Consider the following 55,494-nt stretch of genomic DNA (forward strand, 5'->3'; position numbering starts at 1 on the left):
GGGCAGTTTGACGGACAAAACGCAGGTCAGGCCTTCGCGCATATCGTCGCCGGCGGTTTCCACTTTGGCTTTTTTGGCGACTTCGTTGGCTTCGATATAGTTGTTGATGGTGCGGGTCATCACTTGGCGCAATGCGGTCAAGTGGGTGCCGCCGTCGCGTTGCGGAATGTTGTTGGTAAAACATTGCACGCTTTCTTGGTAGCTGTCGTTCCATTGCATCGCGCATTCGACGCTCATGCCGTCTTTTTCGCCGAACGCGTAGAAGATTTTTTCGTGCAACGGTGTTTTTTTGCGGTTCATGTATTGTACGAAGCCGGCCACGCCGCCGGAGAGGGCGAAGCTTTCGTGTTTGCCGTCGCGTTCGTCGATCAGCTCGATATCTACGCCGTTATTGAGGAAGGAAAGTTCGCGGATACGTTTGGCAAGGGTGTCGAAGCTGTATTCGACATTGCCGAAGGTTTCGCTGCTGGCGAGGAAGCGTACGGTTGTACCTTTTTTGTCGGAATCGCCGACGACCTTCAACGGCTCTTCGGTTTCGCCGCGTACGAAGCGGACGAAGTGTTCTTTGCCGTCACGGTAGATGGTCAGCGTTACCCAGTCGGACAGCGCGTTGACGACGGATACGCCCACGCCGTGCAGACCGCCGGAGATTTTGTAGCTGTTGTTGTCGAATTTGCCGCCTGCGTGCAAGACGGTCATGATGACTTCGGCGGCGGAGCGGCCTTCTTTCGGGTGGATGCCGGTCGGCATGCCGCGGCCGTTGTCGGCCACGCTGACGGAATTGTCGGCATGGATGGTTACGGTGATTTTGTCGCAATGTCCGGCGAGCGCTTCATCAATAGCGTTGTCGAGCACCTCGAACACCATGTGGTGCAGGCCGCTGCCGTCCTGCGTGTCGCCGATATACATACCGGGGCGTTTGCGTACCGCTTCCAAGCCTTCCAGCACTTGTATGCTGTCGGCGCCGTATTCTTCGTGTTTTTGGTCAGTCATGGTCTTTTCTTGCTGAATTTCAAGGAATTTTTCCGTGCGCGCGATGAAATGTCAAACGGGCGCGGCGGATGTGTTCCGAAAGGTCAAAATAATAGGCAATTATACCTGATTTTGCTGGAATATTCAGCGTTTTAAGTACAAAAAGGCCGTCTGAAAGATTAAATTTCAGACGGCCTTTGTATCGGAAAACGGGTTTAGCGTTTGACGCCGCTCAATCGCGCCCAGCCTTCTTCGATTTCGGCAGGCTCAATGTCAAACCATTGGCTGTAAATGCCGCTGAGTTCTTCGACTTGTTCGTCCAAAAGGCCGGACAAGACAATGCGGCCGCCTTGTTTGGTACGCGCGGCAAGCATTTCGCCGAGCATACGCAGCGGGTTGGCCAGAATGTTGGCGACAACGACATCAAATTGGCCTTGCGGCAGGCCGTCCGGCAGGTAGAACTGCGCGTCAACGTTGTTTTGCGCGGCATTGTCTTTGCTGGCGCGGATGGCTTGTTCGTCAATATCTACGCCGATGGCGGAGCCTGCGCCGAGTTTGAGGGCGGCAATGGCCAAAATGCCTGAGCCGCAGCCGTAGTCCAATACGCTTTCGCCGCCTTTGAGCTGTGTGTCGAGCCATTTGAGGCAGAGGCGGGTGGTCGGATGGCTGCCTGTGCCGAAGGCAAGACCCGGGTCAAGTTGCAGGTTGACGGCGTTGCCGTCGGGCGCTTCGTGCCAAGACGGGGTAATCCATAGGCGGTCGGAAATTTGAATCGGGTCGAATTGCGCTTGGGTCAGGCGTACCCAGTCTTGATCTTCAAGAATTTCGCCGGTGTATTTCAAATCGTTCAAACCGCATTCCTGCGCGGCGGATTCGATAATGGAAGCGGCGTCGTCGCTTTCGCCGAAAAGGGCGATGACTTTGCTTTGTTGCCAGATTTGCTCGGTCGGCATGCCCGGCTCGCCGAAAATGGCCTGCTCGTTTTCTGTGCCGGCGTAGGCATCTTCAATGGCGGCGGACAATGCGCCGTGTTCCATCAACGCGTCGGCAAGGCGTTCGGCGACGGCATCGTTGACGTTGATGGTGATTTGTTGATAGGACATGGTGGGGCTTTCTTTTTAATAAGGCCGTCTGAAAATCGACGTTGTGCTTTCAGACGGCCTTGTAAGGTATGAAACCTGATGATGCGGGTTTATCGGTTTTTCAAACCCAGTACGTCTTGCATATCGTACAGGCCTTTTTTGCCGTTTGCCCAAACTGCGGCGCGTACAGCACCGGCGGCAAAGGTCATGCGGCTGCTGGCCTTGTGGGTGATTTCCACGCGCTCGCCGTCGGTGGCGAAGAGGGCGGTGTGGTCGCCGACAATATCGCCTGCGCGGACGGTGGCAAAACCGATGGTGGACGGATCACGCGGGCCGGTGTGGCCTTCGCGGCCGTAAACGGCGCATTCTTTGAGGTTGCGGCCGAGTGCGTCGGCAATGACTTCACCCATGCGCAACGCGGTGCCGCTTGGGGCATCGACTTTGTGGCGGTGGTGGCCTTCGATGATTTCGATGTCGTAGCCTTCGTTTAACACGCGGGCGACGGTGTCGAGGATGTGGAAGGTCAGGTTGACGCCGACGCTGAAGTTGGCGGCGAAGACAACGCCTATTTTTTCGCCTGCGGCTTGGATGGCGGCTTTGCCTGCGTCGTCGAAGCCGGTGGTGCCGATGATGATGTTGACGCCTTTTTCCACGCATTTTTGCAGGTGTTTCAGGGTTGGCTCGGGACGGGTAAAGTCGATGAGGACATCGCTTTGAGCCAGTACGGCATCTGCGTCGTCTGAAATGGTAACGCCGGTTTTGAGGCCGGAGGCGAAGCCTGCATCCAAACCCAATACTTCCGAACCGGAATGCTCGAGTGCGCCGGAAAGGACGGCATCGGGATGGTTGTTGACCGCTTCAACCAAAACGCGACCCATGCGGCCGTTGACGCCGGCAATGGCGATTTTCAATGCGCTCATGGGGCTTCCTTATTGCGGCTTGGTTTCGGTGGTCGGAACGATGTTTTGTCCGGCTTGAACCGCTTCGATGGATTTCTGAATGGCATCACCTTCGGCGCGTGTGAGGACATCGTTTTCAAAGTACAGGGTCAGGTTGCTTTGTTCTTTGATGATGCCGTTGCGGCTGGTGTTGAAAGTGTAATCCCAGCGGTCGGCATGGAAGGCGTCGCGCAGGAGTGGCGTACCGAGCAGCAGTTGGACTTGGTCGCGGGTCATACCTTGGCGCAGGGAAACCACGGCGCGCGGATTGAGCTCGTTACCTTGAATGATTTTAAGTTTGTAGGATGGAAAGTTGGATACGCGCTCGGCACTGCATGAGGCCAGACCTAAAATAGCGGCGATGGCAAGGCATAAGGCTTTATTCACGGGCTTACCTTTCTGTGTCATTTCGGGAAAGATGTTTATCATCGCTTGAATATTTTTAAAAAGCAAACGATAATCATCTTCTTAATTTTTCTTTTCGCCGATTTTCAATTGCAAGACCGGCGGCAGATTGCCGCCCTTTAACGGCCCAATAGTGGGCAAACGGGCGGAAAGTGCGTATTATAACGGTTATTACCTTACAGGGATATTGAATATTATGGAAAAATTCAGCAACATTGCGCAATTGAAAGACAGCGGTTTGAAAGTTACGGGTCCACGTTTGAAAATTTTGGACTTATTCGAGACTCATGCCGAGGAGCATTTGAGTGCGGAAGATGTGTACCGTATCCTGTTGGAAGAGGGCGTGGAAATCGGCGTGGCTACGATTTACCGTGTGTTGACCCAGTTTGAACAGGCCGGCATTTTGCAACGCCACCACTTTGAAACCGGCAAAGCGGTTTACGAATTGGACAAAGGCGATCACCACGACCACATCGTTTGCGTGAAATGCGGCGAAGTAACCGAATTCCACAATCCGGAAATCGAAGCGCTGCAAGACAAAATTGCCGAAGAAAACGGCTACCGCATCGTCGATCACGCGCTGTATATGTACGGCGTATGCGGCGAATGCCAAACCAAAACCAAACGTTAAGCAGTTTGTATGTTGATTTTTCAGACGGCCTTGGGCATTTTCAGCCTGAGGCCGTCTGAAACTTTATGGGCTTTGCGATGAAGATTCCTTTTCTTGCACCACGGGATTATCGTTTCCCCGACCCGTCTTACGCTTTGGCCGAATGCGACGGCTTGGTCGGCGTCAGCGGCGATTTGGATACGGGGCGGCTGTTGTCGGCGTATGGGCAGGGGATTTTTCCGTGGTTTAGCCGCGACGGTTGGTTTTTCTGGTATGCGGTTGCGCCGCGAGCTGTGATTGTGCCGGAAAGCCTGCATATAGGCCGTTCGCTCGCCAAAACTTTGCGTCACAAGCCGTATCGGGTAACGGTCAACCGCTGTTTTGAAAAAGTGATTGCCCATTGCGCCAATGTGCCGCGTCCAGAACAGGACGGAACGTGGATAGAACCTGCGTTTCAGACGGCCTATTTGAAGCTACACCATCAGGGGCATGCGCATTCGTTTGAATGCTGGCTGCCGGATGAGCAAGGCGAAATGCAGTTGGCAGGCGGGTTTTACGGCGTGCAAATCGGCTGCGTGTTTTATGGCGAATCGATGTTTGCTTTGCGTCCCGATGCGTCAAAGATTGCGTTTGCCTGCGCCGTACCGTTTTTGGAGGATTTGGGCGTTGCGCTGATAGACTGTCAGCAGGATACGGAACATATGCGCCGTTTCGGTTCGCAGTTGATGGATTTCGCCGACTTTCAGACGGCCTTGAAAGATTTGAACGCGAAACCGTTAAAGCGGAATATCGAATGCGGCGTGGTGGCTGAAAATCTTCTGCAAAAGATTGGCGGCGAAGATTGATTTATCGGCACGGTGTGTCGGCAGAATCGACAGTCTGCATATTGTGATTGGGAAACCGGTTGGAAAATAAATACGATTCAACTCTCTTGAACAGGCCGTCTGAAAATCTTGGCTTAACCAAAATCCGGCCGTGTAACGCTCGGCGCTAATCATGTTAATAGCTGACGAAATCGCTTTTACATGGCAAAATAACGAGTTAAATATTTGTAATAGGGCGGCCTGAATAGGTTTCAGACGGCCCTGATCTCTTGAAGGAATCAACATGTCTTTGCAAAACATCATTGAAACGGCTTTTGAAAACCGTGCCGAAATCAATCCGCATACCGTTACCCCCGAAGTGCGTGAAGCGGTTTTGGAAACCATCCGCCAACTCGACTCCGGCAAACTGCGCGTTGCCGAGCGTTTGGGTGTGGGCGAATGGAAAGTCAACGAATGGGCGAAAAAAGCCGTATTGCTGTCTTTCCGCATTCAGGACAATGAAATCCTCAACGACGGTGTGAACAAATACTTCGACAAAGTGCCGACTAAATTTGCCGATTGGTCTGAAGACGAATTCCGCAGCGCAGGCTTCCGCGCAGTTCCGGGTGCGGTTGCCCGCCGTGGCAGCTTTGTGGCGAAAAATGTCGTGTTGATGCCTTCTTATGTCAATATCGGCGCATACGTTGACGAAGGTGCGATGGTCGATACTTGGGCGACTGTCGGTTCTTGCGCGCAAATCGGTAAAAACGTGCACTTGAGCGGCGGTGTCGGTATCGGCGGAGTCCTCGAGCCTCTGCAAGCCAGCCCTACCATTATTGAAGACAACTGCTTTATTGGTGCGCGTTCTGAAATCGTTGAGGGCGTGATTGTCGAAGAAGGCAGCGTGATTTCTATGGGCGTATTCATCGGTCAATCCACAAAAATCTTTGACCGTACTACCGGCGAAATCTATCAAGGCCGCGTACCGGCTGGTTCGGTTGTCGTATCCGGCAGCATGCCTTCCAAAGACGGCAGCCACAGCCTCTACTGCGCAGTTATCGTCAAACGCGTGGACGTGCAAACCCGTGCGAAAACCAGCGTGAATGAATTGTTGCGCGGTATCTAATCGGATAACGATAACGCTGATTGAAGGTGGTATGCTCACTCTATGGTTAGTTTTGAACAAAAAAACAGGCAGAATGTTCTGCCTGTTTTTTTATGGCTTAAAGGCCGTCTGAAACGATTTCAGACGGCCTTTTGTTTTTGATGATGGGTTGTTTTAAGGTCAATTGAGGCAAGGGAAGGGTATTCCCTTTCTGGGACTACGCTTCCGGCCAGTCGGCGCAATAGTATTGCCAATAGATTTCTTCAAAAGGAATCTTGCCGTAATCGCACAACCACGGTTTGGCGCGTGTGGTGTAGTGGATAACGGGCGGGACGGTGTCAGGTTTGGGGAATATTTCGCCGAGATTTCGTTTTTGGAAATATTGGACTGCGCCTGTTTGAAAATTCCAAGATTCTTCCAATTGCAGCCAATTTTTTTGAAATACGGTGTTTAGAAAGCATTGGTCGCCGTAGGGAACGGATTTGTCAATGGTGGCAGCAGTTTGCAGCAGTTGCGCCGCGATATTCTGTTCCCGCCATTGCGCCAGGTCGACCAACAACATACCGGAATTGAAATAGGGCGTAGTGTGCAGGCCGGTCGGGTGATTCCATTCGGTACGGGCAAGAAAGGAGTCTTGTACCGCCGCAACGGGATAACCGTGCATATCGAGGTTGAACAAATCGTGCAGGGATTGGGTAACCACCATATCGCTGTCGAGATACAGGGCGCGGTCGACAGGAAGGTGCTGCATCATCAGACGGAAAAATGCGGCATCCGAAATATGGGGTAGGCGGCGATATTGGCTGAAGTCCATCTCGATTTTGACATCATTCAGACGGCCGCCGCTGGCCGCGAGCTTTTGGTTGGTATAGTCGATCCATTCCCGTCTGAAGGTATTGTGCATGAGGTAGAAATTGACATTTGTGTTGTGTGTGCAGACGGACTTCATCAGTGTATGAACCTGCTCGGCATAACCGGTATCGGCGGCAAGGACGATGGTGATGTTGCTCATTGTTAAATTCCCTTTATTTGCAATGTCTTAAGTTTTATCAGTCATTTTCTTGGTCTTGTGCGGTCGGTAAAGCGGCGTGGTCTTCGTTTTCCGACATGGCTTTTTCTAATAAATCGCGTTGCAGTTGCTTACCGGCTTTGATGCCCAATTTGCGCAGTTTTTCGGTGCTGCTGATGAGGTTGCCCCTGCCGGAAACCAAGCGGCCATAGGCCGTCTGAAACTGAGATTGAGCCTGACCAAGCGCTTTGTTGATGCCGTCCATGCTTTCGACAAAGCCAACAAATTTGTCATAAAGTTTGCTGCCTGCCTCGGCAATGGCCAGTGCGTTTTGGTTTTGTTGCTCATTGCGCCAGATGTTGGCAACGGTGCGCAGGGTGGCGAGCAGGGTGCTGGGGCCGGTCAGCATGATGCGTTTGTCGAAACACTCTTGGAAGAGGTTTGGATCGTGTTGCAGGGCGAGGAGGTAGGCCGGTTCGACAGGGACGAACATAAAGACGAAGTCCAACGTTTTGACACCCTCAAGGTCGGTGTAATCCTTCGCTGCCAAGCTTTTGATGTGGGCGCGGATGCTGGCGACGTGGTTGGCAAGCTCGCGCTCTGCTTCTGCGCCGGTGCTTTGCGTATAGCGGACGTAGGCGGTCAGCGATACTTTGGAGTCGATGACGATTTGTTTGTTGTCGGGCAGATTGATGAGGACGTCGGGCTGGAGGCGGCGTTGGGTGCCGTCTGCTTCGTGGCGGACGCTGGAAGCTTGAACGATGTATTCGCGGCCTTTTTGCAGGCCGGAATTTTCCAATACGCTTTCCAAAATCATCTCGCCCCAGTTGCCTTGGGTTTTGTTTTGCGTGCCGGTCAGCGCGGTGGTCAGCGCTTTGGCATCGTGGTGGAGCTGGGTGTTGAGTGTTTGCAGGCGTTTGAGCTCGTTTTCGATGGTCAGGCGTTCTTTGGCTTCTTTTTCATAAGTCTGCTGAACCAGCTCGCTGAAGCCGTGTATGCGTTCGTTGAGCGGATTGAGTAGTTGCTGGAGATGGTCGTGGTTTTGTTCGGTAAAGCGGCGGCTTTTCTCTTCCAGAATAGTGTTGGCGAGGTTTTGGAACTGGTCGCTCAGGTTTTTACGAGCATCTGCCAGCAGGGTTAGTTTTTCTTCGGCAGCCTGACGGTCTTTTTCCGATTGGGTGTTGAGGCGCTCGTTTTGGACTTGAAGCGCGTGGTTTTGCTCCAAAAGGGCGGCGTATTCTTGTTTCAGACGGCCTTTTTCAGCTTCCTGTTGCTGTAAAAGGCTGTTTTTGTCGTCGATATTGGCTTTTTCTTGCGCCAGTTGTGTGGAGAGGCGTTCGTTTTGGACTTGCAGCGCATGGTTTTGCTCCAACAGCGTGTCGTAGTCTTGTTTCAGACGGCCTTTTTCCGTTTCCTGCTGTTGTAAAAGCGTATTTTTATCCGCACTCAATGCCTGTTCTTGAATCAGTTGCGTGTTGAGGCGTTCGTTGTTGATTTGCAGGTTTTGCGCGCTTTGCTGCCATTTTGCACATTCGTGTTTTAAAGCTTCGGCTTCGGCCTCGCAATCTTGCAGATAGGCAATCTGTTTTTCGGCTGCGGCAAAGCGGTTGCCTGTCTCCTGCAATTCGTCTTGCAATTCCTGCACGGTATGGCGGCTTTGCGCCAAGTCCGCCGCAGTTTGAGCCTGCACCTGTTCGGCAAACTCATGCAGGCGGCGGCTTTCGGCCAATTCTTGTAAAACAATAAAGTGTCGGCTTTGGGTTTGGTAGCGTGTTATCAGCCAAGCAAACAGCGCGCCGATAAAAAATGCGGCCGCACCGGTCAGGATTAGGGTGTTGTTCATGCTGGAAATAGTCAATATGCAGAATGTTTCACTATATCATATATTTGCAGCGCATTTTATGGTCGGATATGCGCTAGAAACGTGTGTTTTCTTTAAAAGAAGCTATCAAAGGTATTGGTTTTGACTAAATGAATATTTGGTTTGCAAAAAATATAATTTTGTAACATTTTGAATTTAAAAATATATTTAATTTAGAGTGCAATTTTGCAACAAAAAAGGAGGGATTTTATGGGCGCAGAAAGATACGTTTGTAGTGTATATGTAATTAAGACATCGGTGTCATTGAAAAAGACATCGGTGTCATTTTCAAAACAAAATATAAATTAACTAAAATCTTCATTATGTACATTTTTATCATTTTATCTTTACGAAAAAGTCGTATTAATTAACGATTAACACGGTATGATTCGTCCTGTCGGCGGCGCAGATGCCGGCGAAAAAATGTGTATGTTGTTAAATAACATTTTGTATCTATGAAAAAGGACTACTTAAAATGGCACATTTAATAACGCTTGCCGTCGCTTCTTTAATCGGTATGTCGGGGATACCGGCCTCCGCACTCGGCGTCGCCTACAATATTGAAACGGTAGTACACAAATAATTCAATTATAAACGAATTGATTACAATACTTCAGAAAACGCAACTTAGGCCGTTTTTCGGCCGACAGACAAGAAAGTGAGACAAACAATGAAAACTTTAATTAAACTGGCAGCAGCCTCTTTAATCGGTATGTCCGGCCTGACCGTCGGCGCAACCAATATCGCCCACAATATGGCTGATGCCGACAAATAAAAAATACACAACACACCCTTAAATACACAGAAAAGAGTTAAAATGAAAACATTAATCAAATTGGCTGCGGCTTCTTTGATCGGCATGTCCGGTTTGACAGTTGGCGCAACCAAAATCGCAAAAAATATGGCAGAAGCTGCCAATAAATAAACGCAAGTGAAATTAAGCTTGTTTTGGTGATAAAAAAGGCCGTCTGAACATTCAGACGGCCTTTGTATTTGATGGCAAACCGTTTTATTTGCCGATACAGAAGCGCGAGAAAATCACGCCCAGCAAATCGTCGGCGGTAAATTCGCCTGTGATTTCGCTGCACGCGTTTTGGGCGAGGCGCAGGTGTTCGGCGAAAAGCTCGATTTGGTTGTTGTCGCAGAGGGCGGCGTTTTCCAGCTCGGCTTCGGCTTCGTGCAGGGCGTTGAGGTGGCGGCTGCGGGCGAGGAACAGGCTTTCGCTTTCGCCCTGCCAGCCGACTTCCTGCAACAGCGCGTGTTTGAGTAAGTCAAGACCCGCGCCGGTTTTGGCGGACAGGCTGATGACACTTTCCGCGCCGGTTTGCGCGAGGCCGTCTGAACGGACGGCGACAGGTTCGCCGGTCAGGTCGGCTTTGTTGTGGATTTCGATTTTTTTCAAACCTTCGGGCAGGCTGTTCAAAATGGCTTGGGTTTTGGCGTTCAAGCCTTCGCGCGGGTCAATCAGAATCAGGGCGACATCGGCTTCGGAGACGGCTTTGCGGCTGCGCTCGATGCCGATTTGTTCGACCACGTCGTCGGTTTCGCGCAGACCGGCGGTGTCGATGATGTGGACGGGCACGCCGTCGAGGGTGATTTGTTCGCGCACGGTGTCGCGGGTGGTGCCGGCGATGTCGGTTACGATGGCGATGTCGTCGCCAGCCAAGGCGTTGAGCAGGCTGGATTTGCCGACGTTGGGCGCGCCGACGAGGACGACGTTCATGCCTTCGCGCAAAATCGCGCCTTGTTCCGCACTGGCAAGCACGGTTTCCAGACGGCCTTGCAGGGCTTGGAGCTTGCCGCGCGCGTCGGCGGCTTCGAGAAAGTCGATGTCTTCTTCGGGGAAGTCCAGCGTGGCTTCGACCAGCATCCGCAAAGTAATAAGGTCGTCTACCAGCTCGTGTATGTGTCGGGAAAATGCGCCTTTGAGCGAACGCAACGCCATACGTGCGGCAGACTTGCTGGAGGCGTCGATGAGGTCGGCGACGCTTTCGGCTTGTGCAAGGTCGAGTTTGTTGTTGAGGAAGGCGCGTTTGGTAAATTCGCCCGGCTCCGCCATGCGCGCACCCAGTTCGAGGCAGCGCGAGAGCAACATGTCCATCACGACGGGGCCACCGTGTCCCTGCAACTCAATCACGTCTTCGCCGGTAAAGCTGGCTGGCGCGGCGAAGTAGAGCAGGATGCCGTTGTCTATCGGCTGTCCGTCGCCGCCGAGAAAGTCGGTGTAAAGCGCGGTGCGCGGCTTGGGCGTTTTGCCGCCGCTGAGGGTTTGCGCCAAAGGCAGCAGGTTTTTGCCGGAAAGGCGGATCACGCCGACTCCACCGCGTCCGGGTGCGGTGGCGATGGCGGCGATGGTGGGTTGGGTTACGGACATGAGAACTCGCGTATAGGTAAATTTAATGTGCGTATTATAGCAAAAGGCCGTCTGAAACTTTGGGTTTTGGGGTTTCAGACGACCTTTTTAGCAGATTGGCAATGTGGGCGGACTACTTAAACGGTTCAGGTATTTTTAATTTCCAAATCATCCGGTAGTAAGTCGTGTACGGAACAGTTTAAAGCAGAAGACAGTTGATATAGTTTATCAACCGTTATGTTGACCTCCCCCCTTTCTATTCTACCCATATAGCTTCTGTCTATATCGGCAAGTAAGGCTAAGCTTTCTTGGTTGATATTGGACTGTTTGCGGATTTCTCGGATTTTTATACCTATCAAAACACTGATTTTACTCATGAGATTTGTCTTCACAAATCTCAAAATATCCAATTTTGACGCCTATTTATCCACGGATTATAATCCGTATTTTTGGAAAATACCTAATGTGGAGAATGTTAAATGACAAGTTATATTGAAAGCTCTTTAGGGCGAGGTGAACGTATTGTTTATAAAGCGCAAGTATCGTGGTTTTCCCAATTCTGGAGGATTTTTTTCGGTATCCTGCTGTTGATGTGGGTAATCGGTATCGTATTTATAGTGTTCGCGGTATTGAATGTAATGACAACCGAGCTTGCTTTAACTAACAAAAGGGTTATCGCTAAGTTTGGCTTTATCCGCCGGCAAACAATTGAGATAAATATCAACCGTATCGAAAGTATTTCGGTAAATCAAGGTTTTTGGGGCAGGATTTTCAATTATGGCTCCGTAGTGGTCAGAGGGACGGGCGGCAGTCATGCTCCGATTCCTTATATCGCACGACCAATGGAGTTCCGTCAACAATTCAATGATTTTATAGATAACGAAATTGGTGGTGGCTCGAAAAATCAAATTGAATTAAAACCGCCTGCCGTTTGAGGTGGGTGGAAACGGTGGTTTTTGTTTTATATAGCCCAATTACTTTATTTTCGATACGCAATACCTATTGCCGTCATTTCCGCGCAGGTGGGACTGACGAGGTTGGAAGCCTTGAAATATCGGAAGTTAGTTATGTTTGCTATAGCAAAATTGTAATTAAATATTTATTTCTATCAATCCGAATATGAAAAGGCCGTCTGAAACTTTGGGTTTCAGACGGCCTTTAAATTAAGATGATTAAACGGCGGCGACAGTAAAGCGTTCAAACAAATGCGCTTTGTTTTCCGCATCGTCGGCGATGGCGACTGCCAAATCGGCCACGCTGATGCCTGCCGGAATTTCACCGTCCATCAGCAAATCGTCTTTGCCCAAGCGGTATTTGCCGGTTTTGTCTTCGCTGAAACCGCCGTCCGCGCCCAGTCGTGCCGGAGGGGAAACGAAAGACCAGTTCACATCGCGGCGCGGCAGGAGTTCTGCCAAGAGATGGCGTGCGGCATTGGCGCCGTCGAAAATTTCTTTCGGGAAGTCGGGCGTATCGATAACTTGCAAACCGGGTGCCACATACAGGCTGCCCGCGCCGCCGACGAGCAATAAATAAGGCACTTGCGCTGCTTTTGCTGCTTCGACAATGCTGTTTGCGCCGTGTGTGAAATCCGCGCCGATGTTGGGATTGGTCCAGCCCGGGTTGAACGCGCTGACTACGGCATCAAAACCGGCCAGTTTGTCGGCAAAATCGGCTGCATTGACATCTGCGGAGACTGCGGCAACATTTTGCGCTTGGAACACTTTGTCTGTGTTGCGGGCGAAAGCGGTTACTTTATGACCGCGGCCTGCTAATTCTTGAACGACTGCGTTGCCGACATAACCTGTTGCACCGATAACTGCGATTTTCATATTTAACTCCTTGTGGGGATGTGATTGATTAGATGAGTGCATTGTAAGGCCGTCTGAAATGCTTGATAATCCCTGATTTACTGTTATTATTGTGAAGTTAAACTAAACAATTATTTCTAAATGCAAGACATCAAACCCCTGCTTGTTTTCGCTACTGTCCTCGAACATGGCAGCATGAATGCCGCCGCTGCCGCGCTGGGCATGACCCCGTCTGCTGTCAGCCAGCACATCAATCGCCTCGAAACCCTGCACGGCATCAAGCTGTTAAACCGCAGCACGCGCAGCCTTGCGCCTACCGATGCCGGCCGCGCCTTGGGCGAATACTGCCGCCGTCTCGCCGCCACCCTTGCCGATACGCGTACCGTTATCGACAATCTGAAAACCGAACCTGTCGGCGAATTGCGCATTTCCCTGACTTCTACGGTCATCGAATCCCGCGCTTTTCAGACGGCCTTTTCACGATTGCAAACCGAGTTTCCCAAAATCCGCCCCGTCCTTAATTTCAGCTATACTTTGGACGACCTGCAACACAATCAGACCGACATCGCCATACGCGGCGGCGACCGCGCTTTGGACGATCCCAATTTGGTCGCGCGCCATCTCGTGACTTGGCCGTACATCATTTGCGCCGCGCCGGATTATCTTGACCGGCATCCGCCCATTACCCATCCCTCTCAGCTTCATGCACACCGCTGGCTGCATCTTTTACCTGTCCGCACGACCTTGCAAAATGGTGAAGAAAGCTATTTCCTCGACATCGCCGACAGCATTGCCTGTACGCATCTTGCCGCCGTGTGTAACCTGACCGAAAGCGGATTTGGTTTGTCTTTGCAGGTGGGCGGCGAAGTGAGGGAGAAAATTGCACAAGGCCGTCTGAAAGCGGTTTTGCCTGAATGGACATTGCCGCCGGTCAGCCTTTATTTGGTAACGCCTTATCGTGTGCAGTCTGCCAAAACCGAGGTTGCCGTGCGCATTTTTACCGAGAGTTTTGCCAAGGAAGGGGATTTATGAACGCGGAAAATTGGAGCGTTTACCTGATTTTGTGCGAAAACGGCGCGTTTTATTGCGGCATCAGCAACCATCCGCAAGAGCGGTTTACGGCGCACTTGTCAGGAAAAGGCGCGAAATACACGCGTTTGAACAAGCCTGTCGAGATGCGCATCGTTTCAGACGGCCTGAACAAGAGTGAAGCGCTAAAACAGGAAATCGGCATTAAGAAATTGACGGCAGAGCAGAAGCGGGGATTGTGGACTGAAGCTGAAACCTTGGCAAAAGGCTAATGGCATTGGATTAAATTGTAGTCGGAATATGAAAAACTCTATAAACAAGTAAGCCTGCCGGTGTCTTTTGCATGGCCAAGCGGCAAATGTTTATTAACATGATTCAAAAAGGCCGTCTGAAACCTGATTGGGATTCAAACGGCCTGTTTGGATGGGGATGGCTTTTAGGTTGACGCTACTTATGGAGAAGTCGGTAAAAAGTTGAATTCTAAAAGAAACTTTGAAAATAAAATGAGTAACTGCTTGAACAATAAAATGAAAGTTATCGCATTTCATGACAAATGGGGTGAATTTCTATCCGAGTGGAGAGGTGGTGTCAATATGTTTTTCAGTTTTTGAGACAAAATCTGATTTATACCAATATTTATTATAGTGTAGGTCAAAAGTATTAGTTTCTATGCTAGAATTTTTAAGCTGTTTATATAAAACAGTGATTTAAATAAAATTAAGGAAAGACAGAACATGAACAAATTACTGATTGCCGTAATGATGATGGCTGGTTTGACAGCTTGTTCCCAAGAGGCTAAACAGGAGACACAAGAGACTGCTCAAGCCGTTGCATCTGAAGTGAAAAACGAAGCCGCTTCTGCTGCCGATGCGACTGCATCTGCCGCTCAAGAAGCTGCCGATAAGGTTGAAGCCGCCGCCAGCAAAGCAGAGGAAGCCGCCAAACCTGAAGAAGCCGCCAAGCCTGAAGAGAAAGCCGAAGCGCCTGCCGCTGAAGCCAAGCCTGCCGAATCCGCCAAAGTGGACGGCAAAGCTGTTTTTGAAGCGAACTGTAAAGCATGCCACAGCGGCTTGATTCCCGGCGCTCCGGCCGTAGGCAAAAAAGAAGACTGGGCGCCTCGCATTAAACAAGGTAAAGACACTCTGCACAAACACGCAATCGAAGGCTTCCAAGCCATGCCTGCCAAAGGCGGCAACGGCAGCTTGAGCGACGATGAAGTGAAAGCCGCAGTTGACTACATGGCCAACGAATCCGGCGCTAAATTCTAAACCGCACCGATTGAAACGCACCTTGTCACAAGGTGCGTTTTTTATGGGCAGACGGATGAAAGTTGAAATAGGGCCGATAAACAGGCAAAGGCCGTCTGAAACATTTTATTTTGAAGCACAATCGGCTAAAATCAGGCGAATTATTTTATGCAGGAGCAAACCATGAGCAATCAACACGACAACGTAGATGCCGGCGAAATCGCCAAGTTCAGCCAAATCGCCGACAAATGGTGGGATAAAAACGGCGAATTCAAGCCCCTGCATGACATCAACCCCTTGCGCCTAAACTATATCGACGGCTATACCGGATTGGCAGGCAAATGTGTGTTAGATGTAGGCTGCGGTGGCGGTATTTTGTCGGAAAGCATGGCCAAACGCGGTGCAGAACACGTGACCGGCATCGATATGGCGGAAAAATCCCTGCAAACCGCCGCTGCCCATGCGGCCAGCCAACACGTTGCCAATATCGATTACCGCTGCATCCGCGTTGAAGACCTCGCCGCCGAGCAGCCGCATAGCTTTGACGTGGTAACGTGTATGGAAATGATGGAACACGTTCCTGATCCGTCTGCCATCGTTCAAGCCTGTGCGAAACTGGTCAAACCTGACGGCATGGTGTTTTTCTCCACCATCAACCGCAATCCCAAATCTTATCTGCATCTGATTGTCGGCGCGGAATATCTGTTGAAATTCGTCCCCAAAGGCACGCACGACTGGAAAAAATTCATTACGCCGGCAGAACTTGCGCGTATGTGCCGCCAAGCCGGATTGGATACCGTCGGCAGCAAGGGCATGACCTACAATTTGTTGAGCGGTCGTTATTCCCTGTGCGACTCGACCGAGGTTAACTATATGGTGGCCTGCCGTCCGGCGTAAAGTTCAACTGATAAAACACACGGGCTTGCCCGATATTTGAAACGGTATGTCGAAAGCAGCTTGATACAAATATCGGTAAGGTAAATCAGGCCGTCTGAAAAGAAAAAAGGCATGTTCGATACATGCCTTTTTTGTCTGTGCAGTGCAGCTGTCGCCCTTATTCCGTCCAAGACGAATACGGATGTTTGCTCAAATACGCATTGGTGAATTTACCGTCTGACGTGATTTCCTTGCCCAGCCAAGACGGTTTGGGAAACTCGGTATCTTCAGACGGCAATTCGATTTCCGCCACAATCAATGGCGCATTGTCGCCGAAATATTCGTCGATTTCATACACAAAACCTTCAAATTCGACCCGATAGCGGTATTTTTCCATTTTAAACGGGCACATATCCGCCATCATCACTTGCGCGTGAGCCAGCGGAATTTCGTATTCAAACTCGCTGCGCGTCATGTCGGAAATATAGCCTTTCAGGGTCAGCCATGCTTGCGAACCGATAATCCGCACGCGGATGGTGCGCTCTTTTTCCACGCTCAAATAGCCCTGTTGCAACACCAGCGGCTCGCTTGCCGCTTTGCGCCAACTGTCATCTGCCAGTAAAAAGCGGCGTTCGATTTCGACCGTCATGAATTCTTTCCTTATTTACCAAACAGGCCGTCTGAAGATCAAAACGGCTTGAAAACCACCATATAAAGCGCGGCCACCATCATCAATACGGGGAGTTCGTTGAATACCCGATACCAGCGGTGCGAATACACATTGCTGCCGTTTTGAAAACGGCGCAGCAGCAGGCCGCAATAAAGCTGGTAAGCCAAGAGCAGCAGGCCGCACAATAATTTAACCGCCAGCCAGCCGTTGCCCCACCAATTATTTACAAACCCGATGGCCGCGCCAAATATCAGCGTTCCCCAGCCCAAAGGCGACATAAAGCGGTACAGCCTGCGCGACATATCCGTCAGCCGTACATATTCCACGCTACCAGGCTCTAATTGCGCCAGATTCACATAAATCCGTGGCAGATAAAACAGTCCGGCAAACCAAGAAATCACAAAAAATATGTGTAACAGCTTAAACCACAAATACATTTCAGACGGCCCCAAAACCTAAAACCATTATTTTATCCGCAATACGGCCCGAGCCAAAACAAAATAGTCAAAACAATCCGATTTAGTGCGCCGCAACAATGTGTTGCAGGCGCGATTTTACCCAAAAACCAAATTGTAAATTTCGCAACAATATGCAAGTTAATATATGCACAATGCAAAAAACTTGTTAAAATCCTATGCTATTTAATTATAAAAACATTATGGACGGAAAACATGAAACAATTTGAAATCAGCAACAGCGTCAGGAAAGAGCTTAGCAACTACCTGAATACGCACAATCTAAACCTCAAAGCCGCCATGGACAACGAAACAACCAATGGCGAAGTCGCGGCCATCGTTCACGCAGGATTGCCGGCGATGATTCGGAAAATCTATTCTTTGGAAAAAATGAAAACCTTTTTCTGGACGAAAAAAGATTTGATGATGGAATTTATCAATATGCGTTTGGCTGCCGGCGATAAAAAAGGCAAAAACTAATTTTAGCGATGGGCAGGGGGAGATAGGGGTTTGAAATGCGGACTTCTGTTTTTCTCGAAGTCTTGTTAGGGATAGGTGTACTCATTGTTCCTAATAAATTTTGACAACCGAAAGGTCGTCTGAAATTCAAATGATAGGGCATGGGAACATGCCCTGTTTTTATGGGCGGTTGGTCTGCATTGGGAAAATATTGAGCTTGGCAATCATTGCGGCGTTCCGCGCCGGGTAGTTTTATCGGTTGAATGGTTTTATTTGTTTTGCTGAACATATTGAATGGATTATAAAAAGGCCGTCTGAAATATTTCAGACGGCCTTTAGCGTTGAATCAGCAATTAAAACGGCGGATTTTCAAATCAAGCTGCGTTGTCGAAACCGCTGTGGCGGAGCAGGGCATCCAGGCTTGGTTCGCGGCCGCGGAAGGCTTTGAAGGATTCGGCTGCGTTGCGCGAACCGCCGACGGCCAGTATTTCTTTCCAGAAGCGGCGGCCTGTTTCGGCAACATCGTCGCTTTCTTCAAAAGCGGCGTAAGCGTCCGCGCTCAAAACTTCCGCCCATGCGTAGCTGTAATAGCCTGCGGAGTAGCCGCCGGCGAAGATGTGGCTGAAGCTCAAGGCAAAGCGGTTGTATGCCGGCGGTTGGGTTACGGCGACTTCTTGGCGCACTTTGTCCAAGATTTGCGGCCATTCTTTCAGACGGCCTTCATCTTCCTGATGGTAGATTTCCATGTCGAAGAGGGCAAATTCCATTTGACGGACGAGGAACATACCGCGTTGGAAGTTTTTAGCCGCGTGCATTTTGTCGAACAGCTCTTTCGGCAATACCGCGCCGGTTTCTTCGTGCGAGGACATTTGCGCCAATACGTCGTATTCCCAAACGAAGTTTTCCATGAATTGGCTGGGCAGCTCGACCGCGTCCCATTCGACGCCGTTGATGCCGGATACGCCCACTTCGTCAACTTGGGTCAACAAGTGGTGCAGGCCGTGGCCGGTTTCATGGAAGAGGGTGATGATTTCGTCGTGGCTCAAACGCGCTTCTTTGTCGCCGACCGGCGGGGTGAAGTTGCAGACGAGGTAAGCAGTCGGCAGTTGCAGCGTACCGTCGGCGAAACGGCGGCGGCTTTTGTAGCCGTCCATCCATGCGCCGCCGCGTTTGCCTTCGCGTGCGTACAAGTCCATGTAAACGCCGCCGATGGTTTGGCCGTCTTGTTTCAGCTCGAAATAGCGCACGTCTTTGTGCCAAACGGGGACGGTTTTTTCAGCCAGCTCGATGCCGTAGAGTTTTTTGATTTGGGCAAACAGGCCTGCCAATACTTTGCTGATAGGGAAGTATTTTTTCACTTCGGTTTCGCTGAAGGCGTATTTGGCTTGACGCAGTTTTTCGGCGGCGTAGCTCAAATCCCAAGATTGCGGATCTTCGATATTCAGGCTCTCGCGTGCAAAGGCTTTGATTTCGGCAAAGTCTTTTTCGGCAAACGGTTTGGCGCGGCGGGCAAGGTCGTGCAGGAAGTTTAAAACCTGTTCGGGCGTGTCGGCCATTTTGGTTGCCAGCGACAGCTCGGCGTAGTTTTTGAAACCGAGCAGTTTGGCGGTTTTCAATGCGTTTTCGAGAGTGCGGTCGATGTTGGCCGTATTGTCGAATTTGCCGTCGTCAGACAATTCGCTGGCGCGGGTAACGTAGGCACGGTAGATTTGTTCGCGCAGTTCGCGGTTGTCGGCGTATTGGATGACGGCGAGGTAGTGCGGAATTTGCAGGCCGATTTTGTAGCCTGTTTTACCTTCGCTTTGCGCGGCGGCGGCAAACATGGCGAGGGAGTCTTCGGGAATGCCGGCAAGCGGCGCGGCATCGTCAAAGTGAATGCCGAAAGCGTCGGTTGCGTCTTGGATGTTTTGTGCGAATTTGGCACCCAGTTGCGCGCCTTCGGTTTGCAGTTGCGCCAGTTCTGCCTGCTGTTCGGGCGGCAATTCGGCACCGCTGAGGACGAAATCGCGCAAGTCGTGGTTGAGCTTGGTTTGCTGCGCCGGGGAGAGGGTGTCGAATTCGGCAGAGTTTTTGATGATTTTAAAGCGGTTGTACAACTCGATGTCTTGACCGATTTCGGTGAAGAAGATGGTGATTTCTGGCATCAATTCGTTGTATACGGCACGCAATTCGGGCGTGTCGACTACGGAGTTGAGATGGGAAACCACGCTCCAAATGCGGCCGACGCGTTCGGTAATGTCGGTCAGTTTTTCGACGGTGTTGGCCCAGTCGGTGTGCGTTTGCGCTTTGATGGCGGCGATTTGTTCGCGCGCTTCGGCAATGGCGGTTTGCAGGGCGGGTTTGATGTCTTCGGTTTTGATTTGGTCGAAACGGGGTTCTTCGCCCAAGTGGAGCAGGACGTTGTCGCTCATATGGTTTCTCCTGAATAAGATGGATTCAGACGGCCTTGTGGCCGTCTGAAAAGAAAACGATAGGCGTTATATGGTGGCAGACAGGCAGAATTAAAGTGTCCTGCCTTCCTGTCGGCCAATCTTATTCTGCGCCGCGCGGATTGGCGTGCAATGGCGCAGCCAGCTCGAGGCGCATGGTGGTGCCTTCTGGGGCATAAACCGCATTGGCAACATTGGTTTGCAGGGATTCGGCAAACGAGCCGCGATACACTTTTGCGCCTTGGTGGGTCAGGTTGGATTGCACGTCGACGTACACTTCTCCGCCGATTTGACGCCAGAGGTAGCAGAAGGTGTAGTCTTCAGACAGGTAGCGTTTGCTTTCGGGATCGACCATGCAGTCGAAGAAGCGGTAGTGCAGGCCTTTGTTTTCCGGGCTGTAGTCGCTGTCGGAGACGTAGTTCAACTCGGGGTAGGCCTCTATCATTTTTTCAAATACGCTGCGTTTGATAACCATGAAGCCGGTTGGCGCGTCATGGACTTTCATAAAACCGTCTTCATCGACTTTCAATACGATTTCACCGTTTTCATCTTTGTCGTTGGTGTTGACGGTGTAAGAAGTGTACATACGCTCAAAATCGGCTTGGGTCATGCCGGCCGGAAGGCCTGCTTTCGGCCAGTTTTCGCGTTTGAGCGGATAAACGCCGGCTACAACGTCTTTATCGGCCAAGAGCAGGCGGTAGAATGAGTCGGGAGAGAAGCCGATGTCGGAGTCAATCCAGAATAAATGCGTCCATTCTTTGTTTTCCAAAAATTTGGCCACGCAGTTGTTGCGCGCGCGCGTAATCAGGCTTTCGCCGCGCTGCATCATTACTTGCAGCGGCAGGCCGAGGGAGGCGTTGGTGTGGACGATGTTCAGAAGCGAGAGGGTGTAGTTGTGGAAATATTTGCCGTCATGGCTGGGGGTCATAATGACGGGATACATTTCGGCAAGGGCTGATTCGGGCAACATGACTTTTCCTTATTGTTGATTGTGAACTTCATTATTGTAAGGGATTTAATTGTATCAATAAACAAACCGTACTATTTTGTTTGGTTGATCAGTCGGTATTGCGTGCGCAAAAATTCGTCTAAGACGGCCTGTTGTATTTCCAGCCGTTTGGAAACGGGGGAGGCGAAGCGTACGATGATGTGGTACACCTTGTCATCATGCGGCACGCGGGACACGCGCGGCTGGGCGGCGGGGGTAATAAAGAGTTTTTGCGCTTGAACGTTTTCCAAATATTGTTGGATAACGGGAACATAGGCTGCGCACAAGGGCTCAAGAACGGCTTTCAGACGGCCTATGATTTCGTCCGAATCCAAATGAATCGGCACGGGGATTTCCACCGTATGAATCACATAATTGCCCAAAATATTGTCGCGGCGCACGGTGTGGCTCAGAAGCAGGCTGTTGGGAAACGAGAGCGTTTTGCCGGAAAGTTGGCCGATCAATGGATTAGGGCCGATTTGCATCATCAGCGTGTTCAGCATATTGATATCGACCACCCGTCCGCGCAGGCCGTTGATTTCGATGTAGTCTCCGATGGAGTATTGTTTGGTTACCGAGCGCAGGATGCTGCCGGACAAACACATAATCAGCTCTTTGGTTGCCACCACAATCGCCGCGGCCACTGCAAACATCGACAAGGCCAAAGTTTGAATCTGCGCCGCCCAAATCATCGCCAGCCCGAGCAGGATCAGCAACATGGTCACGTTGCGGCTGAACACCAGCGAGCGGCGTTTGTTTTCAATGCTCAAATCCGGATGGCTGCGAAAATGCGCCGAGAGCAAAATGCTGCGCCCGGCAATGACGGCCACAATCATCAATACCGACATCAATGCCGATTTAATGATTTCTTCACTGACAGGCAAAGCGTTCAGCCATTCATGCATGGTGTTCCACATAATCCTGTTTCCTTTCCCTTCTTAGGCCGTCTGAAAACCCACGCGTTCAAAAATTTCTGCCGCACACGCTTCCGATACCGCAAACAAAGTTGCCACGCTGCCCAAAGCCCGTTGCGTAGCCGCACTCAAATCATCACGGCACACTTCGCCCAGCCACTCAACCGGCCGCACCAGCGACATTTTTTCATCGTCCCATTGCGGACAATGTACCGCGCCGCCCGTAATCCTGCCGACCCGATAACGGCGCAAAGCAGGCGAGTAGGTCAGTACGGCATCTCCATCAGCCAATTCGTTGACAAACCGCCACACCTGAGCCGCGCCCGATTGCGCCGTTCTCAACTTCACATCCGGTACGGCCGAACGGTAAATATCGGTCAGCTCCTCACGGCCAAAACCCTTGGCCGCCGCTTCGGCCAGCATAGGCCAGGCCAATGCCGCAACACCGCGTTCAAAAAATACATCATAAAGCGCACCTTGCGTGCTGCGAACCATATAAAGTTTGGCTTGTTTTCCCATTACAGTACCTGTTTGTTTGAAGGATTCATCCCTTTGTTTCCATGTTACCTGTTACGGCTGAAAAATTCGATATTTTACATTGCCGGAAGGGTTTGAAGTTCTCGCTGAAAATAAATGAATTATAGATGAAAGGCCGTCTGAAAAATAAAATAGGCTTATATATCAACAGATGATATAGCGTAACAATATATTAATAACTGTAAAATTATTTACGTTTGCATCAAAAAAAGATAAGATGGAATAATCAATCGAGAAAGATTGCTATTCACTGAACATTAGGAGAGAAAAATGACCTGTAAAACCCACGAACATCATGACCACGTTCACAGCGCAAACTGCGGCCACACTGCCATCAAACACGAAGGCCACGTCGATTATCTGCACGACGGCCACCTGCACCATGAGCACAACGGCCACTACGACAAGCATGCTCTGAGCGTCAATGAAACCAACCCTGACGGCTGCCATCCGGTTGACACCTGCCACGGCCACGTTCACGGCGAAGGTTGCGGCCACGAAGCCGTACCGCACGGCGATCACGTTGACTACATCGTCAACGGCCGTCTGCATCACCAACATGGCGACCACTGCGACGACCACGGCCCGGTTGAAATCGTTAAATAAAACTGTTTTTCAGACGGCCTTTAATATGGAGCATCTGTAGGGAAAGGGGGGGTATTTTCACCCCCTTTTCATATATATTGTCGTACCCTACACTAAAACAGCCATTATTATGTTTGACATCATATTTGTATTGGTATTCGGCAGGCTCCAAGCCTCCGGAACACTGAATTTTCCCGATAGGCTTTATCCCATCTGGAAATGGGCGCTAGGCGCAGGCATGCTTTATGCCACGATAGGGACAATGCTGGGATACGCTTTCTCCGGTTCCTTCTCCCTAGTCAGCTTTTTGCTGATTATTGCCTTGTCATCAACCTGGTTCTCTCTGTATTTCAAACTGTTGCGGCTTACCGCCTCAAAAACTGTACTGAACCAATGTATTTACTGGGTGCTGGGTATTGTTTCGGCATTGTCGTTCCCCTTTATTGTGGGCTACTTTTCCCTATTGGCCAAAGGCTTTGTACAATAAACTTTTCAGATAATCTCCCTATACAATAAGGTCGTCTGAAAGCCTGAATCTTTATCTGATTTATGTTTTTAAAGCGCTTTTTAAATTAAAGGCCGTCTGAACGTATAGTTTCAGATGGCCTTTAGTTTTACCAATTCACGCGGACGGCCCTGCTGCCGAGCAATGTTTCCAGTTCGTCAAACAAGGCGGTGCTTGGCGTTACCATCCATTTTGGCGCAATTTTCAATTTGCCTGATGCTTTGCCGTTGCTGTACGACAGTTGCAGCGGAATGTGCGACGTGTCGGGCAGGCGGTGGGCGGTGAGGATGGCGGCGAGGCGTGCGATATCGTGGCCGGGGGCGAGGACGAGGCTGAGGCTGCGGGCGTAGCGTTCGCGCGCCATTTGCAGGGTCATGACTTGGTTTGCCATAATGCGCAGACCGTCGCCGCCGCCGTAGTCGTTGCGGCTGACTTTGGATTCGATAATCAGCACTTGGTCGGATTTGAGGTAGTCGGCGCAGTTTTCCAGCGTGTGGCCGCTGACCATGATTTCCACCAGACCGCTCAAATCTTCAAGGCTGACGAAGGCGATTTTGCCGCGTTTGCCCATCATGGTGCGCACAGCGGTAACGAATCCGGCGAGGCGTACGCTGTCTTGCGGTTTCAGACGGCCCAATTTGGTCGGGGCGATTTGGCGGACTTCTTGGGCATACGGGCCGAACGGGTGGCCGGACAGGTAAAAGCCGATGACGGTTTTTTCTTCGGCGAGTTTTTCCGATTCGCTCCACATGGGCGCGTCGATGAGCTGCACCGGTTCAATGGCGTCTTCCATCATGTCGAAAAGTCCGCCCTGATTGACGTTGGCGGCTTTTTGGTCGGCGTTGCTCATGGCAAGGTCGATGTTCGCCAAGAGCATGGCGCGGTTGGGCTCGATGCTGTCGAACGCGCCGCCGCGTATTAGGGCTTCGAGGGTGCGGCGGTTCATGTGTTCTTTGCCGACGCGCTCGCAGAAGTCCAAGAGGCCGGTAAACTTGCCGCCACTTTGCCGCGCGGCGATGATGGATTCGACGGCGGCTTCGCCCGTGCCTTTAATCGCGCCGAGTGCGTAGCGGATTTTCATGTTCGGATACGGCGTGAAGCGGTAGTCGGATTCGTTGATGTCGGGCGGCAGGAACTCGATGCCGTTGGCGCGGCAGTCGTCGTAGAAATGCTTGAGCTGGTCGGTGTTGTCCAATTCAGACGACATGGTTGCCGCCATAAATTCGGCAGGATAATGGGCTTTGAGCCATGCGGTCTGATAGGAAATCAGGGCGTAGGCTGCGGCGTGGGATTTGTTGAAACCGTAGCCGGCGAATTTTTCCATGTAGTTGAAGATTTCGTCGGATTTTTCGCGCGAAATGCCTTGTTTTGCCGCGCCTTCGGCGAAAATTTCGCGGTGTTTCACCATTTCTTCGGGCTTTTTCTTACCCATGGCGCGGCGCAACAAGTCTGCGCCGCCGAGCGAGTAGCCGCCGATAATCTGCGCCGCCTGCATTACTTGTTCCTGATACACCATAATGCCGTAGGTCGGCGCGAGGATGCCTTCGAGCAGCGGGTGGATGTATTGGAATTCCTGTCCCTTCATGCGCGCGACGAAGTCGGGGATGTTGTCCATCGGGCCTGGGCGGTAGAGCGACACGAAGGCGATGAGTTCTTCAAACTTGGTCGTGTGCGCCGTTTTCAGCATTTTTTTCATGCCGGTCGACTCGAACTGGAAGACGGCGGTGGTGTTCGCATCGCGGAAGATTTGGTAGGCAGCTTGGTCGTCAAGCGGAATCTTGCCGACATCGACAATATCGCCGGTGGTGTTTTTGATGTTGTTCTGCGCCATTTCGATAATGGTCAGGTTGCGCAGACCCAAAAAGTCGAACTTCACCAAACCCACGTCTTCCACGTCGCCCTTGTCGTACATGGATACGGGCGAGGCGGATTCGTCCGCCTGATACACGGGGCTGTAATCGGAAATCTTGCCCGGCGCAATCAACACGCCGCCCGCGTGCATACCCAAACCGCGCGTCAGGTCTTCCAGCTTTTTCGCCAGCGTAATCAGTTCGTCCGCTTCTTCCGCTTCAATCAATTCCTGAATCTGCGGCTCGGCCTCCATGGCTTTTTCCAAACTCAGGGGTTTGTTGGCTTCCAACGGAATCAGTTTGGACAGTTTGTCGCACAGCATAAACGGCAGTTCCAGCACGCGTCCGACGTCGCGAATCACCGCTTTGGACGACATCGTGCCGAAGGTAACAATCTGGCTTACCGCATCCGCGCCGTATTTTTCGCGCACATATTCAATCACGCGGCCACGGTTTGCCTGACAGAAGTCGACGTCAAAGTCAGGCATGGAGACGCGTTCAGGGTTCAAGAAACGCTCGAACAGCAGCGCGTATTTCAGCGGGTCAAGGTCGGTAATCTTCAGCGAATACGCCACCAGCGAGCCAGCGCCCGAACCGCGTCCCGGCCCTACCGGACAGCCGTGCGTTTTCGCCCAGTTGATAAAGTCTTGTACGATAAGGAAATAGCCGGGGAATTTCATCTGGATGATGATGTTCAACTCAAAATCCAGCCGTTCCTGATATTCCGGCATTTTTGCCGCACGCTCTGCCTCGTCGGGATAAAGCTGAACCATACGTTCATGCAAGCCCTCGTTGGACAGCTTCACCAAATAATCGTCCAGCGACAGGCCGTCCGGAGTAGGGAAGAGCGGCAGGAAGTTTTTGCCCAATGTGATGTGTAGATTACAGCGTTTGGCAATTTCCACCGTGTTTTCCAAGGCCTCGGGTAAATCGGCGAAACGTTCGGCCATGGTTTCCGGCGGAATGAAAAACTGGCTTGGCGTGAAATCGCGCGGACGTTTCTTGTCCGTCAGCACCCAGCCGCCCGCGATGCACACCCGCGCCTCGTGCGCGTTGAAATCGTCGCGGCTCATAAACTGCGTCGGATGCGTCGCTACCACCGGCAAACCCAGTTCCTCCGTCAGCTTCACGCTGCCGGAAACACAAGCCTCCCATTCAGGGCGTTCGGGCAGGCGTTGCAGCTCTAAATAAAACGCATCGGGAAACCACGCCGCGTATTTCAACGCCGCCGCACGCGCCGCGTCTTCATTGCCGTTTAAGAGATTCACGCCCACTTCGCCGTAATGCGCGCCGCTCAAACAAATCAAGCCGCTGTTGTCGCCGTTTTCCAGCCATTCGGGATTGAGTTCCGCATGATGGATATTGCGGTCTTTGCCGACATAGGCCTCCGTCAAAAGCTCGCTCAAGCGCAGATAACCCGCATCGTTGCGGATAATCAGCATGGCGCGAAACGGCTTGTCAGGCGCATTCGGATTACCTATCCACACATCCGCCGCGCCGATGGGCTTAATCCCTGCGCCGCGGCAGGCTTTATAGAATTTCACCAAACCGAATTCGTTCATCAAATCGCTGATGCCCAAAGCAGGCAAACCGTATTCCTGCGCTTTGGCAATCAGTTTTTTAATCCGCACCATACCGTCAGTAATCGAGAATTCGGTATGCAGGCGCAGGGGGATATAGGTCGGCTCGGTCATGGCAAAATCGGCGTGAACAATAAAAGGCGTATTGTAGCAGGGTTGGCAGCGAAAGGCCGTCTGAAAACCAAATGTAATGAGGTTGGATAAAGCAAATAAAACAGAAGGGGGCTTTCTTTCAGACGGCCATGTTAAAATATCGCCATTATTGAAAAGGATTAAATGATGGAAGCAACAGTCTATCTTGAAGACAACGAATACATCGCGTTGTGCGACTTATTGAAACTGGCCGGCCTTGCCGAAAGCGGCGGACAGGCAAAAGCATTTATCGCCGAAGGGCTGGTGTTGCGCAACGGCGAAACCGAAACCCGTAAAACTGCCAAAATACGCGGCGGCGAAGTGATTGAGTTTGACGGTGCGCGCTTGGAAATCGCCGATGGATACGACCCTGAAGAATAAAGCCGAAGCCATCTTGGGCGAGTCGCTTTTAGACGAACCTGTCCGCCCCGAGTCATGGGAATGTTGCGGCAGCGAGTGCGGCGATGCCTGTATCCAGACAATGTATTGGGCGGAAAAAGCCAGATATGATGCGCAACAGCGGAAATTGAAAGAAGCGGGTTGGACTGATGGCGAAGATGAGGCAAAGGCCGTCTGAAAACGATTGGGCTTGATAGGAGCTGTGTTTCAAACAATGCTGCATTAAAGCCAATGTTGTCTGAAAGTTTCAGACGGCATTGGCTTTTTTAAAGTTTAAATAAATTAAGATTTTGTTACCTCGGAAGCGGTTGCATTTTCAGGTGTGCCAGGTGCAGCATCGGCAGGAGCCTGATAATCTGTATTTTGCGATGAAGAGGGCTCAGCATTGTCATGTTTATGATGCTTATCATACTTATCAAAGTGTCGTTTGTCTTGATCGTTATCTTGCGCTACCGCCAATACTTTGCCGCTTTGAGCATCAACCAGAGCCTCATATTCGACCCCGTCTTTTAAAATTTCCACCTTATAACGGCCACCCAAATGCTGTTTGTATTTATAATCAACATCTTTGGCCACGCCGCCAACTTGCGCCACTGCCGTTGCTGCCGCTTGCTGACCGGAAACCTGCGCAAACATGCCTTCTTTAAAAGCCACGGCACCCGCAGCACCGGCAACGCCCAAACTTGAAGCAATAATACCGGCAATGATGAGTTTTTTTGAAATAAAAGCATTAATGCGTTTCATGATTTTCTTTCCTACTGTGTTGTTGAACGATGAATGCATTCTATGCCTCAACAATTAGCTGAATATGAGCAAAATGCTAAGATGTGTAATTGGTTGCAATACTAAAATTAACACTTTAATAATGATGGAGAACGAAGCCGCTCTTTCAGACGGTCTTGCTGATATGTTGTGATGGCATATTTGGCGGAGATTGTGGTTTGCGTGTGAAAACAAAAAAGCGTGATGAAAAAAAGGCATGTGTGAGACATGCCCCCGAATTAAATGGTAAACGCGATGGTGAGAAAACAAATGATGGAATAAGATTTGCGGTTGGTCAACTCATCTTATTCCGCCTTGTTTTACAATCATTCAGGCGATGTTTCGCCTGCAAGATTCTCGATTTCTTCGCGATGCGCGTCAAACCATGAGCCGACCACTTGATTGACTTCGTCCATGCCTTGTTTTTTCAGGCTGGAGAACAGTTGAACGCTGATTTTTTGACGGTCGGTGTAGGGTTTGAGTGATTTTTTTACCGCCGCCAAAGTTTTAATCTGGTCGTTTTTAGACAGCTTGTCTGCTTTTGACAGCAGGATATGCACAGGGCGGCCGGTGATGTGGAAGAAGTCCAGCATTTGAATGTCTAAAGCCTTGAGCGGATGGCGCGAGTCCATAATCAAAATCAGGCCGATCAGTTGGCGGCGTTGTTGCAGGTAGTCGCCCAAGAGTTTGACCCAGTGCGCACGAATAGCCTCCGGTACTTGCGCGTAGCCGTAGCCGGGCAAATCGACCATGAAATTGCCGTTTTCCAGTTCAAAGAAATTGATGTGTTGGGTGCGGCCCGGTGTTTTGGAAACGTAGGCAAGGCGCACATGATTGGTTAAAGTATTGATGGCGCTGGATTTTCCGGCATTGCTTCGGCCGACAAAGGCAATCTCGGCCGGCGTGTCGGGCAGGTCTTTCAGATGGTTGACCGTTGTAAAGAATTTAGCATTTTGAAAAAGGTTCATCAGTATTTCCTTGCATGGAAACAAAACTGCAACATCATAATTTGTATCGGGCATTTATGTTGCAGCAGTTTGGTAATTTGAGTAGTAATTTAATGTAAACTTGGTATAGAATAGCACGTTTATAGAATTATCGGTTTTAATCGGGAAAATTCCCCGGTATTTGAGTATAAAAAAGGCATTGACGCGGTACGCAATGCTGTAATCAGGAGCACTCCATGAAACGATTGACTTTATTGGCCTTGGTATTGGCTGCCGGTGCGGTTTCCGCTGCCCCTAAAGCAGATGCTGAAAAAGGCAAACAGGTAGCGACTACTATCTGTGCGGCGTGTCACGCAGCCGATGGTAACAGCGGTATCGCAACTTATCCTAAACTGGCAGGTCAGGCTGCGGCCTACACCTACGGTCAAACCATGGCCATCAAAGACGGTACCCGTACCCACGGTGCTGCCGGCGTGATGAAACCGATGGTGATGAACTTGTCCGAACAAGACATCCGCGACGCTGCCGCCTACTACGCCAAACAACAAGGCAAACCGGGCGAAGCCAATCCTAAAGAAAACCCAGAGCTGGGCGCGAAAATCTATCGCGGCGGCCTGAGCGCTAAAAAACTGCCGGCATGTATGTCTTGCCACGGCCCTAGCGGCGCAGGTATCCCGGGCGGCGGTACTGAAATCCAAGCCTATCCTCGTTTGGGCGGCCAACACAAAGCTTACGTTGTCGAGCAAATGAAAGCTTACCAATCCGGCCAACGTAAAAACGCTATCATGGCCGATATTGCCAACCGCCTGAGCGAAGAAGAGTTGAACGCAGTAGCCAACTTCATTCAAGGTTTGCACTAAATTTCGTTCTGAAACGAGTTTATTGATACAGGCCGTCTGAAAACCCTTCAGACGGCCTTAGCCAATATAAACCGATAAGCCTGATTGGTTTTTTCAAATAGCGACGGCAAGATTTTTACTGCAATATGCAATATTCTTCCTTTCGCATCACACGTCATAGCAGTCCGTTCTACCGATCGGGTTGCCCCAAGCCGACATTTGAGATATGAGTAAATCTTCATCATCCGTCCCACTTATCCGTAGACCATGGTTTGCCTTTTTCAGCTCCATGCGTTTTGCCGTTGCCCTGCTCAGCCTGTTGGGCGTGGCTTCGATTATCGGTACGGTCTTGCAGCAAAACCAGCCGCAAGTCGATTATTTGGTGAAATTCGGCCCGTTTTGGTCGCAGATTTTCGGCTTTTTGGGCCTGTACGACGTGTATGCCTCGGCGTGGTTCGTTGTCATCATGATGTTTTTGGTGATTTCCACCGGATTGTGCCTGATTCGCAATGTTCCGCCGTTTTTGCGCGAGATTCGTTCGTTCCGTGAAAACGCGAAGGAAAAATCGCTGGCGGCAATGCGCCATTCCATCGTTTTAGACGGACAGGTGACGCCCGAAGTCGCACAACGGTATTTGGAAGTACAAGGTTATGGCTGCAAAACCGTTACGCGTGAAGACGGTTCGGTTTTGGTGGCGGCGAAAAAAGGCGCGATGAACAAATGGGGCTATATCTTTGCCCATGCCGCGCTGATTGTGATTTGTTTGGGCGGTTTGATAGACAGCAATATTCTGCTGAAAATCGGTATGCTCACCGGCCGGGTCGTGCCGGACAATACGGCGGTTTACGCCAAAGACTTTAAGCCCGAAAGCGTGTTGGGTACGTCCAATTTGTCGTTTAGGGGCAATGTCAATATTTCGGAAGGTCAGAGCGCGGACGTGGTATTTCTGAATGCGGATAACGGCATGCTCGTGCAAGACTTGCCGTTTTCCGTCAAATTGAAGAAATTCCATATTGATTTTTACGATACCGGTATGCCGCGCGATTTCGCCAGCGACTTGGAAGTCACGGACAAGGCAACCGGCAAAGTCAGCGAACACACCATCCGCGTCAACTATCCTTTGACGCTGCACGGTATTACGGTTTATCAGGCAAGTTTTGCCGACGGCGGCTCAGACTTGACGTTTAAAGCGTGGAATCTGGCTGATGCCGACCGTACTCCGGTCAAACTCAAAGCAACTTCAATGCGCGAGTTTCCGCTGGATTTGGGCAAGGCTTCTTATAAATTGGAATTCGACCAGTTTACTTCGATGAACGTCGAAGACATGAGCGAGCCGTCTGAAAAAGAGCAAAACCTGAAATCCGCCATCAATGATGTTCGTTCTGTCCGTCAGGAAGGCAAAAAATACACCAATATTGGCCCATCTATCGTTTACCGCATCCGCGACAAAGCAGGGCAGGCGGTCGAATATAAAAACTATATGTTGCCGGTAAAACAAGATGAAGACTATTTCTTCATTACCGGCACGCGCAGCGGCTTGGCGCAGCAATACCGCTGGTTGCGCATTCCAATGGATAAAAACGGTAAAATCGATACCTTTATGGCTTTGCGCCAATATTTGAAAGACGATGCGGCACGCCGTAAAACCGTTGCCAACGCCGTCAAAGGCGCACCCGCCGAAATCCGCGAGCAATTCATGGCGGCGGCGGAAAATACTTTGTCGATTTTTGCCAAAGGCGGCTATTTGGCTTTGGACGAATTTGTTACCACCAACATTCCCAAAGATCAGCAGGAAAAAATGCAGGGCTATTTCTATGAGATGCTCTATGGCGTGATGAATGCCGCTTTGGAAGACACGATCAGTACATACAACCTGCCGGCTTGGCCGCAAGATGAAAAACGCAACCGCTTCCTGCTGCATGCAATGGATGCGTACACCGGTTTAACCGAGTATCCTGCGCCGATGTTGCTGCAATTGGACGGCTATTCCGAAGTGCGCTCTTCCGGATTGCAGATGACCCGTTCTCCGGGGGAATTCTTGGTGTATTTGGGTTCGGTATTGCTGGTGTTGGGCACGGTGTTTATGTTCTATATCCGTGAAAAACGTGCTTGGCTGCTGTTTTCAGACGGCCGTATCCGTTTTGCCATGTCTTCCAGCCGCAACGAACGCGACTTGCAGAAAGAATTTCCGCAACACACACGGCAATTGCAGCAGCTTGCCAAGGATTTGAACCATGAATAACAAACATCAGGCCTTGCCCGAGCATGAGCTTCTGACACACAAATCATTTATCCGAAACCTCAACCTCTTCGACTGGGCATTCGCACTGCTGATTGCCATCAGTGCGTTTATTGCCCAAACCCAAGCCGGTCTGCACATGGACATCTACGAAATGGTGATTTTGTGGGCGAGTGCCGGTATTGCCGTTTTTCTGGGTTGGTTTTTCAAACCGATGCGCTGGTTTATCCCTTTGGGCGTGTGCTTGGCGTATTTGGCCGTTGATTTGTATGGCGGTGACATCAAACACGCAGACGGTTTCCTGCTCAAATATCTGTTAAGCAGCCAGTCGGCGATTATGTGGCAATGCGCGTTTGTGTTCTTTGCCTTGTTTGCCTATATCGTCGGCGCGATAGCGGCGGTGCGCAAAAATGTGTCGTCCAATACGCTTTTGGGCATGGGTACCGTGTTTGCGTGGGTTTCCGCGATGGCGGGCTTTGTCGGTTTGCTGGTACGCTGGCATGAAAGCTATCTGCTGCGTCCCGATGCCGGCCATATTCCGGTTTCCAACCTTTACGAAGTATTTATCTTGTTCTTGGTCATTACGGCACTGATGTACCTCTATTACGAAGGCCGTTTTGCCGTACAAAAACTGGGTGGCTTTGTCTTCAGCTTTATGGCAATTGTGGTCGGATTTGTCTTATGGTACAGCGTTTCACGCGAGGCTCATGCCATTCAGCCGCTGATTCCGGCTTTGCAGTCTTGGTGGATGAAAATCCACGTTCCGGCCAACTTTATCGGCTACGGCGCATTCTGTATCGCTGCCATGCTGGGTATTGCCGAACTGCTGGCGCTCAGAAAAGAAGATGCGGGCAAAAAATCATGGCTGCCGCACTCGCAAGTCATTGAAGAAGTTATGTACAAAGCGATTGCTGTCGGTTTCTTATTCTTCACGATTGCCACCATTCTCGGCGCATTGTGGGCAGCCTCTGCGTGGGGTCGCTATTGGAGCTGGGACCCGAAAGAAACTTGGGCATTCATCGTTTGGCTGAATTACGCTGTTTGGTTGCATTTGCGGCTGGTGGCAGGCTGGCGCGGCAGGGTGTTGGCTTGGTGGGCAGTCATCGGCCTGGTCATTACCGCCTTTGCCTTTATCGGCGTGAATATGTTCTTGAGCGGCCTGCATTCTTACGGCACTTTGTAAACCGCTTATTCCGCACTTTATTTCAGACGGCCTTTTTCCGTTTTCGGAGAAAACGCCGTCTGAATCGTTTTTAATCATTTTTTCAGACGGCCTCAAACCATGTTGGTATTAGGAATTGAATCATCTTGCGACGAAACCGGCGTTGCGCTCTACGATACCGAGCGCGGCCTGTTGGCGCATCATTTGCACACACAAATGGCGATGCACGCCGAATACGGCGGCGTTGTCCCCGAATTGGCCAGTCGCGACCATATCCGCCGTGTCGTGCCGTTGACGCAAGGTTGCTTGAAGGAAGCAGGCGTAGGCTATGCCGACATCGACGCGGTTGCCTTTACGCAAGGTCCGGGCTTGGGCGGCGCATTGCTGGCCGGTTCAGGCTTCGCCAACGCCTTGGCATTTGCCATCGGTAAGCCCGTTATCCCTGTCCACCATCTTGAAGGCCATTTGCTCTCGCCTTTGTTGGCAGACGACAAGCCTGAATTTCCATTTGTCGCTTTGCTGGTGTCGGGCGGGCATACACAATTTATGGCTGTACGCGGTATCGGCGATTACACCTTGCTGGGTGAAAGCGTGGATGATGCGGCAGGCGAGGCGTTCGACAAAACGGCCAAGCTTTTAGGTTTGCCTTATCCCGGCGGTGCCAAATTATCCGAGCTGGCCAAACTCGGCACGCCTGATGCCTTCACATTCCCACGTCCTATGCTCCATTCGCACGATTTGCAGATGAGCTTTTCCGGTTTGAAAACAGCCGTTTTGACCGCTGTCGAAAAAGTCCGCGCCGAAACCGGCAACGATGAAATTCCCGAGCAGACACGTAACGACATTTGCCGCGCTTTCCAAGATGCGGTGGTTGACGTGTTGGCGGCCAAAGCCAAAAAAGCGTTGTTGGATACCGGCTTCAGAACTTTGGTGGTTGCCGGCGGTGTGGGTGCAAACTGGAAGCTGCGTGATGAATTTTCGCGCTTAACCGTCAAAATGCCATCTGAAAAAGGCAAACCAAAGCCGCAGGAAGAAAAAATCAATGTTTATTTCCCGCCGATGGCATATTGTACCGACAACGGAGCAATGATTGCCTTTGCCGGCGCGATGCGTCTTGCCGAGCGTCAGGCTGTCGGCGCATTCAATGTCAAGCCGCGCTGGCCGCTGTCGGATATTGTGAAGCAGGGTTGATGCATTAGACTGCTTTGATGCAATGAAAGGCCGTCTGAAAACCTGAAAACATGGTTTTCAGACGGCCTTTAATGAAACGGATGTTTACGGTAAAACTTCATTCAAAAAGATGAGTAATTTTTTCATCCGTTTTTTCTACAATATTAACTTTGATTGATTGCAAAAGGCCGTCTGAAATGACGAATTTATCCAAAGGTTTGCTGGCTGCGATAGCGTCCAATTTGTTGTTTTCCATGCTGTTTCTGTACGGTATGTGGATGAGGCCGATGACGGGGACGGAGGTGTTTGCCTGGCGCATGGTCGCCATGCTGTCGGCTTTGTGCGTGCTGATGACGATGGTCAGCGGTTGGCTGGCGGCAATGCGTTTTGCTTATGGAGTCGGCCGGGATTGGAAACGGTGGCTGCTGATTGTATTGCCGACGCCGATATTTGCCAGCCAGTTGTGGCTGTTTGTCTGGGGGCCGGTCAATGGGGAAGGAGTAAACATTGCCATGGGTTATTTCCTGTTTCCTTTGGTGATGATGCTGGGTGGACGGATTTGGTTTAAAGAGCGTTTGAACCGGTTGCAGAGGGTGGCGGTAATCTTGGCGTGTGCAGGCGTGGCATGTGAATTGGTGCGGTCGGGCGCGTTTTCGTGGACGACTGTATGGGTGTTCGGTACTTATCCGTTTTATTATCTGCTGCGCCGCAAGCTGGGCGTGCCTTCCTTAATCGGGCTGACCTTTGATTTATTGATGATTACGCCGTTTGCGTTGGCGTATATTTTGCTGGCAACGGATACGCCGGCGATGATTGCGGCCAAACCGGTTTTAATCTTTTTTATTGTGTTGCTGGGTTTTAATAGTGCAATATCCATGCAGTTGAATTTGAAGGCGAATCAGTTGCTGCCGGTGGCAGTGTTCGGCATGTTGAGCTATTTGGAGCCTGTATTGCTTTTTATTGTGTCGATTGTATGGCTGGGCGAGCCGGTGCAAAAAGGCGCATTGATCGGCTATGGCCTGATTTGGTCGGGATTGTGCGTGATGATTGTTAATGGCTTGTTAGGAATGAATAAAGAAAAGAAATTGGCTAAAGCTTGATGATAGATTGAGGCCGTCTGAAAAATGGGTTGACCAATATTTTCAGACGGCCTTTGATATTGAAAGGGATGTATCGGATACGTTCCTTTTGTTTTACCAGCATTGGGCGATACGGTCAGCTTCTTGCAGGCGTTCGACTGTACCGACGTCCAGCCAAAGGCCGTTATGGTGTTCGCCGCTGATTTGGCTTTGGCTCATAGCTTGACGCAACAGAGGGGCAAGCTTGGCAGCCTGGTGCGCCGGGGTATCTTTGAAAAGCGCGGGATGATAAACGCCCACGCCGCTGAAAGTCAGGGCCTGGCCGTCTGAGGATGATGCGGATACCAGGCCGTCTGAAAGCAGGCCGAAGTCGCCTTCGGGATGATGGGGTGGATTGTCCACCAGCCACAAATGGGCGAGAAGGTTGTGTTCCTGCATGCGCTGGGCAGCCAGTCGTGCAGCTTGGAAATCAATGTCGGTCAACACGTCGCCATTGACGACCAAAAACGGCTCGTTGCCCAAAAGCGGCAGGGCGGTGGCAATGCCTCCGGCAGTTTCCAGGCCTCCGGCGCGCTCGGGAGAATAGGCAATGTGTACGCCGTAGGCTGAACCGTCTTTCAAGGTGTCTTCGATTTGCTGGCCAAGCCAGGCATGGTTGATGACGATTTCAGTAAAGCCGGCCTTCCGCAGGCGGCGTAAGTGCCAGCCGATAAGCGGCGTGCCTGCTACTTCGAGTAAGGGTTTGGGCGTGTGGTCGGTCAGGGGGCGCATGCGTTCGCCGCGACCGGCGGCCAGTATCATTGCTTTCATGGGTGTGCCTATAATGTGTGAAACAGAAAAGGTCTCAGGCCGTCTGAAAAAATGAAACCGATGTTTCAGACGGCATGAGACCTTTATTTATGCCAAAGATTTGAATTGCCTACGGAAATACAGCAATGCCGGCGCTTGCGTATCGGTATTGCGGATTTCATTGATCTGAACGAAAAAGACGTAATGCGTGCCGATTTCGCGTTGATCGACAATGCTGCCGTGCAGGTGCGCCAGCGCGCCTTCGACTTCTAGCTGTCCGGTTTGTCCTCTATGCCAAATATGGTATTCAAAGCGTTCTTCGGGCGAGAGGTCGGTCAATCCGGCAAAGTGTTCAGCAACATCCTGTTGGCCGTCGTTGAGTGTGTTGATACACAAATCACGGTTGCCTTGCAGGATGGGAATGATGGCGGATTGGCGGTTGATGCACAGCATGACCGTCGGCGGCTCGTCGGTAACGGCAGTTACGGCAGTCATAGTAATGCCATAGCGCCCTGCTTCACCGTCTGTCGTGATAACGTGTACACCGGCGGCACAGGAGGCCATGGCATCTCGGAAAGATCTCTTGAGTGTGTGTGTTGAATCTGTCATCCGGCTCGCTTTATTTTAATGCCTGTTCGATTTTTGCCAGCTCTGCCAAGAGTTCTTTGAGTTGTGCCATTTTTTCTTTGGTGAGGACTTTTTCAATTGCGTCATAGCGCTCGTCAACCAATGCGCCGGTGGATTCATAGAGTTTCTCGCCTTCGGGCGTCAGTTTCAGATAAACGCGGCGTTGGTCGTTGGAAGGCTTCAAGCGCACGGCCAAACCTGCTTTTTCCAAGCGGGTCAGAATGCCGGTCAGGCTGGGACGGAGGATGCAGGCCTGATTGGCCAAATCTTGAAAGTCGAGTGTGCCGTTTTCCGCTAAGAGCCGGATGATACGCCATTGCTGGTCAGTAATATTGGCTTGGTTCAGAATAGGGCGGAATTGGGTCATCAATGCTTCCCGTGCCTGAATCAGACCGATATTGATAGATGCATGTTTAGATTGGTTGGGCATTACTAAGTCTCCGGTGTTATCAAAAATCAAACCGTTGAAGCGTGAGGTAGATTGATAAAGGCGAATATTGCTGTTTTAAGGCTGCCGTCGGCAGCCGGGTCATGGGAACAAAAGCATCACTGCCACAATATTAGATGAAGATCTCTAACAGTTTGTTTTGATAATAATGTTTCCAATTGTTCTTATGGTTATATCTTAGTCTATTTTCTTTATAATCTCAACAAAATCATATGTTATCGGGAAAGAGATAGTTTATTTATTTATGAAGTGGAATAGGATAAAAATATTCGGCGAAGATGATTCTTTGGATTTTCTATTTTTGGTGGATTTTCAATGAATTTAGCCGAAGATGTCTGCTAAGTAAATTCTGATTTTTAAGCCGATGTAGCTAGAAAGCCCGGATGTGTGATGAATCATTTTGCCATCTTTTAATATGATAATGGTCGGTGTGACGGCTATATTCCATTTTTGAGCCATCAGGCCGTCTGAATCATTGAAATTTGGAAAGGATAGGTTGTTTTCTTGCATATGGTGGGCAATGTCCGTGTCGCTTCCGGAGCGCAAGGCTACGCCCAATGTTGGGATATTGTCTTGGTGCAGTTTTTCTATGGTTGATGATGTGTATGAACAAATACGACACCAGCTACCCCAAAAATAAACGACGGCAACCCGATTTTGGCTGAAGGATTGAAGGGAAGTGGTTTGCCCATCGGTTAAAGTAATGGTTTGTGCCGCTGATTGTAAGGGCTGGTTAGGCTTGCGTACCCAGTCGACAATCAAGGAGAGCAAAATGAAAATAATCACGGCCTGAAGCAATGATTTGGCGTAGTGGAGCAGGGTTTTCATCATATATTGCGGAGGATATTGGATTATTGTTTTATAAATGAAAAAAGCCTTGCAGAGCAAGGCTTTTTGATTCGATTCTGAAAACGTATTAACGTTTGGAGAATTGTTTTGCGCGACGTGCTTTGCGCAAACCAGGTTTTTTACGTTCAACTTCACGAGCATCGCGAGTAACGAAGCCTGCTTGAGACAGGGCTGGTTTCAGGGCTGCGTCGAAGTCGATCAGGGCGCGGGTAATGCCGTGACGGATGGCGCCGGATTGACCGGTTTCGCCGCCACCGGTTACGTTAACTTTGATGTCGAAAGATTCGGCATTTTCAGTCAGAACCAGAGGTTGACGTACAACCATGCGGCTGGTTTCACGTGCGAAGAATTCGTCAACGGGACGGCCGTTTACGATGATTTGGCCGGTACCTTTAGTCAAGAATACACGAGCCACTGAACTTTTGCGGCGGCCTGTGCCGTAGTAGTATTTACCGTTCATGTCGTGTCCTTATTATTTCAGTTCCAAAACTTTAGGTTGTTGTGCAGCGTGGCCGTGTTCGGCGCCAGCGTACACTTTCAGTTTTTTGATCATGGCGTAGCCCAGAGGACCTTTAGGCAACATGCCTTTTACGGCTTGTTCCAAAGCGCGGCCTGGGAATTGCTCTTGCATTTCGCGGAAAGTACGCTCGTAGATGCCACCTGGGAAACCAGAGTGACGGAAGTATTTTTTGTCTTCGAATTTAGCACCGGTCACGCGCAGTTTGTCTGCGTTGATGACGATGATGTAGTCGCCAGTATCAACGTGAGGGGTGTATTCGGGTTTGTGTTTGCCGCGCAGACGGTGTGCGACTTCGGCTGCGACACGACCCAGAACTTTGTCTTCTGCGTCAATGACGAACCATTCGCGCTTCACCTCGTGGGGTTTTGCAGAGAAGGTTTTCATGGTTGGAATCCAGATATATATAGAAAGTTATGGATTTTAAAGAGGAGATTGGTTTTTGTCAATCTTAATTGAGTGTGTTTGATGCATGAATATGCGGTTTTTTCAGACGGCCGGAAATCTTTACGAAAGTCTTTACTTGGAAAGGGAAAAGCCACACCTGTCGGTATGGCTTTTTTTAGGGAATCCCCACGAGTGCCGTTTAGGCTGAATCCGCTTGAACCTTGCTGACAAGGCGGTCACCTCGGGTAGTTTCGGGTGCGTCCAATAAACGGACGCTCGCGCCCACTACAGCTCCCGGCAACCTAAAGCGAACGTATTGGTTCAAAGGAATATATGCCTTCGCGAACACCGCAGGGAAAAGGGGGAAATCAGTTTTGCTCCAAGCGCGCCAGTGCTTTTTGGCACGCGTTGTTCATGTCGGTTATTTTACGCTCAAATTCACCGATTGCCAAATCGTCGTTGAGGGTGGTTTTCAAGAGGTCGTGCACGACGTTGAGGGCTGCCATGACGACGATTTTGTCTGTGCCGACGATGCGGCCGCTTTCTTTAATCGCATCGCTTTTCTTGTTGAGCATTTCAACGGCTTGCAGAAGGGTGGCTTTTTCTTCACTCGGTGTGTTGATGGTGAAGTTGACATTCATGATGTCGAGATTGACTTGTTCGATACTCACGGGGCATCCTTTTATTGTTGTGTTTCTTGGGGCAATCGGGTAATGAGGCTGCGGATTTGGTCTGCGCTTTGGGCCAGCGCGTTGCGGTAGTTTTCTTTTTCGGCAGTCAGGTTGTCAATTTTGCTTTGCAGGTCCTCTTTGAGTTTGCCGACTTGAACCAGCAAGGCTTCGCTGAGTTCGTCAATGGCCGCGTCGTGTTGGCGTTTTTGTTGCTCTTGCTCGAGTTTGAGTCTGTCGATTTCTTCGTTGAGACGGCGGTTTTCTGAAACCAGCGTTTCAAATTTTTGGACAAGTTGGTAAACGTTGATTTCCAGATTGTTCAGTGATTGGTTCATGTGTTTCCCTTCAGACGGCCTGATGGCCGCCATATTGTGCGTCAGGCCGTCTGAATGGCAGACGGCGCGACCGTTTATTCGAAGCGCGCGCTTCGTTCCATCAGTCGTTCAACGACTTGCTGCGGGGTCATTTCTTTGCGGATGAGTTGCAGCAGGGTTTGAGTGATGGGCATATCGATTTGGTATTTGGCGGCGGTGTTGAAGACTTCTTCAATGGTGCTGACGCCTTCGGAAACGTGGCCGATTTCGACAAGCACTTGATGCAACTCTTTACCCTCTGCGAGGCCTAGGCCGACGCGGCGGTTGCGCGAGAGTGCGCCGGTACAGGTCAGGATAAGGTCGCCGATGCCTGCTAAGCCCATCATGGTTTTGGGTTGTGCGCCCATGGCGATGGCAAGGCGGGTGATTTCGGCAAGGCCGCGTGTTACTAAGGCTGCGCGTGCATTGAGGCCGTATTCGAGGCCGTCTGAAAGGCCGGTGGCAATTGCCATGACGTTTTTAACGGCACCGCCCACTGCGACACCGATGACGTCGGTGCTGCCGTACAGGCGCATTACGTTGGTGTTCAGTTGGGCAGTAGTTTCTTCCACCCAGTCTTTGTTTTCGGAAGCAAACACGACGGCGCAAGGCAGTTGGGCTGCAAGTTCTTGGGCAAAGCTCGGACCTGAGAGAACGCCGATTTTTTTATTGTTAGGTAGGACTTCTTTCAGTACTTGGAAAGTCAAAAGGCCGGTATCTTGTTCAAAACCTTTGCAGGCGGCGAGAACGGGAATATCGGCGGCGTTATGCTGTTTGAGCAGCTCGGCGCTGCTTCTGAGGCCGGCTACGGAGGTAACGATCAGGGCAAGTTGGCTGTCTTTCAGCGCTTCGCCCAAATCGGCGTGAACGGTCAGGGACTCAGGGAAAGGGAAGCCGGGCAGGCCGCGTTTGTTTTCGCGATCTGCTTGCAGGGTGCGGATTTGGTCGGGATTGCGTGTCCAAAGGGCAACTTCATTGTTGTGGTGCGCAAAGTGCAACGCGAGAGCTGTACCCCACGAACCTGCGCCGATGACGGTAATTTTCATGTTTCTCTTCCATATGGGAACGGGGCTTACTTTAAAACAAACGGCTTTGGGGTGCAAGGGCGGCGTTTGTGAAAAATATTTTGTGCTGTTTAAAAAGCCTTAGGCCGTCTGAAAGTTCAGACGGCCTGCTTCGGTTTATGATTTATTGTTACCGGAATGGTAGGCATCGTAGGCGTAGTAGTCGTAGCTGTTGTTGGCTTCGCGCTTCATGCCGTTGAGGACAACACCTTTGATGTTGATGTGGTTTTGTTTGAGGCGTTCGACGCTGGCTTCAAGCTCTCGTGCACGCGTGTGCGCATAACGGCTAATCATAAGGACGGTGCCGGCATGTTGGCCGATGATGATGGCGTCGGTAACGGCCAATACGGGCGGCGTGTCCAAGATGACATAATCGTAGCGTTGGCGCGCGTGGGCGAGCAATTCGTTGAAACGGTTGTCCATCAAAAGCTCGGACGGATTGCTAGGATAGCTGCCGCTGCTGATAAGGTGGAGGTTTTCAATGCCGGTCTCTTGTACGGCTTTTGCCGGAGCTGCTTTGCCGTTGAGGATGTCAGACAAGCCGAACTCGGGGGTAAGGCCGAAGAGTCGGTCGAGGTAGCCTTTGCGCATATCGGTATCGATAAGCAGAACGCGTTTGCCTGACTGCGCCATTACGGTGGCGAGGTTGGCAGAGATAAAGGATTTGCCTGCTTCAGGCGCGGCACCGGTAATCATGAGGACGTTGTTAGGCGCGTCCAGCATGGAGAAGTAGATATTGGTGCGCAGGGCGCGGATGGCTTCGACTGCCGTGTCGGCGCGGTCTTCGCTGGCCAGCAGATAGTTGGAACGGCCGCCGGTTTTTTTGAATTTGTTTTTGAAGAAGTCGCGTTTTTGCTGGGTTTTGGAGTGCGGAACAAGAGCGACGACTTCCAAATTGAGGTTTTCGATTTCTTCGGATGAAGTAATGCCGTTTTTCATGCGGTTGCGAATCATCAGCCACAAAGCGGTCAATGAGCCTGCGGCAAGTGCGCTCAGGAGCGTGATGACGGCTTTGCGCGGGGCAACGGGGTTTTCAGGGACATAGGCATAATCGACGATGCGAACATTACCTTGTGCACTGGCTTTCATGATGTTGAGTTCTTGTTGTTTGCTCAACAGTTGGACGTAGGTTGCTTGGTTGGTTTCTACGTCGCGGGTCAGGCGGATAACTTCTTGTTGGGTGTTCGGCAACTCGGCAATTTGTTGGTTGATTTTGTTTTTAGCGCGTTCGAGGACGGCAAGTTTGTCCAATACGGCTTTATAGGAAGGGTGTTCCGGCGTGTACAGCTCGGCCAAACCTGCTTCTTCGGTTTTGAGCAGGGTAATTTGGGTTTCGATGCCGGTCAGGCTTTCCAATGCGCCTTTGGACTCGAGCGGAATGTCGAGAGAGCCTGATTGTTGGCGGTAGGCATTGAGTTTGTTTTCAGCGTCTTGCAAGGTTTCTTTCAAGCGTGGCAATTCTTCGCTGATGAAGGCCAAACCGCTGGATGCGACTTGGACGTCGCGTTCGCGGTTTTGCGCAACGTAGTTGTCGGCAATGCTGTTGAGGATGACGCTGGTACGTTTAGGGTCGGTGCCGGTAAAGGTAAGGTTAATGATGGGGCTGGTTTTACCTTTGCTGATAACAGCCAGTTTGTTTTGGATGTTTTCGATGGCGCTGATGCGGGAGAACTTGGTTAACGCAAATTCTTGACCCGGATTAGCCAGGATTTGATCGATTTTGAGGGTGGTTTGATTGTTGATTTTCAGAGGCACGCCGACCTTGCCTTCGACAACGCGTTTGTCAGGCAGGGTAAGGGTATAGGCTTTGTTGCTCTTGGCGGTCAGTGTGAAGGTTTTGTTGAACCATTCGTCTTGTACGGAAAAGCTGCCGACGGTCAGTTTGGGATCGGGGTCGCCACTGATGTTGTGCATCAGGCTGCCGATAACGGGTGTGTATTTGGCTTTGACTTCTTGGTCAAGCTGAAGGTCGTCAACGGTTTTACCCAGCACCAAGCGTGATTGAACCAACTCGACTTCTGCTTCAGACGGCGTGGTTTGGTTGTTGAAGATGCTGTTGATTTCGGTCAGGATTTGGTTTTGTCGCGTTTCAATTTCCAGCATGGCATCGGCACGGTATTGCGGAGTGGATGCCAGGCTGAAGGCTGCGCCAAGAATGCCGCCTGCAAGCAGGGCGGCGAGGATTTTGTATTTATTTGTCCAAATTACTCGCAGCTGTTGGCCGAAGTCGATTTCGTCGTTGTCTGCGCTGTAAGGTGTGTAGGTCGTTTTTTTCATTGCTTGCTTTCTTGTTCATGCCGGTTTTATACCGGTTGAGTTTTTCCGTTTAGTTTGGTTTTCCAAGTGTCTGCGGCAGCATTGAGCTGTTCAAAAACGGCTTCAAACATTTCACTGCTTTGTTTGTATGGGTCAGGTACGGTTTTCTTCGGCAACCATTGGGCAAACAGCATGGTTTTGCTGCGTGCCGGCGGATGGATGTCGGCCACCATGTCAATTTGACAGGGCTCCATGACGAGAATCAAATCGGCCTGTTCGCACATTTGGGCAGTCAGTTGGCGTGCCGTATGGCCTGCAACGATAACGCCGTGTTTGAGTGCGGTTTTGATGGCTTGGAAATCGGCATCCTTACCTGCCAGTGCTTTTATGCCAGCGCTGCTGATGCGGTGGCCGGGTAGTTTTTTCTGCATAATCCGCTCTGCGGTGGGGGAGCGGCAGATGTTGCCTAGGCAGACGATGAGTATGTTGTGGTACATGATATTGTTTCGGTTTATGGTCTGAAAAAAGCGTGAGTCAGACTATAAGGTACTGCTTTTCCGTTTGTGCGGTGTGTACGGCTTTTATATGCCGTTTATGTAATTTGGTTGGATTGTGCGTGATTTTGTATCCTGCTGTCAAACAGGGTCTGACAGCAGGAACCACTGCTTATTTAAACGTATTGTCGAGGGTATTGACGTTGCTGATGGAGTTGGTAATTTGTGACATTACGCGGTTCCAACGGGTAACTGGGGCGGCGGTAACGTAAACGGTGTCTTCGGAGCGCAATTTGAATTCGCTGCCCAGTGCGTAAGAAGTCGCATCTTTTAGGTTGAGCTGGTAGATGTGGATAGGTCTGGCCGCATCTTCAGGTGCGCGGCGGATCACGAATACGCCGGTTGCATCCGCATAGGCTTGGTTCATGCCGCCCACTTCGCCGAGCGCTTGGGTCAGGTTGAGGCCGTGATTGCCGATCGGCAGGGTGGCTTGTTTGCCGACTTCACCCATGATGTAGATTTTGTTGTTGCTGCTGTTAGGAACATAAACGATGTCACCATGGCTGAGGAGGTGGTTTTGCGACATATCACCGTATTGCAACATGTCTTGTAGGGAAATGGTGCGGTCGACGCCGTTGTGCGTCCATTTGATGTGTTGGGTGTCGGCACTTTGGGTGACGCCGCCTGCTTGGTTGATGGCATCCAAAATGGTCATCGGGATATTGGTAATCGGCAGCTGACCTGCTTGGCTGATGGCACCGGATACTGAAATGCGTTGCGAACGGAATTCGGTAACGTTGATGGCTACTTGAGGATTTTTGATGTAGCGTTTCAGAAGGTTGGTCAGGGTATTTTGCAATTCGTCCAAAGTTTTGCCTTTGGCTTGAATTTTGCCTGCTAACGGGTAAGTAATATAACCGCCCTCATCTACCCAGGCACCGCGGCTGACTTGGTTGGTTTGCGGGTTGCTTTGCTGGGTAGGGGAGTTGAGGTCGGAGTGCGCCCAAACCATGATATTGAGGACGTCGCCGCTGCCGATGCGGTAGCGGTAAGCGCTTTTGCTTTGCTCCAAACCTTGGTTGTTTTGGGAAAGTACAGGCGGCTTGCGCATTTTTTCAATCAGGTTGGGCGTAATGGGGTAAACGGCAACGCGGCTGTCGAGGTTGGTATCGGTTGCGGTGTCGGTATCGGTGTAAACAATGGTTTTGGTTCTGGTTTTGATGGTTGAACCAGGAATGACTGTCGTGCTGTTACAGGCAGTCAGTGCAAATAGAATAAGCAGGGAGAGCGTTTTTTTCATGTAGTAGTCCTTGCAGGATGGTGTCCGGGCCGTCTGAAAATGTTCAGACGGCCTTGTTGTTTTGTTGCCAAACCAAGTCGCAGATACCGTCTTTGGGTACAAAGCCTGTTGGTGCGCGCAACAGAAGCTGGCGCAGGCTGTTTTGGTCGCTTTGGAGACAAGCGGTTTCGAGTTCCGACAGTATGTCAGATAATTGCGTCCATGGAAGCATTACTTCACTGGCGGTCATAATACGGGGATGAGTGGTTTTTTGCACCTCATCACCGATGAGCAGTTCTTCATAAAGTTTCTCGCCCGGGCGCAGGCCGGTAATCTTGATTTCGATGTCGCCGTGCGGGTGTTGCTCGTCTTTGACTTTGAGTCCGCTGAGGACAATCATTTGACGGGCAAGGTCGATGATTTTGACGGATTCGCCCATGTCGAGGACGAATACGTCGCCGCCTTTACCCATTGCGCCGGCTTGGATAACCAGTTGCGCCGCTTCGGGAATGGTCATGAAGTAGCGGGTAATGTCTTGGTGGGTCAGGGTAATCGGGCCGCCTTCGGCAATTTGTTTTTCAAATACCGGGACAACGGAGCCGGACGAACCCAATACATTGCCGAAACGCACCATGCAGAAGCGTGTTTTTTGTTCCGGCTCGGCGGCAAGGGCTTGCAGGCAGAGTTCGGCCATGCGTTTGCTGGCGCCCATGGTGTTGGTCGGACGGACGGCTTTGTCGGTGGAAATCAAAACAAAGGTGGAAACGCCTGCATCTACGGCAGCCTGCGCACAGCAGAGTGTGCCGAACACGTTGTTTTGAATGCCTTCGATGGTGTTGAACTCTACCATTGGAACGTGTTTGTAGGCTGCGGCATGATAAACGGTGTCGACGTGATAGGCCTTCATGATGCTGCTAAGGCGTTCTTTGTTTTGAACCGAACCCAAAAGCGGTACGACTTCAACTTGGCTGCCTTGCGCGGCTTGGGTTTCGCGCAACTCTTTGTCTATGCTGTACAGGGCGAATTCGGACAATTCAAACAACAGCAGTTTGGTCGGCCGGCAATTGAGAATTTGACGGCAAAGTTCGGAGCCGATAGAGCCGCCTGCGCCGGTTACCATCACGACTTTGTCGCTGATGTCGGCGCGCATCAATTCAGGGCGAGGTGCCACAGGGGCACGGCCGAGCAAATCGACCACAGAGATTTTTTTCAATGAGCTGACGTTGATTTTGCCGTCCACCAAATCCTTCATGCCCGGAATGGTCAGGACTTCGCATTTGTATGCTTCGAGGCGGCGGATGATGTCTTTGCGTTCTTCAGGCGTAGAACTTGGAATCGCCAGCAGAATTTTGCGGACGCCGTAACGGCTGATCAGCATCGGGATTTCGTTGGGGTTGTAGACGGCAAGGTCATAGATGACGGTACGTTGGATTTTCGGGTTGTCATCGACAAAGGCAATGGCCGAATATTCGTTAACCTGTTTGATGGCTTCCAACAACTGGCGGCCTGATTGGCCTGCGCCGTAGATGATGACAGGGGTCATCTGTTTGCGGTGATGGTCGGTCAGAATCGCACGCAGGATCATGCGCGAGCTGGTTACGCCGACCACCAGAACTAAGAAATAGACGATGGGCAGGGCAAGGTGTAGTTTTTGTTCAAAAATCAGGGTGGTCAGGCAGAACAAGACCGCTGAAATAATGCTGCCGAATGCGGCGGCAGTCAGGACGCGGATGCTGACGAAGCGCGTGACGGCGCGATAGAGGCCGATACGGATGAAAAGGATGATGGTCAGCACAGCGGTGCTGCCGAAAGCCAGCCAGTTGGCGATACTCAACCATTCGTCGGAATATTGCACTTTGAGGCTTTGGGCAAACCAAAACGCCACGAATATCATCAAGATGTCGTGGATGACGAAGAAGGTTTTTTTAAGGTTGCGCGGCAGAGCCAGCAGGGTTTCCAAGTTCATTTTATATTTCTTGTGTCTGAGTGTTGTAATGTGGCTTGGTACGGATTGTTTGAAGCAGGCTGTTTTATTTTTTCAGACGGCCTGAAGTTGCAGGCCGTCTGAAAATGATTATGCCGTGGCTTCAGCCAATACGGCTTCGATGTTTTCTTTGCAGAACGCAATTTCTTCATCGGTCAGGGTTGGGTGCACCAAGAACATCAGGCTGGTGTCGCCCAGTTGGACAGCGTTTTTCAGTCGCTCTTTCGGACGCCAAGGCGTGTTGTCGAAGGCTTTTTCCAAATACACTTCGGAGCAGCTGCCTTGATAGCAGGGGACTTTGCGCGCGTTCAATTCGCTGACGATGCGGTCGCGCGTCCAGCCGTCTTTCAGGTGTTCGGGTTTGACGAAAACGTAGAACTTGTATTGCGCGTGTTCGATGTAGTCGGCCACTTTAACCAAACGGATGCTGGCAAATTTGCCCAAGCTTTCAGCCAGTTTGGCGGCGTGCGCTTGGCGGCGTGCTGTCCATTCGGGCATGCGTTTGAGCTGGATGCGGCCGATGACCGCCTGCATTTCCAACATGCGCCAGTTGGTACCGAAGCTTTCGTGCAGCCAGCGGAAACCGGGTGCGTGTTCGCGGTGGTACACGGCATCGTAGCTTTTGCCGTGGTCTTTGTACGACCACATTTTGCTCCACAGCGCTTTGTCGTTGGTGGTTACCATACCGCCTTCGCCGCCGGTGGTCATGATTTTGTCTTGGCAGAACGACCAAGCACCGACGTGGCCGATAGAGCCGACGGATTTGCCTTTGTATTTCGCACCGTGGGCTTGGGCGCAGTCTTCGATAACCCACAAGTTATGTTCTTTTGCCAAAGCCATGATGTCGTCCATTTCGGCAGGCATCCCAGCAAGGTGAACCACGATGATGGCTTTTGTGTTTGGCGTCAAAGCGACTTTGATGGTTTCGGCGCTGATGTTTTGGCTGTTCAAATCGACATCGGCGAAAACCGGATTTGCGCCGGCGGTCACGATGCAGGATGCGGAAGCCAAGAAAGTACGCGAAGTGACAATCACATCATCGCCTTGGCCGATACCCATTGCTTTGAGGGCTACGTCCAAAGCCAATGTACCGTTGGAAAGGGCGACGGCGTATTGAGTGCCGACAAAAGCAGCAAATTCTTTTTCAAATTCGCGACATTCCGTACCTGTCCAGTAGTTGACTTTGTTGGACAGCAGGACTTTGGAAACGGCATCGGCTTCTTCTTGAGTAAAGCTTGGCCATGGGGAGAGTGATGTATTAAGCATTTGTTTTTCCTGCGAAAAGACTGGTTGAGCCTTTGGGGGCGATTTCTTCCAGCAGTTGGCGATTGATCAGGGTGTATTTCTGACCGTTGATTTCGACGTATGCGCCGTCGTAAGGAGGGAACCAGAAGGCGCGGATTTTCTTCTCGATATTGTCGCCGTCGTGGATTTGCTTCATGGCTTCCATCTCGTCGCGGCTGACGTAGCGGCCACCAATGTTTGGCGTGGTTGGCAATTTGGTTTTCGACTCGATGGCGCGGGTGATGATGCGTCGTGCGAAATCTTCCAATGCCTGCATGGTTTTGCGTTCGAGCGATTGGGCGGTTTCTGTTTCGGCGTCGATAGGGAAACGGTCCACTTCGATAATTTCACCGGTATCGATGGAAGCGTCGACGTAGTGGGCAGTATTGCCCCATTCGTTCAGCTCGTCCATGATGGCCAGGTTGTAGCCGCCCGTGCCTTTGTATTCGGGCAACAGCGCAGGGTGGAAGTTGATCGTGCCCAAAGTCGGAATGCTCAGGAATTCATCACGCAGCTTGCGCCAGTAAAGGACGGACAAGCCCAAATCGTATTTCAGACGGCCTTCACGCATTGCTTCCAAAGCCGTATCGAAGGTGTACAGGGGCAGGCCCAATTCCTGTGCGGCAGCCGTGGTCGGCGAGCCTTGCAGATGGCTGTCGGTCAAAACGCCGACGATTTCGATATGGTCTTGTTTGGTCAAAAAACGAAGCAGGTTGGCGGAAACCTGTTTACGACCCATAAATAAGATTTTCATGGAGAAATGTCCCTTATGCATTTGCTTTTTCGGTGGCGGAAGTTGTCAGTGTAGTCAATTCTTCCAGGGTGTTTATCCAAAGGGTGGGCTGGTATTCACGGCCGTATTGCTCGGGCTCGGCTTGATGAATATTGTGCGGCTTAGGCATGATGCCTATGGAGAGCCAACCCAGTTTGTTGGGTGCGACAAAATCTTTTTTGATGTTGTCGCCGATGTAAATAAAACGTTTTGCGGCCGGATATTTGTTTTGCAGGAAAACGAAACGCTTGTCGTCGGGCTTTTCCGATTGCATGGCTTCCGAAATCAAAATGTCGTCAAACAAATCGGTCAGGCCCAAGGCCTGTATTTTCAACCGCTGTGTCAGGCTGCGGCCGTCTGTAATCAGGGCGCGTGCGGCAAAAGGGCGCATCAGCTTTCGTAAAAAAGACGGTTCGACATAGGGTCGGATGGCAGGCCGATGCAGCCGATATTGCCACAAGAGTGATTGTTTCTCTAATTCGTTTAATTTGCAATGATGACACAAATTGTCGAGCCAGTCTTTACTTTTATTGTCGGCAATTTCATATAGTACGCCGGCATTGTATTGCGGATAAAGCGACGTAATCATCTCTACAACTGTCCGTATTCCGGAGCATTTGTAGTCATGTTCGGAGTAAAGCGTATCGTCAAGGTCAAAAACGATGACGGATTCTTCCGGCTTAATCATGTTCTCTTACCAAAACCTTAGCATCATAACGAAGCATGATTAAATTGTTTTCCCAGTCGTCGGAGAAGGGAATGTCTTGTTCGCCGATATATTCTTGAATCAGCCAGCCCGGATAGTTGCCGCCTGCGGCGTAGGTCAGTGGGAAACCGCCGCCGAAACGCGGGTTGATTTCCACGCCGTAGGTCGTATTGTCGGTTTTGCTGACGAAGAACTGCGCGGTAATGCAGCCGCGTGCGCCTTCCAATACGGCCATTTTTTCAACCAGCTCTTTATACAGGGCATTGCGTCGGGTTGCGCCTTTGCTGACTTCACCGGTGCGCACTTCCAAACGTTCGCGAGGAATGGCGCATTTCAGACGGCCTTGACGGTCGTAATACATATCGACGGTAAACTCGGAGAAAGTATTCTCAATATCGATGTATTGGGCGAACATCATTTTCGGGTCTTCGGTAATGTCGACAGTCAAATCAGCCGGTGTGTTGATTTTTTTCGCACCGATGGCGCGGCTGCCGTCATAAGGCTTGGCAAAACATGGGAAAACCAGGCGGTCCCGTTCGTAAATTTCAGGCGAACGGATGCCGTATTGTGCAAACAGGCCTGCGGTCAGGCGCTTGTCGCGGCACAGGGTAATCAGTTTTGCATCCGAAATGACAATATGTATTCCTTCAGCTTCAAAACGGTCACGTGCTTCGGCCAGTTTGAGCAGCTCGGTATCGATGGTTGGCACAATCAGACCGATGTCGTGTTGTTTGGCCAGCTCGAAAATGCTGTCAATGTATTCGGCTGCATCGATGCGCGGCACGCTGAAAGCGCGGTCGGCAACATGGCAGGCAGAAGACATGTGGGGGTTGAGGTCAGTAGCAAAAACGCCGATGCCGTCTGAAAAACGTGCGGCTTCGGTTTGGAAGTCCTGCACCAATTCGACACGGCGACCTGCCGACAGAATCAGTATGTTATTTTTTTTCATCAGTTTTATTACCCGTGAAATAAGGCATGGTGGCTTCTCCTTCGGCTGAGATGCCTTCTTTGACGAAGACTTTTTTAACCGTCAGGAACAAAATTTTGATATCCAGCCAAAAGCTGAAGTTGTCGATGTACCAAACATCGTGGGCGAATTTTTCATCCCATGAAATGGCGTTGCGGCCATTGACTTGCGCCCAACCGGTCACGCCCGGTTTCATTTCGTGGCGGCGGTTTTGGAAGTCGTTGTACAACGGCAGGTAGTGCATCAGCAGCGGACGAGGTCCAACTAGACTCATCTCGCCTTTTAAGACATTCCATAATTCAGGAAGTTCGTCCAAACTGGTGGCGCGTAATTTTTTGCCGAAATCGGTCAGGCGTTCGCTGTCCGGTAGAGGGTTGCCGTCTTTATCGATTGCATCGCGCATGGAGCGGAATTTAATCATTTTAAACGGTTTGCCATCCTTGCCCGGTCGCTCTTGGATGAAGAACACAGGCGAGCCTAAGTTTTTGCGGATGAGGTACACCAAAATCAAAAACACAGGCGACAGGATAATCAGCCCTGAAGCAGAGGCAATAATGTCAAACAGGCGTTTGAAAAATTTATTCATGAGCTAATCTTTCAATCAGGTTGACGATTTTTTGATAGGCAACGTCGCGTTTGAAGCGGCGGACGATTTCTTCGGACTGAACAGGATCGTTTTTGCGCTTCAAAATATCTTTGGCGGCTTGAACGAAACCGTCCACATCACCGGAACGATAGTTCGCATGCGGCAGCAGGGTAAGGACTTCGGCAACTTCGTCGTTGACCTGGCTGTTCAGAATCGGTTTTTGCAAAGCCATATAGTCGGACAGTTTGTTGGTAATCGACTGCATGGCGTAAGAGTGGATGGCGTTGACGGAAATGTCGCAGCCTTTGGCGACCGACATCATTTCGGCGTAAGGAATGTAGCCGTAAAACTTGATGCCGTCGCAGGCATATTGTTTGAGCCTGTCAAAATCGGGGCCGCCACCCATGATGTGCAATTCGACGTTTTCGCCGGCATCCAACAGCTTGCGAACGCCTTTGCACACAGTTTCCACGTCATAGCTGTAACTGAGCGTGCCCAAGTAGAAAAAGCGGGTTTTGTCGTCGCCAAAATCTTTGGCAGGCGCGGCATCGAGTTTGGGAAAATCCGCGCCGATATAAACGACTTCGCCAGGTACGTTCGGATTGGCTTCTTTGGCGCGGTCGAGATAAGTCTGCGATACGGCAACCAGTGCGTCGGCGTAGCGGTAGGCTTGGTTGGCGCGTGAAGCAAAGGGCAGCAGGTTGTGCGGTACTTTTTTCAAAAACGGTATGACCGAGGAGAAAGACTCCGGCCATACATCCTGCACATCGACAATCAGTTTGTAACCCAAACGCGCTTTGTGTTTGCCCAACAGCAGGTTGGTGGCAATCAGCGGATAGGCGGAAAAGACGACGTCTTGTTCGCCCGGACGGCAGTTTTCCAACCATTGTTCAAAATGTTTGACGAAGCGGTGATGGCTGGTCACGCGTCCCAAAGACACGTTTTTGCTGTATCCGCTTTCTTCCAACAGTATGACTTTCAGACGGCCTTGTGAGGCAGCCTCGGCATCTTCGGGCCGTCTGAAAGATTTGTCGTAGTGCTTGAAGTTGCTGGTAATCAGCAACACGTCATGCGACTGCGACAACAGCTCGGCAAGATACCAGAAGCGGTTGAAATGCGGCTCGGACGGTAGCGAGCAATAAGGGGCGACGATGGTAATGTTCATGTTTCAGACGGCCTTACATTTCGTACGCAGCCATGGTGGTGCGGTAGATTTCATCGTCGGAGCATAAGGTCTCAACGTGTTTGTGCAGGGCTTTGCCCATTTGACCGCGCAACTCAGGATGCTTGATGAGTGTATCGACGGCTTCGATAAACGCTTCGTCATCGCCGAAAGGAATGCAGTAGCCGGTTTGGCCGGTGATGACCATTTCCGAAATACCCGCCATGTTGTAGGTCACGACAGGTGTGTCGTAAAGGCCGGCTTCCAAAATATTGTTGCCGACACCTGCGCCGTGGTCGCCCACGCAATGCGGCGTGTTCACCAAAATATCGACTTCTTTGAAGTAGCCGGTCAAATCGCGGACGCCGCCGAGGAAGGTAACTTGGTCTTCAATGCCCAAACGTTTGGCTTGGGCTTTGAGGTTGTCCATTTCTTCGCCGATGCCTGCAACGTTAAGGCGTACAGGCATGCCGCGGTCAACCATTTTCTTCAAAATGTCCAGCATTAAATGCACGGCGCGGACGGTATCTAAACGGGAAAGTGTGCCCAGTTGGACATAGTCTTTGACCGTTTTTTCAGGAACGAAATCTGCTTTGTGCAGGGCGTTGTAAGTGTAGGTAATGCGGTTGGCAGGGAAACCGTAACGGATGAGTTTTTCGCGTTCGTGTTTGCAGTTGCCGATAATGTACACGCCCAGCTTGTCGAAAAGCTTGGCAATTTTCGGATAAGTTTCCGGATCAAGGCCGCGCGCGTGGTAGAACACTTTGGTTTTCGGTGAAGCGAACTTGGCCGCAATGGCGCAGGCCGGAACGATACGCGCCATTTGGCAGTGAATCACATCGGGTTTCTCTTTTTTCAGCAGTTTCATATAGGCGAACATGCCTTTGACGTAACCCAATAATCCGCCTTGGTAAAAATCGATCGGCTGCCAACGGATGCCCAATGCTTGCGCTTCCTGAATCAAAGGGCCGTCTGAAGAGGCCAATACGATATCGTGTCCGCGTTGTTTGAGCAGGCGGCCGAGGCGGAAAGTGGCGTTTTCAGTGCCACCGAGGCCGGACATGGAGGTAGTCAGGATGATTTTCATGATGGTTTCTTCGTATCGTATAGTGTTTCGTTGTATGCGTAAGCGGCCATATCTTTCAGCTTGGGCGCAACAAATACGCTGTAAATAAAAATCAGCAGGCAGGGCAGCCAGATAAACGGCATACGCAAAATGGTGGACGGAATAAAACCGGCCAGCAGGAAAATGCCCAAGGCAACCCAAGCCAAAACGCGCGATTTGCCGGTTACTGCTCGGTTTGAGGCGGTGTAGAGGAAATAACACGCCACAAAAGCAATAAAGCCGAGCAAGGAAATCATGCCGAAACCCAAATACAGCTCGATGATGAAGCTGTGTGGGTTTTCAAAGCCCAAGCTGCCGCTCAAATGGCCGCCGAAATATTCGCGGAAGTTTTTAGGACCGTAGCCGGTCAGCAGCAGGGGCGGATTGTTCCAGAAGTAGTTGTAAATCTCCTGACGGTAGGACACGGAGTTGTCGCTGCCCAAGTCGTACAGGAAAAGGTACACGCGGCTGGAAAAGCGTTCTAAGAACTGGTTGCCGTTGAGTGAGAGCAAAAATTCCGCAATCGCGCGTGACGGAATCATCGACAATACCAATGCCAGCAAACCAGCAACGCCGACCGTAATAAAACCGTTTCTGCGATAGGCCGTATAAACCAACAAAATCAACAGGTAGCAGCCGATGGCGGTACGCGATACGCTGGCGAAAATGGCCATGCCCAACAGCAGGAACAAGCCCCAGCCAAGTAGTTTTTCTTTGTGTTTCCGCCCTTGGAGTTGGAAGAAAAACAAAATGGCAGGCGCAAGGCAGACCGCGGTGGCGGCGAGGTTGTTCGGGTTAAAGAACAAGCCTTTGAGCGAGCCTTCGTCAATAGCCAACTCATCGCTGGCACTCACAAACTGAATACCGGTGGCCAGTTCTGCAAACGGCGGTACGGCGATAAACAGCGTAAATACGATGAGGAACTTCTGAATCGTCCCCAAAGGGTCGTCGGCGCGCTTCAATACTTGGTAAAACAAGTAGAAGAAAGCCGGAACCGCCATAAAAAACAAAATATCCATGTACTGCGTCGGCGTCAGCGACGTAATGCCCATGTGGATGGCGGGCCAGATGCACATGGCGGTCAGGGCGCAGAGCATGGCAAAAATCTTGCGCGGAATATGCTTGCTTTCCAGAAAAAATACGACAAAACCAAGCAGTACAAATATCAGGGTCAGCGGGTTGTCAATACGCGGTACGCCGACCTTAAAGGACAGCGCGGGCCCCAGCATATAGGCTGCGAGCATGATGTATAGAATGTAAGTGTATAAGTTCAGACGTTTTATTTTCATAGTCGTTCTGTTGTTATCGTAGAGACGTGAATCTCAGGTTGGCTATTTTGCCGAACGGTTTAATTTGGCTTTGATTTTTTCGGTCGCGGCAAATAGTGCGTGTTTG

At 50.9% G+C, this 55,494-nt stretch carries 58 protein-coding genes and 1 other RNA gene (2 of these 59 cut by a window edge); 18 read left to right on the forward strand and 41 right to left on the reverse strand.

Annotation, left to right across the window (positions count from 1 at the left end; translation table 11 throughout):
* From gyrB to ACTHUR_RS07650, 4 genes are all read right to left on the reverse strand, one after another.
* A protein-coding gene (gene gyrB / locus ACTHUR_RS07635) for a DNA topoisomerase (ATP-hydrolyzing) subunit B (RefSeq protein ID WP_049336914.1) crosses the window boundary here: on the reverse strand, positions 1–993 show its 5' portion. It extends 1,398 nt beyond the left edge of the window; the window shows 993 of its 2,391 coding nt (coding positions 1–993); the start codon lies at positions 991–993; its stop codon lies off the left edge, out of view.
* A 194-nt stretch (positions 994–1,187) separates the two neighbouring features.
* A complete protein-coding gene (prmA, locus tag ACTHUR_RS07640) occupies positions 1,188–2,075 on the reverse strand; it encodes a 50S ribosomal protein L11 methyltransferase (protein ID WP_049336915.1) in 888 nt (295 codons plus the stop codon).
* An 89-nt stretch (positions 2,076–2,164) separates the two neighbouring features.
* Positions 2,165–2,974 carry a 4-hydroxy-tetrahydrodipicolinate reductase gene (gene dapB, locus ACTHUR_RS07645; RefSeq protein ID WP_049336916.1) on the reverse strand — a complete coding sequence of 270 codons (810 nt, stop codon included), beginning with the start codon at positions 2,972–2,974 and terminating at the stop codon, positions 2,165–2,167.
* A 9-nt stretch (positions 2,975–2,983) separates the two neighbouring features.
* Positions 2,984–3,379, reverse strand: a complete 396-nt coding sequence (locus ACTHUR_RS07650) for an outer membrane protein assembly factor BamE (RefSeq protein WP_049336924.1) — start codon at positions 3,377–3,379, stop codon at positions 2,984–2,986.
* Between the two features lie 151 nt (positions 3,380–3,530).
* Here ACTHUR_RS07650 and fur point away from each other — a divergent pair, with 151 nt between their 5' ends.
* The 3 genes from fur (at position 3,531) to dapD (ending at position 5,936) form a co-directional block, all read left to right on the forward strand.
* Positions 3,531–4,028, forward strand: coding sequence for a ferric iron uptake transcriptional regulator (gene fur, locus ACTHUR_RS07655; protein ID WP_003682812.1), 498 nt, complete (start codon positions 3,531–3,533; stop codon positions 4,026–4,028).
* Positions 4,029–4,105: 77 nt separating this feature from the next.
* Complete coding sequence (aat, locus tag ACTHUR_RS07660) at positions 4,106–4,852, forward strand: leucyl/phenylalanyl-tRNA--protein transferase (protein WP_070460638.1); 747 nt, start codon at positions 4,106–4,108, stop codon at positions 4,850–4,852.
* 262 nt (positions 4,853–5,114) lie between these two features.
* Positions 5,115–5,936: a 2,3,4,5-tetrahydropyridine-2,6-dicarboxylate N-succinyltransferase gene (dapD, locus tag ACTHUR_RS07665; RefSeq protein ID WP_107792234.1), complete on the forward strand. Its 822-nt coding sequence runs from the start codon at positions 5,115–5,117 to the stop codon at positions 5,934–5,936.
* Between the two features lie 196 nt (positions 5,937–6,132).
* Here the strand turns inward: dapD and ACTHUR_RS07670 are convergent, their stop codons facing one another.
* The 4 genes from ACTHUR_RS07670 to ACTHUR_RS07685 all read right to left on the reverse strand — a co-directional run bounded on the left by ACTHUR_RS07670 (position 6,133) and on the right by ACTHUR_RS07685 (position 11,515).
* Positions 6,133–6,927 carry a glycosyltransferase family 8 protein gene (locus ACTHUR_RS07670; RefSeq protein ID WP_107810426.1) on the reverse strand — a complete coding sequence of 265 codons (795 nt, stop codon included), beginning with the start codon at positions 6,925–6,927 and terminating at the stop codon, positions 6,133–6,135.
* 37 nt (positions 6,928–6,964) lie between these two features.
* Positions 6,965–8,767 (reverse strand): DNA recombination protein RmuC, encoded by a 1,803-nt coding sequence (gene rmuC / locus ACTHUR_RS07675; protein ID WP_107810427.1) that lies wholly within the window; start codon positions 8,765–8,767, stop codon positions 6,965–6,967.
* Between the two features lie 1,027 nt (positions 8,768–9,794).
* The gene (mnmE, locus tag ACTHUR_RS07680; RefSeq protein ID WP_107792232.1) at positions 9,795–11,159 is read right to left on the reverse strand and encodes a tRNA uridine-5-carboxymethylaminomethyl(34) synthesis GTPase MnmE; all 1,365 of its coding nucleotides are present in this window, start codon (positions 11,157–11,159) and stop codon (positions 9,795–9,797) included.
* Positions 11,160–11,284: 125 nt separating this feature from the next.
* Positions 11,285–11,515 (reverse strand): helix-turn-helix domain-containing protein, encoded by a 231-nt coding sequence (locus ACTHUR_RS07685; RefSeq protein ID WP_049344313.1) that lies wholly within the window; start codon positions 11,513–11,515, stop codon positions 11,285–11,287.
* Between the two features lie 102 nt (positions 11,516–11,617).
* Here ACTHUR_RS07685 and ACTHUR_RS07690 point away from each other — a divergent pair, with 102 nt between their 5' ends.
* Positions 11,618–12,073: a PH domain-containing protein gene (locus tag ACTHUR_RS07690; RefSeq protein WP_107769106.1), complete on the forward strand. Its 456-nt coding sequence runs from the start codon at positions 11,618–11,620 to the stop codon at positions 12,071–12,073.
* A 237-nt stretch (positions 12,074–12,310) separates the two neighbouring features.
* On the opposite strand, the gene ACTHUR_RS07695 is transcribed toward ACTHUR_RS07690, so the two are convergent.
* Entirely contained in the window at positions 12,311–12,967 is a 657-nt protein-coding gene (locus ACTHUR_RS07695) for an NAD(P)-dependent oxidoreductase (RefSeq protein WP_107769107.1), read from the reverse strand.
* 120 nt (positions 12,968–13,087) lie between these two features.
* Here ACTHUR_RS07695 and ACTHUR_RS07700 point away from each other — a divergent pair, with 120 nt between their 5' ends.
* From ACTHUR_RS07700 to ubiG, 4 genes are all read left to right on the forward strand, one after another.
* Positions 13,088–13,978, forward strand: coding sequence for a LysR family transcriptional regulator (locus ACTHUR_RS07700; protein WP_107769108.1), 891 nt, complete (start codon positions 13,088–13,090; stop codon positions 13,976–13,978).
* Entirely contained in the window at positions 13,975–14,247 is a 273-nt protein-coding gene (locus ACTHUR_RS07705) for a GIY-YIG nuclease family protein (protein WP_440361211.1), read from the forward strand. Before ACTHUR_RS07700 ends, ACTHUR_RS07705 begins: the two co-directional genes overlap by 4 nt.
* Positions 14,248–14,709: 462 nt before the next feature.
* Positions 14,710–15,243 (forward strand): c-type cytochrome, encoded by a 534-nt coding sequence (locus tag ACTHUR_RS07710; protein WP_049336936.1) that lies wholly within the window; start codon positions 14,710–14,712, stop codon positions 15,241–15,243.
* Between the two features lie 162 nt (positions 15,244–15,405).
* Positions 15,406–16,119 carry a bifunctional 2-polyprenyl-6-hydroxyphenol methylase/3-demethylubiquinol 3-O-methyltransferase UbiG gene (ubiG, locus tag ACTHUR_RS07715; RefSeq protein WP_191620595.1) on the forward strand — a complete coding sequence of 238 codons (714 nt, stop codon included), beginning with the start codon at positions 15,406–15,408 and terminating at the stop codon, positions 16,117–16,119.
* A 157-nt stretch (positions 16,120–16,276) separates the two neighbouring features.
* Here the strand turns inward: ubiG and ACTHUR_RS07720 are convergent, their stop codons facing one another.
* Both ACTHUR_RS07720 and ACTHUR_RS07725 read right to left on the reverse strand, forming a co-directional pair.
* Complete coding sequence (locus ACTHUR_RS07720; protein ID WP_049336938.1) at positions 16,277–16,747, reverse strand: CYTH domain-containing protein; 471 nt, start codon at positions 16,745–16,747, stop codon at positions 16,277–16,279.
* Between the two features lie 38 nt (positions 16,748–16,785).
* Entirely contained in the window at positions 16,786–17,205 is a 420-nt protein-coding gene (locus ACTHUR_RS07725; protein WP_004520906.1) for a CopD family protein, read from the reverse strand.
* A gap of 234 nt (positions 17,206–17,439) precedes the next feature.
* Here ACTHUR_RS07725 and ACTHUR_RS07730 point away from each other — a divergent pair, with 234 nt between their 5' ends.
* A complete protein-coding gene (locus tag ACTHUR_RS07730) occupies positions 17,440–17,703 on the forward strand; it encodes a hypothetical protein (protein WP_004520905.1) in 264 nt (87 codons plus the stop codon).
* A 353-nt stretch (positions 17,704–18,056) separates the two neighbouring features.
* On the opposite strand, the gene ACTHUR_RS07735 is transcribed toward ACTHUR_RS07730, so the two are convergent.
* From ACTHUR_RS07735 to ACTHUR_RS07750, 4 genes are all read right to left on the reverse strand, one after another.
* Positions 18,057–20,093, reverse strand: coding sequence for a M3 family metallopeptidase (locus ACTHUR_RS07735; protein ID WP_049336939.1), 2,037 nt, complete (start codon positions 20,091–20,093; stop codon positions 18,057–18,059).
* A 121-nt stretch (positions 20,094–20,214) separates the two neighbouring features.
* Positions 20,215–21,081, reverse strand: coding sequence for a hypothetical protein (locus tag ACTHUR_RS07740; protein ID WP_004520901.1), 867 nt, complete (start codon positions 21,079–21,081; stop codon positions 20,215–20,217).
* Positions 21,082–21,152: 71 nt separating this feature from the next.
* Positions 21,153–22,016, reverse strand: a complete 864-nt coding sequence (locus ACTHUR_RS07745) for a mechanosensitive ion channel family protein (RefSeq protein WP_004520900.1) — start codon at positions 22,014–22,016, stop codon at positions 21,153–21,155.
* A 21-nt stretch (positions 22,017–22,037) separates the two neighbouring features.
* Positions 22,038–22,532, reverse strand: a complete 495-nt coding sequence (locus ACTHUR_RS07750; protein WP_004520899.1) for a restriction endonuclease — start codon at positions 22,530–22,532, stop codon at positions 22,038–22,040.
* A gap of 288 nt (positions 22,533–22,820) precedes the next feature.
* On the opposite strand from ACTHUR_RS07750, the gene ACTHUR_RS07755 reads away from it, so the two are divergent.
* Positions 22,821–23,156 (forward strand): hypothetical protein, encoded by a 336-nt coding sequence (locus ACTHUR_RS07755; RefSeq protein WP_440361210.1) that lies wholly within the window; start codon positions 22,821–22,823, stop codon positions 23,154–23,156.
* Positions 23,157–23,265: 109 nt separating this feature from the next.
* Positions 23,266–23,622 (forward strand): hypothetical protein, encoded by a 357-nt coding sequence (locus ACTHUR_RS07760; RefSeq protein WP_004520896.1) that lies wholly within the window; start codon positions 23,266–23,268, stop codon positions 23,620–23,622.
* A gap of 127 nt (positions 23,623–23,749) precedes the next feature.
* On the opposite strand, the gene dnaE is transcribed toward ACTHUR_RS07760, so the two are convergent.
* The gene (gene dnaE / locus ACTHUR_RS07765; RefSeq protein WP_070695159.1) at positions 23,750–27,184 is read right to left on the reverse strand and encodes a DNA polymerase III subunit alpha; all 3,435 of its coding nucleotides are present in this window, start codon (positions 27,182–27,184) and stop codon (positions 23,750–23,752) included.
* Between the two features lie 165 nt (positions 27,185–27,349).
* Between dnaE and ACTHUR_RS07770 the strand changes: the two genes are divergently transcribed.
* Complete coding sequence (locus ACTHUR_RS07770) at positions 27,350–27,583, forward strand: RNA-binding S4 domain-containing protein (RefSeq protein WP_002221492.1); 234 nt, start codon at positions 27,350–27,352, stop codon at positions 27,581–27,583.
* Positions 27,561–27,779, forward strand: coding sequence for a hypothetical protein (locus ACTHUR_RS07775; RefSeq protein WP_049328316.1), 219 nt, complete (start codon positions 27,561–27,563; stop codon positions 27,777–27,779). The genes ACTHUR_RS07770 and ACTHUR_RS07775 overlap by 23 nt, the downstream gene beginning before the upstream one ends.
* 104 nt (positions 27,780–27,883) lie before the next feature.
* Here the strand turns inward: ACTHUR_RS07775 and ACTHUR_RS07780 are convergent, their stop codons facing one another.
* Together ACTHUR_RS07780 and yihA are read right to left on the reverse strand one after the other, a co-directional pair.
* Positions 27,884–28,345 carry a PepSY domain-containing protein gene (locus tag ACTHUR_RS07780; RefSeq protein WP_224783388.1) on the reverse strand — a complete coding sequence of 154 codons (462 nt, stop codon included), beginning with the start codon at positions 28,343–28,345 and terminating at the stop codon, positions 27,884–27,886.
* A 344-nt stretch (positions 28,346–28,689) separates the two neighbouring features.
* Positions 28,690–29,331, reverse strand: coding sequence for a ribosome biogenesis GTP-binding protein YihA/YsxC (yihA, locus tag ACTHUR_RS07785; protein ID WP_036492739.1), 642 nt, complete (start codon positions 29,329–29,331; stop codon positions 28,690–28,692).
* A gap of 215 nt (positions 29,332–29,546) precedes the next feature.
* Here yihA and ACTHUR_RS07790 point away from each other — a divergent pair, with 215 nt between their 5' ends.
* From ACTHUR_RS07790 to rarD, 5 genes are all read left to right on the forward strand, one after another.
* A complete protein-coding gene (locus ACTHUR_RS07790; RefSeq protein WP_003684518.1) occupies positions 29,547–30,170 on the forward strand; it encodes a c-type cytochrome in 624 nt (207 codons plus the stop codon).
* Positions 30,171–30,438: 268 nt separating this feature from the next.
* A complete protein-coding gene (locus tag ACTHUR_RS07795) occupies positions 30,439–32,391 on the forward strand; it encodes a cytochrome c biogenesis protein ResB (protein WP_049344298.1) in 1,953 nt (650 codons plus the stop codon).
* Entirely contained in the window at positions 32,384–33,571 is a 1,188-nt protein-coding gene (ccsB, locus tag ACTHUR_RS07800; protein WP_004520889.1) for a c-type cytochrome biogenesis protein CcsB, read from the forward strand. The genes ACTHUR_RS07795 and ccsB overlap by 8 nt, the downstream gene beginning before the upstream one ends.
* Positions 33,572–33,670: 99 nt before the next feature.
* Complete coding sequence (tsaD, locus tag ACTHUR_RS07805; protein ID WP_004520888.1) at positions 33,671–34,741, forward strand: tRNA (adenosine(37)-N6)-threonylcarbamoyltransferase complex transferase subunit TsaD; 1,071 nt, start codon at positions 33,671–33,673, stop codon at positions 34,739–34,741.
* 176 nt (positions 34,742–34,917) lie between these two features.
* The gene (gene rarD / locus ACTHUR_RS07810) at positions 34,918–35,820 is read left to right on the forward strand and encodes an EamA family transporter RarD (RefSeq protein ID WP_039862520.1); all 903 of its coding nucleotides are present in this window, start codon (positions 34,918–34,920) and stop codon (positions 35,818–35,820) included.
* Between the two features lie 93 nt (positions 35,821–35,913).
* Here the strand turns inward: rarD and murU are convergent, their stop codons facing one another.
* The 23 genes from murU to ACTHUR_RS07925 form a co-directional block, all read right to left on the reverse strand.
* On the reverse strand, positions 35,914–36,609 hold the full coding sequence (murU, locus tag ACTHUR_RS07815) for an N-acetylmuramate alpha-1-phosphate uridylyltransferase MurU (protein ID WP_004520885.1): 696 nt from the start codon (positions 36,607–36,609) through the stop codon (positions 35,914–35,916).
* A gap of 87 nt (positions 36,610–36,696) precedes the next feature.
* On the reverse strand, positions 36,697–37,197 hold the full coding sequence (gene hpaC, locus ACTHUR_RS07820) for a 4-hydroxyphenylacetate 3-monooxygenase, reductase component (RefSeq protein WP_049336944.1): 501 nt from the start codon (positions 37,195–37,197) through the stop codon (positions 36,697–36,699).
* A 10-nt stretch (positions 37,198–37,207) separates the two neighbouring features.
* Complete coding sequence (hpaR, locus tag ACTHUR_RS07825; protein WP_004520883.1) at positions 37,208–37,645, reverse strand: homoprotocatechuate degradation operon regulator HpaR; 438 nt, start codon at positions 37,643–37,645, stop codon at positions 37,208–37,210.
* A gap of 339 nt (positions 37,646–37,984) precedes the next feature.
* Positions 37,985–38,491 (reverse strand): protein disulfide oxidoreductase, encoded by a 507-nt coding sequence (locus ACTHUR_RS07830; protein ID WP_049336945.1) that lies wholly within the window; start codon positions 38,489–38,491, stop codon positions 37,985–37,987.
* A gap of 88 nt (positions 38,492–38,579) precedes the next feature.
* Positions 38,580–38,972, reverse strand: a complete 393-nt coding sequence (gene rpsI, locus ACTHUR_RS07835; RefSeq protein ID WP_003681515.1) for a 30S ribosomal protein S9 — start codon at positions 38,970–38,972, stop codon at positions 38,580–38,582.
* A 12-nt stretch (positions 38,973–38,984) separates the two neighbouring features.
* Positions 38,985–39,416 (reverse strand): 50S ribosomal protein L13, encoded by a 432-nt coding sequence (rplM, locus tag ACTHUR_RS07840; RefSeq protein ID WP_003684605.1) that lies wholly within the window; start codon positions 39,414–39,416, stop codon positions 38,985–38,987.
* Positions 39,417–39,595: 179 nt separating this feature from the next.
* A non-coding RNA gene (ssrS, locus tag ACTHUR_RS07845) (6S RNA) lies at positions 39,596–39,776 on the reverse strand.
* A gap of 8 nt (positions 39,777–39,784) precedes the next feature.
* A complete protein-coding gene (locus ACTHUR_RS07850; protein ID WP_003681511.1) occupies positions 39,785–40,087 on the reverse strand; it encodes a cell division protein ZapA in 303 nt (100 codons plus the stop codon).
* 11 nt (positions 40,088–40,098) lie between these two features.
* Positions 40,099–40,422 (reverse strand): hypothetical protein, encoded by a 324-nt coding sequence (locus tag ACTHUR_RS07855; RefSeq protein ID WP_039862529.1) that lies wholly within the window; start codon positions 40,420–40,422, stop codon positions 40,099–40,101.
* Positions 40,423–40,496: 74 nt separating this feature from the next.
* Complete coding sequence (locus tag ACTHUR_RS07860; RefSeq protein ID WP_004520880.1) at positions 40,497–41,486, reverse strand: NAD(P)H-dependent glycerol-3-phosphate dehydrogenase; 990 nt, start codon at positions 41,484–41,486, stop codon at positions 40,497–40,499.
* Between the two features lie 135 nt (positions 41,487–41,621).
* The gene (locus tag ACTHUR_RS07865; protein WP_004520879.1) at positions 41,622–43,781 is read right to left on the reverse strand and encodes a polysaccharide biosynthesis tyrosine autokinase; all 2,160 of its coding nucleotides are present in this window, start codon (positions 43,779–43,781) and stop codon (positions 41,622–41,624) included.
* Between the two features lie 26 nt (positions 43,782–43,807).
* Positions 43,808–44,257 (reverse strand): low molecular weight protein-tyrosine-phosphatase, encoded by a 450-nt coding sequence (locus ACTHUR_RS07870; protein ID WP_004520878.1) that lies wholly within the window; start codon positions 44,255–44,257, stop codon positions 43,808–43,810.
* 169 nt (positions 44,258–44,426) lie between these two features.
* On the reverse strand, positions 44,427–45,554 hold the full coding sequence (locus ACTHUR_RS07875; RefSeq protein ID WP_070695481.1) for a polysaccharide export protein: 1,128 nt from the start codon (positions 45,552–45,554) through the stop codon (positions 44,427–44,429).
* Between the two features lie 43 nt (positions 45,555–45,597).
* Positions 45,598–47,499: a polysaccharide biosynthesis protein gene (locus tag ACTHUR_RS07880; RefSeq protein WP_070695479.1), complete on the reverse strand. Its 1,902-nt coding sequence runs from the start codon at positions 47,497–47,499 to the stop codon at positions 45,598–45,600.
* Between the two features lie 108 nt (positions 47,500–47,607).
* A complete protein-coding gene (locus tag ACTHUR_RS07885) occupies positions 47,608–48,783 on the reverse strand; it encodes a DegT/DnrJ/EryC1/StrS family aminotransferase (RefSeq protein ID WP_070695477.1) in 1,176 nt (391 codons plus the stop codon).
* Positions 48,776–49,555, reverse strand: a complete 780-nt coding sequence (locus ACTHUR_RS07890) for a methionyl-tRNA formyltransferase (RefSeq protein ID WP_070695476.1) — start codon at positions 49,553–49,555, stop codon at positions 48,776–48,778. Before ACTHUR_RS07890 ends, ACTHUR_RS07885 begins: the two co-directional genes overlap by 8 nt.
* A 13-nt stretch (positions 49,556–49,568) precedes the next feature.
* Entirely contained in the window at positions 49,569–50,261 is a 693-nt protein-coding gene (locus ACTHUR_RS07895) for an HAD family hydrolase (RefSeq protein ID WP_070695475.1), read from the reverse strand.
* On the reverse strand, positions 50,254–51,228 hold the full coding sequence (locus ACTHUR_RS07900; RefSeq protein WP_070695473.1) for an ATP-grasp domain-containing protein: 975 nt from the start codon (positions 51,226–51,228) through the stop codon (positions 50,254–50,256). The genes ACTHUR_RS07895 and ACTHUR_RS07900 overlap by 8 nt, the downstream gene beginning before the upstream one ends.
* A complete protein-coding gene (locus tag ACTHUR_RS07905) occupies positions 51,215–51,832 on the reverse strand; it encodes a sugar transferase (RefSeq protein ID WP_004520870.1) in 618 nt (205 codons plus the stop codon). Before ACTHUR_RS07905 ends, ACTHUR_RS07900 begins: the two co-directional genes overlap by 14 nt.
* Positions 51,825–52,997: a glycosyltransferase gene (locus ACTHUR_RS07910; RefSeq protein ID WP_070503970.1), complete on the reverse strand. Its 1,173-nt coding sequence runs from the start codon at positions 52,995–52,997 to the stop codon at positions 51,825–51,827. The genes ACTHUR_RS07905 and ACTHUR_RS07910 overlap by 8 nt, the downstream gene beginning before the upstream one ends.
* 13 nt (positions 52,998–53,010) lie before the next feature.
* Entirely contained in the window at positions 53,011–54,081 is a 1,071-nt protein-coding gene (locus ACTHUR_RS07915) for a glycosyltransferase family 4 protein (RefSeq protein ID WP_070503967.1), read from the reverse strand.
* Positions 54,078–55,388 carry an O-antigen ligase family protein gene (locus tag ACTHUR_RS07920; protein ID WP_070503964.1) on the reverse strand — a complete coding sequence of 437 codons (1,311 nt, stop codon included), beginning with the start codon at positions 55,386–55,388 and terminating at the stop codon, positions 54,078–54,080. The genes ACTHUR_RS07915 and ACTHUR_RS07920 overlap by 4 nt, the downstream gene beginning before the upstream one ends.
* Positions 55,389–55,430: 42 nt before the next feature.
* On the reverse strand, positions 55,431–55,494 hold the final stretch of the coding sequence (locus ACTHUR_RS07925) for an oligosaccharide flippase family protein (protein WP_070695471.1). 1,364 nt of this gene lie beyond the right edge of the window; the window shows 64 of its 1,428 coding nt (coding positions 1,365–1,428); its start codon lies beyond the right edge, outside the window — the gene reads right to left on this strand; it ends in the stop codon at positions 55,431–55,433.

The organism is Neisseria sp. P0021.S007, assembly GCF_051956855.1.

What these genes read in the sequence shown, in the direction of transcription:
- ACTHUR_RS07750 (WP_004520899.1), bottom strand. Translation starts at nt 22,532, where the DNA reads ATGGGAAAACAAGCCAAACTTTATATGGTTCGCAGCACGCAAGGTGCG.
- ACTHUR_RS07910 (WP_070503970.1), bottom strand. Translation starts at nt 52,997, where the DNA reads ATGAACATTACCATCGTCGCCCCTTATTGCTCGCTACCGTCCGAGCCG.
- hpaR (WP_004520883.1), bottom strand. Translation starts at nt 37,645, where the DNA reads ATGCCCAACCAATCTAAACATGCATCTATCAATATCGGTCTGATTCAG.
- hpaC (WP_049336944.1), bottom strand. Translation starts at nt 37,197, where the DNA reads ATGACAGATTCAACACACACACTCAAGAGATCTTTCCGAGATGCCATG.
- rarD (WP_039862520.1), top strand. Translation starts at nt 34,918, where the DNA reads ATGACGAATTTATCCAAAGGTTTGCTGGCTGCGATAGCGTCCAATTTG.
- ACTHUR_RS07865 (WP_004520879.1), bottom strand. Translation starts at nt 43,781, where the DNA reads ATGAAAAAAACGACCTACACACCTTACAGCGCAGACAACGACGAAATC.
- ACTHUR_RS07725 (WP_004520906.1), bottom strand. Translation starts at nt 17,205, where the DNA reads ATGTATTTGTGGTTTAAGCTGTTACACATATTTTTTGTGATTTCTTGG.
- ACTHUR_RS07740 (WP_004520901.1), bottom strand. Translation starts at nt 21,081, where the DNA reads ATGTTGCCCGAATCAGCCCTTGCCGAAATGTATCCCGTCATTATGACC.
- ACTHUR_RS07695 (WP_107769107.1), bottom strand. Translation starts at nt 12,967, where the DNA reads ATGAAAATCGCAGTTATCGGTGCAACAGGTTATGTCGGCAACGCAGTC.
- tsaD (WP_004520888.1), top strand. Translation starts at nt 33,671, where the DNA reads ATGTTGGTATTAGGAATTGAATCATCTTGCGACGAAACCGGCGTTGCG.
- ACTHUR_RS07760 (WP_004520896.1), top strand. Translation starts at nt 23,266, where the DNA reads ATGTTTGACATCATATTTGTATTGGTATTCGGCAGGCTCCAAGCCTCC.
- ACTHUR_RS07700 (WP_107769108.1), top strand. Translation starts at nt 13,088, where the DNA reads ATGCAAGACATCAAACCCCTGCTTGTTTTCGCTACTGTCCTCGAACAT.
- ACTHUR_RS07670 (WP_107810426.1), bottom strand. Translation starts at nt 6,927, where the DNA reads ATGAGCAACATCACCATCGTCCTTGCCGCCGATACCGGTTATGCCGAG.
- ACTHUR_RS07900 (WP_070695473.1), bottom strand. Translation starts at nt 51,228, where the DNA reads ATGAAAAAAAATAACATACTGATTCTGTCGGCAGGTCGCCGTGTCGAA.
- ACTHUR_RS07830 (WP_049336945.1), bottom strand. Translation starts at nt 38,491, where the DNA reads ATGAAAACCCTGCTCCACTACGCCAAATCATTGCTTCAGGCCGTGATT.
- rpsI (WP_003681515.1), bottom strand. Translation starts at nt 38,972, where the DNA reads ATGAACGGTAAATACTACTACGGCACAGGCCGCCGCAAAAGTTCAGTG.
- dapD (WP_107792234.1), top strand. Translation starts at nt 5,115, where the DNA reads ATGTCTTTGCAAAACATCATTGAAACGGCTTTTGAAAACCGTGCCGAA.
- mnmE (WP_107792232.1), bottom strand. Translation starts at nt 11,159, where the DNA reads ATGTCCGTAACCCAACCCACCATCGCCGCCATCGCCACCGCACCCGGA.
- ACTHUR_RS07685 (WP_049344313.1), bottom strand. Translation starts at nt 11,515, where the DNA reads ATGAGTAAAATCAGTGTTTTGATAGGTATAAAAATCCGAGAAATCCGC.
- ACTHUR_RS07885 (WP_070695477.1), bottom strand. Translation starts at nt 48,783, where the DNA reads ATGCTTAATACATCACTCTCCCCATGGCCAAGCTTTACTCAAGAAGAA.
- ACTHUR_RS07710 (WP_049336936.1), top strand. Translation starts at nt 14,710, where the DNA reads ATGAACAAATTACTGATTGCCGTAATGATGATGGCTGGTTTGACAGCT.
- ACTHUR_RS07775 (WP_049328316.1), top strand. Translation starts at nt 27,561, where the DNA reads ATGGATACGACCCTGAAGAATAAAGCCGAAGCCATCTTGGGCGAGTCG.
- ACTHUR_RS07755 (WP_440361210.1), top strand. Translation starts at nt 22,821, where the DNA reads ATGACCTGTAAAACCCACGAACATCATGACCACGTTCACAGCGCAAAC.
- ACTHUR_RS07745 (WP_004520900.1), bottom strand. Translation starts at nt 22,016, where the DNA reads ATGTGGAACACCATGCATGAATGGCTGAACGCTTTGCCTGTCAGTGAA.
- ACTHUR_RS07870 (WP_004520878.1), bottom strand. Translation starts at nt 44,257, where the DNA reads ATGTACCACAACATACTCATCGTCTGCCTAGGCAACATCTGCCGCTCC.
- ACTHUR_RS07730 (WP_004520905.1), top strand. Translation starts at nt 17,440, where the DNA reads ATGAAACAATTTGAAATCAGCAACAGCGTCAGGAAAGAGCTTAGCAAC.
- rmuC (WP_107810427.1), bottom strand. Translation starts at nt 8,767, where the DNA reads ATGAACAACACCCTAATCCTGACCGGTGCGGCCGCATTTTTTATCGGC.
- ccsB (WP_004520889.1), top strand. Translation starts at nt 32,384, where the DNA reads ATGAATAACAAACATCAGGCCTTGCCCGAGCATGAGCTTCTGACACAC.
- ACTHUR_RS07860 (WP_004520880.1), bottom strand. Translation starts at nt 41,486, where the DNA reads ATGAAAATTACCGTCATCGGCGCAGGTTCGTGGGGTACAGCTCTCGCG.
- aat (WP_070460638.1), top strand. Translation starts at nt 4,106, where the DNA reads ATGAAGATTCCTTTTCTTGCACCACGGGATTATCGTTTCCCCGACCCG.
- ACTHUR_RS07780 (WP_224783388.1), bottom strand. Translation starts at nt 28,345, where the DNA reads ATGAAACGCATTAATGCTTTTATTTCAAAAAAACTCATCATTGCCGGT.
- ACTHUR_RS07705 (WP_440361211.1), top strand. Translation starts at nt 13,975, where the DNA reads ATGAACGCGGAAAATTGGAGCGTTTACCTGATTTTGTGCGAAAACGGC.
- prmA (WP_049336915.1), bottom strand. Translation starts at nt 2,075, where the DNA reads ATGTCCTATCAACAAATCACCATCAACGTCAACGATGCCGTCGCCGAA.
- ACTHUR_RS07920 (WP_070503964.1), bottom strand. Translation starts at nt 55,388, where the DNA reads ATGAAAATAAAACGTCTGAACTTATACACTTACATTCTATACATCATG.
- ACTHUR_RS07770 (WP_002221492.1), top strand. Translation starts at nt 27,350, where the DNA reads ATGGAAGCAACAGTCTATCTTGAAGACAACGAATACATCGCGTTGTGC.
- rplM (WP_003684605.1), bottom strand. Translation starts at nt 39,416, where the DNA reads ATGAAAACCTTCTCTGCAAAACCCCACGAGGTGAAGCGCGAATGGTTC.
- ACTHUR_RS07855 (WP_039862529.1), bottom strand. Translation starts at nt 40,422, where the DNA reads ATGAACCAATCACTGAACAATCTGGAAATCAACGTTTACCAACTTGTC.
- murU (WP_004520885.1), bottom strand. Translation starts at nt 36,609, where the DNA reads ATGAAAGCAATGATACTGGCCGCCGGTCGCGGCGAACGCATGCGCCCC.
- ACTHUR_RS07720 (WP_049336938.1), bottom strand. Translation starts at nt 16,747, where the DNA reads ATGACGGTCGAAATCGAACGCCGCTTTTTACTGGCAGATGACAGTTGG.
- ACTHUR_RS07905 (WP_004520870.1), bottom strand. Translation starts at nt 51,832, where the DNA reads ATGAATAAATTTTTCAAACGCCTGTTTGACATTATTGCCTCTGCTTCA.
- ACTHUR_RS07790 (WP_003684518.1), top strand. Translation starts at nt 29,547, where the DNA reads ATGAAACGATTGACTTTATTGGCCTTGGTATTGGCTGCCGGTGCGGTT.
- ACTHUR_RS07795 (WP_049344298.1), top strand. Translation starts at nt 30,439, where the DNA reads ATGCGTTTTGCCGTTGCCCTGCTCAGCCTGTTGGGCGTGGCTTCGATT.
- ACTHUR_RS07875 (WP_070695481.1), bottom strand. Translation starts at nt 45,554, where the DNA reads ATGAAAAAAACGCTCTCCCTGCTTATTCTATTTGCACTGACTGCCTGT.
- ubiG (WP_191620595.1), top strand. Translation starts at nt 15,406, where the DNA reads ATGAGCAATCAACACGACAACGTAGATGCCGGCGAAATCGCCAAGTTC.
- dnaE (WP_070695159.1), bottom strand. Translation starts at nt 27,184, where the DNA reads ATGACCGAGCCGACCTATATCCCCCTGCGCCTGCATACCGAATTCTCG.
- dapB (WP_049336916.1), bottom strand. Translation starts at nt 2,974, where the DNA reads ATGAGCGCATTGAAAATCGCCATTGCCGGCGTCAACGGCCGCATGGGT.
- ACTHUR_RS07895 (WP_070695475.1), bottom strand. Translation starts at nt 50,261, where the DNA reads ATGATTAAGCCGGAAGAATCCGTCATCGTTTTTGACCTTGACGATACG.
- ACTHUR_RS07735 (WP_049336939.1), bottom strand. Translation starts at nt 20,093, where the DNA reads ATGAGCGACAACGTCCTGCTCCACTTGGGCGAAGAACCCCGTTTCGAC.
- ACTHUR_RS07915 (WP_070503967.1), bottom strand. Translation starts at nt 54,081, where the DNA reads ATGAAAATCATCCTGACTACCTCCATGTCCGGCCTCGGTGGCACTGAA.
- ACTHUR_RS07880 (WP_070695479.1), bottom strand. Translation starts at nt 47,499, where the DNA reads ATGAACTTGGAAACCCTGCTGGCTCTGCCGCGCAACCTTAAAAAAACC.
- yihA (WP_036492739.1), bottom strand. Translation starts at nt 29,331, where the DNA reads ATGAACCTTTTTCAAAATGCTAAATTCTTTACAACGGTCAACCATCTG.
- ACTHUR_RS07690 (WP_107769106.1), top strand. Translation starts at nt 11,618, where the DNA reads ATGACAAGTTATATTGAAAGCTCTTTAGGGCGAGGTGAACGTATTGTT.
- ACTHUR_RS07890 (WP_070695476.1), bottom strand. Translation starts at nt 49,555, where the DNA reads ATGAAAATCTTATTTATGGGTCGTAAACAGGTTTCCGCCAACCTGCTT.